Here is a 46,484-nt window from a genome sequence, read left to right as displayed (position 1 = left end):
TTAGTACTCCAGTGAGAGTTCAGGTTGTGAGCTGCGGGGATGCCGTCGCTGGGCGCGGGACGGCCGCCGTGATCATTGTTGTTGTGAGGCAACTGAAGAGCACGACGGCCGCTTTGGCGAGTGTAGACGTGGGCCGCTGGCGGTCTGACCTGGACGCGCTGTGGGCGCGCCTGGCTTCGGCGTTCCGGCGGATCGAGACCAGGCAGAACGCGAAGCGCCTGACGCAGGCGATGATGGCGCATCTGGAACGGCGCAACTGCTGGACCCTGGCCGAGCATGCAGGCGAGGCCGGGCCCTGGCGGTTCCAGCACCTCCTCTCCCGTGCGAGCTGGGACGATGCACAGGTCCGGTCCGAGATCCGCGCCTGGGCGTCCGAGCAGCTGAGCACCGGAGCGGGCCTGCGGGTCCTGGCCGTGGACGAAACCGGCGATGTCAAGAAAGGCGATCGGACGGTTGGGGTGCAGCGGCAGTACTCGGGGACGGCGGGCCGGATCGAGAACTGCCAGTTGGGGGTCTACCTCACCCTGGCGACCGCGGCCGGGCACGCGCCGGTCGATGTCCGCCTCTACCTGCCGAAGTCCTGGACCGACGATCCCGGGCGGTGTGCGGCGGCGGGTGTGCCCGAACAGGTCGGCTTCGCCACCAAGCCCGAACTGGCCGGCGATATGATCGAGGCCGCGCTCGATGCCGGAATCGGCGCCGACTTCGCTGTCGGCGACGAGGCCTACGGCGTCAACCCCGACCTGCGCGCCCGGCTCGAAGCCCGCGGCCTGCCCTATGTCCTGGCCGTCGCCTGCACTACCCCGGTCGCTGTCGAAGCGGGTAAGACCACCGCCGCCGAAGCCATCGAACAGGCAGGAGTCGCCTGGCAGCCCCGATCGGCCGGAGACGGCGCGAAGGGCCTGCGGTGTTATGACTGGGCCTGGATCGATCTCGTACCCGAACGCGGCGGGCACGCGCATCTGCTGGCCCGCCGGAACCGGCGCACCGGCGAACTCGCCTACTACCTGGCCTGGACCCTCACAGCAGTCCCGCTCCAGACACTGGTCACGGTCGCCGGGATGCGCTGGAGGATCGAGGAGACCTTCCAGGGCGCCAAGGAACTCGCCGGACTCGATGAGCACCAAGTCCGGACCTGGACCTCGTGGCACCGGTGGGTCACCCTCGCGATGCTCGCCTACGCCTTCCTCGCCGCGACCCGCGCCCGCGAATCCGACCCGGACGAGTCCGACATGATCCCGTTGACCTGCAACGAAATCCGCCACCTGATAGTCAGTGCAGCCGCGCCCGACCTCAACTGGCAACACCGGCTCCGCTGGTCGACCTGGCGACGCCGCCACCAAGCCACCGCGAAACAGCTCCACTACCAGCGACAACTCACCCTCGCCGCATGAAACCCGAACCTACAACTGGAGTACTAACCGGCCTCCTTGTTCATCCGAAGCCTCGTCACTTATTCGTATCGGCGTTGTGGTATCAACCTGCCATTTCGACTGAGCAGATGCACCTGCAGTGCGAACGACTTCCATGAAGCACAGACTAAATTTGGCTGCGCTAACTGCTCGATTCTTCCGAATCGACCTCGACAACCAATTCTATTAGATCGCCATTAAGCCTGAATCCAGTTGCTGAACCGGGATTTGTTGGAGAATCATAGACAGCCGTAAGGACTTCGACGGCATCCTCAGCGATGTACCCTTGCATTCGCAGTTCATTACTCAACCTTATAATAGGTCGTGTAAAGCCGCGAAGACTTCGATTCGTATCGTACCCAGCCAACTCGTACACCTGCTCTCGGCTGACAAAGCCGTTTCCGAATGCGGCTTCATGAATTGCCCATTCTTGCGGGAAACGGTCTTCGAGCATAAGTCGCTCAAAGAGGATGGCAATCCCTTCCTTGGTCCATCCTCCGGTCTCCGATTCTGTTAGCCTCTTGTCTGCTCGCTCGATATCCTCGACAGATTCATCCCTTACTTGAATGCTCAAGGTCGCCTTCGCATGAATCATCAATCCTTTCGGTTGAAGCATAAACAGGCGAACTCCAGCTTCCTCCTTCATTTCTTCTACCAGGTCCGGATGCGGGCCTCGTGTTTGACCATGTGTTCGCCTCCACCAGTCTTCTTTCACATCTGCAGTCACGATCAGGACATCACGCTTGCTTTGCTGGGCTTCGATTAGAGTTTGAGCCCATAGGAGGTAATCTCCTGCTCCTTGCTCTTCTTTTTTGCTTTGGTCCTTGAATCCCGGAGGCTTCCTCATATCAAAACGCTTCATGGCCTCTGTAATCTTCTCTTGTCGTGTCTTCTCATCGAATGGCGAACCTACACTTCCATCGAGTATTTCACTCAACGCCTGAACGATCGGGTCTTTCCGAGTGTCAAGCATTTCCTCCACGGATTCATCAGGTGCAGACGCACTCACTTCATTAATTATTGGCACGAAGCCGCTATCCAGATCATCTATCAGACGATCCGCATGATCTCGATCTAGGTCCACTCGATTTGTCCAGCGCCTAAAAGCATTCTTGACTTCGTCGATCTTTGATTCAAGTTGCTTCATCGTTTCTACTGATTCTTGTGGATCTTTCAGGACTGATTCACGCGCTCGCCAGAATTCGCGAACAACCTGATGCGGAACCCAGATTCGATCTTTAAGCGCTCGAAGAACTGACAGAAGATCAGCCCTCGTCTCTTCTCGGTAACGGTATAGATGCAATAGCACATTAGTATCGATTACTATAATCCCGTCCTGAAAGATCGCTTGATAGTCACGAGACGAAGGCGTCCGATATGCCTCAAAATCATCAAATATTCCTCGGTTTCTTGACAAAGAATCGGGCGCTGCTTGGAAGTCACCGGAGTTAGGTTTAGATACTGCCATTGTCCTATTATCTCATGACGGATCGACGCACCGTCAAGTATTGGTGCTCGACTTCGTGGGTTAGCCTCGATTCTTCAGCGTCTCTTATGGCTTGAGTGCCGATCTGTCTTGTGCCGGTTTGTCCTCGTCCGTGTGACGAAGTCCCGGACCAGGGTGCGGTCCTGGCTGCCGCCAGCGGGTGTCGCTGCTGGATGCGGCCGCGGTCGCTCCTTCCGGCGGCGGGTAGTCGGCATGGGGGTTCAGGTCAGGTGGCCGGTTCGGGCAGTTCGGTGAGAGCGGCCCAGGCGGCGGCGAAGTGTCTGTTCCAGGGCCGGGTGTCGGCGAGTCTCAGGGTTCGTTTGCGGGCGTGGTGAACCAGTCGGGCGCCGGTGGTGTAGATCTTGGCGCGGATGGTGGCCGCCGGTTCGGCGCCTTCGAGTTCGGACTCGCCGGCGAAGCCCAGCAGGCGACTCCAGGCCTCCACATCGGCGGCGATGTTGGTCGCGGGGATCCAGGCGGTGTTGACCTGCCAGGAGGCCGAGGGGAGGTTGCCCAGCCCGGTGGCCTTGCTGCAGCGCACCCGGTCTTCGACCTCGGCATGGTCACGGCCGACCGCGTCGATCCACTGGAGGGTGTGCGAGCCGCCGATGCCCTTCAGGCGGCTGATGTTGGTCGCCGTGGTGGCGTAGACGTACCCGGTGGACCGTTCGAAGCCGGTCGCGCCCATCGCGATCGCGCACGCCGTATACACCAGCGCTTGGGTCCGGTCGACCCACGACGACACCGACGAAGCGGCCATCCGGACCGCCAAGGCCCTGGCCAGGCCGCACTTGTCAGCGGCCAGCCGTAGCAGGACCACCCCGCTGTTGCCGACCTGGCCCTGCCCCGAGGCCTCCACGTCCAACCGCCGAGACCAACCGCTACGCTGCACCAAGAAGGTGTCCCATGTTCCCGCGACTTGTGTTCTAGACACTCACATCTTCGCAGGTGACGGGGCACCTTTCTTCATGGGAGTCCACCAGAGACGTTGCAGCCCTGAATAACTGAGGTTAGTACTCCAGTTGCAAGTCTGAGGCTTGTACACCTGGGCCTGTTCGAGAAATGAGGGAGCCTTCAGTCAGTCTTGTTGTGCTGCAACGAAACCGACCGCTGGAGGCTCCAAGTGTTAAGGGTACCTGCCCACGCCACGCTCACCGACAACCAGTGGGAGCATGCACAAACGGATCCCGGCACCAGCAGCGACTGGACGGCCGATCACCAGGTCACTGCGAGTGCTGATCGACGCCATCGCCTGGCGGGTCCGGGTCGGCGCGCCCTAGCGGTTCCTCCCCGAGACCGCATTCGGCCCCTGTAGGAGACCGAGACTTCCCGTGACCAAATAACTCGGACAGTCAGACAGTTACAACTCGTATCACGTGATCCAGGTTGGTTATCATTGGGTATGATCGGAACTGCCTCGTCCCCGCCCCGGCCACCCGCAACTCCGAGGCGGGCTCCGATTAGTTATGGCGGGGGCGCGACTCGGCTCCGACAATGGGAATAGTGAGGACACTCCACTTGCACGGCCGGACGCAGGCCTCATCGTGATCGAACCCTTCAGCGCCGCCACCCTCGGCGGTCTCGTCATCGACACCTCCAAGGCCGCGGTCACCAAATGGTTCGGCGCACGCATCGCGATGGGATTCAATCTTGAGCGAAGAATCCTGGGTATACCTCGGAAATCTTAGCTTCCCATCCTGAGTACGCCTGCTCATCGACCCCGTGATAGTTCGCGCATTGCGTCAATGATGAATAGTAAAGCGTCAGAGAAAGGCGGAGAGTCTTCTCGACCTGGGAAGTCTTCAGTCCTAGAACGCCGACGTGGTAAGGATGGCGGTCAGTGCCGGCCACAGCGGTAAACCCTTGTGGGTGAGAGGTGACGGCGAGGAGATTATACAGAGCCTCACCGTCGATCGACAGCTCATTGGCCCTAGCCCAATTCATGAGCGCGTCGGTCCAACTGATGTATGTCTCGCCTGCAACGTTCCATGTTGATGGCTCATTCTCGAAGGTTGCTGGGTCGAAAAGCTCCTTCGCCTCCCGCTTCATCGCCTTAGATTTCTCTTTGTCCTTGGCCTTCTTCTCCCGCGCTACTCCGTCCGATGGCTCAATGAGTCGACTGGGCACAAGGTGGTGGAGACTGACGAGGTCCACGAGATAAGCGCGTGCGCACCTGATCTTGTGGTCGACGGTTGGGTCGAGGATCCAGGCGATGCGTCCGGAGCGCTCGGCGATCGCCCGACTGATGACACACATTGAGTCGAACGAGTGGTAGGGGTCTGCCGTAAGCAGCGCGAGCGATCGACAGAATCCAGCCTGCTCATGGACGAACTTAAGAGCAAGGGCCCTTGGACGCAGGCAGTGCTGCGAGTCCTTCCATTCTCCGGAGGGACCAGCGAGCGTCATCGCCGCATCCATTGCGGCCTGCGAAGGACGATTCTCGTCGATATGTAGGGCACCGCTCTGCTGCAGCGATCGTAGGATCGAAAGGCTTTCGTTGAAAAGCCCCTGTATCTCGAGCATCCGCGCGCGCAGGGCGGACTCAGCGGAGTTCACCATCCATGGATGGTAGCACCATATCGTGATTCGACCTGGTTAGTTCGCCGACGCGGGAGGTACCTGTGCCCCCTCCTCGATCGGCTCCAATCGCCGTTCGCGGCTATCTGCTGCCTGGCCTGTGCGCCGCCGCTGTGTCCTTCGCCGAGATAGGTACAGCTCTACAGCCCGACCGACGTACGGAGAGCGATGTCCCGAGCGCGCGGTCGACATCGACCACATCAGACCTGGTGACGACCACCGGGATGAGAATCTTACAACATTCAGACAGTTACATCTCATATCAGATGATCTGGTCTTGGTTATGACTGGTCATGACCAGAACTCCCCCACCGCTCTGCCTCCCGTGACTCTGGGGTGGTCGCCGAGTCGGTGCTTCGGGGGACGCGCTCGGCTCTGTCGCCGGGTATGGTGGGGACGCTCCACTTGCACGCCGGAGGTCGCCCGCATCGTGATCGAGCCGTTCAGCGCCGCCACCCTTAGCGGACTCGCCTTTGATACCGCCAAGACCGCGATCGGCAAATGGGTCGGCACACGCATCGCAGAGAGCCTGGACACCACGCTACGCAACCGGCAACTCAAGCAAGGCCTGCCTGCGAAGGACCAGCAGACCGAGCTGACCGCCGTGATCCGGGCAGCGGTCGACCTGACCGCCGCCGAACTCTTCCCCGACCAGCAGCGACTGCAACGGCTCTTCTGCAAGGAACTCCTGGCCAACGAGCCGACCAACTGGCCGCTGGTGGGCGGCTCCGACCTGACCGATCTCGTCACCGACGTCCATGCCTGGATCAGCGAGAACGACCCCCATCCGGGCTCACATCAAGATGCCGATGGCCCCGCCGCGCATCAGTACCTGTCGGTGCTGTGCCGCAACATCATCCTCCAGTTCGGGTTCCGAGCCGAGAACAACGGCACGAAGAACACCATCCTCTACCCCAGATGGAACCGCTTCTGGATCACCGAACTGTTCACCAGCATCGAGGCGACTGCAGCGCCACCAGCCGCAGCAACCGAGTTCCGCAACGATTTCAGCGCCCCTATCGGCACCGTGATCCAAACGCAACAAGTCACCCTGGGCTCCCGCCCTGAACCGCCGACGACCTGGCCGCGCCGCATCGGCGCCCTCCCCCCGATAGCCGCCGCGCACCAGGCTCGGCAGGTCGACCTGGAACTGGCCGACGCGCTCACCGAGGACGGCACCGCCGTGGTCTGCCAGATCCTCGCCGGCATGGGCGGTGTCGGCAAGACCCAGATCGCCGCTACGTTTGCTCACCGGCAATGGGGCAAACGCGCAGTCGACCTGCTGGTGTGGATCAACGCCAGTGCACGGGAGTCGATCATCGCCGCTTTCGCACAGGCCAGCAGTGAACTGTGCGGCACCGATGGCGCCGACAGCGATGTAGCTGCGCAGCGCTTCCTGGCTCGGCTCGACGGCGCGGACGCGCCTCGGTGGCTGATCGTCCTCGACGACCTGACCGATCCGGCCGACCTGGGCGGGCTCTGGCCCCCGAACAGCGAGTACGGCCGCACCATCGTGACCACCCGCCGCCGCGACGCCGCCCTCGAGACCCGTGCCCGCAAACGCATCGACGTCGACCTGTTCACCCCGGACCAAGCCCTCACCTACCTCACCGAACGCTTCTGTGGTGACACCAACCGCCTCAACGGCGCCGCTGACCTCGCCCACGACCTGGGTTACCTCCCGCTGGCCCTGGCACAGGCCGCTGTCTACATCCTCGACCAGCCCGGAATGACCTGCGCAACCTACCGCGACCGCCTGACCGACCGGACACTCACCCTCGACCAACTCAGCCCCGACACCCTCCCAGACGAATATCCCCACACCATTTCCGCCGCCCTCCAGATCGCCATCGAACGCGCCGACCGATACGAACCCGTCGGCCTCGCCTCCCGGCTCCTTGCCTTGGCGAGCCTCCTCGACCCCGCCGGCATCCCCGCCGACCTCTTCACCACCATTCAGCACACCGTGCAACCAGACGTGGACCCGATACAGCACCAGAGCGGAGGCTACTCCGGCCCGCCACCACTACCACCGAGAGCAGTCACCGACACCCTCGCCCGCCTCCACCGGCTGAACCTGATCGACCACGACGGCACCACCATCCGCATCCACGCCCTCGTCCAACGCGCGGTCTGCGAAGAGTTCAACTCCGACCACGACAGACCACTGGTCCACGCGATTGCTGATGCCCTCATCTCGATTTGGCCGGATCCTGAGAACGACCCTGCCATCAGTGCAATGCTCCGCTCCAACACCATGCGGCTGCGCCACCTGGCCGATCCAATACTGCTGGACTCCAAAGCTCATGCGGTCGTTTTTCAAGCAGGAATGAGCCTCGGAAGAGCCGGCCAGGTACACCAGGCGGTCCAATACTTCGACCAGCTTCACACCAGTTGCGAGCTCCGACTTGGATCCGAACACCGACACACTCTCACTGCCCAAGCTCAGGCTGCCCGGTGGCACGGCGAGGCTGGCAACGCCGCCGAGGCGCTCGGCGCATTCGAGCGACTGCACCGCAAGCAAGTCCAAGTCCTCGGTCCAGAAGACCTCGAAATCCTCACCACGCGCGCGAATCTTGCTGAATGGACTGGGGCATCAGGTAGACCGATACAGGCCGCTGCCGCCCTCGAGGTTCTCGGCGACGACTCCGCGCGAGTACTCGGACCTGAGCATCCGAATACGCTCCGCACGCGCTGCAACCTCGCTCGTTGGCGAGGGCACGCTGGAGACCCGGCACGAGCGGTCGAGGATCTGGAATTGCTCGTCGAAGACCAACATCGGATCCTCGGTCCTGACCATCCCGATACACTCCGAACTCGCAGCAACCTTGCCTCCTGGCGAGGAGAGACCGGGGATAACGCCGGGGCGGCGACGGCCTTTGAAGATCTGCTGATCGATCGACTCCGGGTCCTTGGGTCCGACCACCCACACACCCTCCGCAGCCGCAGCAACCTAGCACGCTGGCAGGGAGCCGCAGGCAATGCCTCTAGGGCCGTTCAGATGTTTGAGGCGCTACTTGAGGACTGCCGTCATCTCCTCGGATCCGACCACCCCGACACGCTGATGGCTCGAGGCAATCTCGCTCGATGGCGTGCCGAAGCCGGAGACGTCGGAGGAGCTGTCGCAGAATTTGAGGACCTACTGGCTGATCGACTTCGAGTTCTTGGGCCCGACCACCCGCATACTCTGCGCTCACGCGACAACCTTGCACGTTGGCAGGGGCACGCCGGGAATCCGACTCGATCCGCTGCAGGATTCGAAGAACTCCTCGACGACTGCACACGGGTGCTGGGCCCTAACCATCCTGCGACACTCAATGCACGCGCCAACCTCGCTCGATGGCGTGGCGAGGCCGGAGACCCGGCCACGGCTGCCAGCGCATTCGAGGAAGTGCTCGCACTTCACCTAAATGTCCTCGGTCCCGACCATCCTGCAACACTGAGTGCGCTCGGCAACCTTGCTCGATGGCGTGGCGAGGCCGGGGACCTCGTCCGTTCAGTCGCGCTACTGACAAACGTGGTCCAAGAACATCGCAGGGTGCTCGGCCGGTTCCACCCCCAGACACTCGCAGCCAGACGGATGCTCGCAGACTTTCGAGGGCAAACCGGGCACACGGTCGAAGCAACCTCAGAACTCAATAACCTTCTATGCGATTGTCTAGAGCTTCTTGGGCCAGACCATCCCGACACACTTTCGACCCGTGCCAGCCTCGCCCGCTGGCGTGGCGAGGCCGGCGCCCCCCGCGAGGCCGCCGATGCTCTCCAAGCCCTCCTAATCGATCAGCTCCGCATCCTCGGCCCCGGCCACCCCTTCAGTCGCGCTGTCCGAGCGGATCTCGACTTCTGGCGCGGCGTCGCGGACAGTGAAGACGCAATCGATCCATAGCAGGCCCTCACGCTGGGAGCCGGTAGACGGATCGGAGACTGATTTCGAAGCGCTTCGCGAGCTCTCGCTTTGATTCGCCTGCTCATACCGCCGCCAACAGGCGCTCGTAATCCTCTGGATCGAGGCGGTCGCGGATTGCTCGGGGCTTACCGTTGCGGCAGTCGCGTGCGAGTTGGGAGAATTGAGGTACTGGTTCGTGCCAGTCTCGGGCGTCGATCGCCACAACAAGCCGCCGCAGACGTGCCAATGGCCTTTGGAACTGGCGTTATGAGGTGCAATAGGAGACCAAAAGGTCCACGATGGTGTGGTCGCGCCAGTGGCATTTGCATAGAAGGGCCTCTGAGACCAGGCGAACACGGCGAGCATGATGATGTGGCATGGAATAAGCTGATCGCGGCACGGAGTTCGTCTCCGTCTCGACCATAGGTAGCTTCGATCTGGAAGCCGGTCGCAGAGTCGTATTTGGGCAGGTCACGGGCGTGTGGGTCTGTGACAAGGCCCGCCCGCCCTACGTCACAGACCCGTGCGTCACCGGTTTGACGTGCGGGTCTTTCACTTTCTGGGCGTTATGCCCGCTCACCCGGCAGCCCCCGCAGCGTCCGCGACGCCGGATCGTAGGCCGACTCCACCCGGAGCGCCTCGAGTTGAAGCCCGACCGAATATGCGTCTCGAACCCGCCTCAGGACTCCTCCAGCAGGTCCAGGACGTACCACTCGCTGGTGCTCTGCTTGACGCGCCTGGTCAGCATCGTCGTGGGCGTTCTTGAGCTTTCGGTGGGCGACCACGATCGGTTCGTCGGCGACCGGCAGCCAGATCTGCTCTTCCTTGAGGATGGCAGCGAGCCGGCAGTTCGCTCTGTACTTCGGCGAACGTGTCACCGACCAAGCCGAGCAGTAGTAGGATCAGAACCGACCACCTTGACCCACAAAGGTTCTCTCCCGCCCGACTCGCTCAAGTCTGCCCTTCGGTGATGATTGAGGCGTATCGGTACTCCGGTATGGGTACTCGACGAACTCGGAAGTGCAGCACCTTCGAAAGCGGGTATAGCGGTGTTCAACGTGCTCTTGGCGGCCGTCGGTCTGGTGGCGATTGCCGTGGCGGCGCTTTCCGGCCGGCTGCGCAGGCTCCCGTTGTCCGAACCGCTCCTCGGTCTCGTGCTGGGCATCGTGCTCGGCCCTGCGGCCACCGGGCTCATCGCGCTCGAGCCGCTCGCCGGCCATGACTCGGTGCTGCATGAGGGTTCGCGCATACTACTGGGGATCACCGTGATGGCCGTGGCCCTGCGGTACCCGTTCTCAATCGCGCGGTCGAGGCTGCGCCCGGTTCTGTTGCTGCTGGCTGTGGCGATGCCGGCGATGGCACTTATCACTGCGGGACTGTCGGCGGCGATTCTGGGGGTCGGACTCGGTGCTGCTGCCCTCCTGGGCGCCGCGTTGTGTCCCACCGATCCGGTCTTGGCGTCCAACGTGGTGACCGGGGCCGCGGCCGAAGAGGACCTGCCCGCACGTAGTCGGCAACTGCTGTCCCTGGAATCGGGTGCCAACGACGGTCTCGCGTTGCCGCTGGTGCTGGTCGCCATTGCCATCGCCGGTCCACTCTCCGGCGGCAGCGCGGTTGTAGAAGTGCTGTGGCAGGTTTCCGGCGCGATCGCCGTCGGTGCGAGCATGGGTTGGCTCGGCGGTCGCGCGATTCGGGCCGGAGAGGCGCACGGCGCTACCGAATCCGGCCCGATGCTGTTGTTCACCGCCGTTCTCGCCTTGGCGGTGCTCGGGGTGTCCGGACTCCTCCACGTCGATGGCGTACTCGCGGTGTTCGTGAGCGGCTTGGCGTTCGGGGCTGTCACCACCGGCAAGGAACGGCGTGCAGAAGTCTCCATCGACGAAGCGGTCAACCGCTTCCTCGTCCTACCGCTGTTCGCCGTCTTCGGAGCGATGTTGCCCTGGCAGGCGTGGACCGACCTCGGCTGGCGTGTATGGCTGCTGGCTGGGGCCGTGCTGGTGCTACGCCGCTTGCCGGTGCTGCTGCTGCTTCGTCGTCCGTTGTCGTTCGGCTGGGCGGATGCGATCTATCTGGGCTGGTTCGGACCTATCGGTGTGTCGGCGCTGTTCTACCTGATGGTCGAGGCCGAACGGTGGGGATCGGATTCCACGGTGCTTGCCGCAGGCGCACTGGTGGTGGCGGCCAGCACCGTCGTCCACGGGCTCACCGCGGCGCCGGGACGTGTCGCGTACCGGGGAGCCACCACTGGCCGCAGACACGCCGCAGCACAACGCCCTTTATCGGTGCCGGTGAAGCTGTGGCATCCTGGTCGTGATCGATTGGAGCGCAAAGGGTTTGGCATCAGTCGGGTTGAGGGAAGGAGGAAACTCCCGGTAGAACGGCGAATGCCACTTCTGCCTCAACGACCACCAGGAGCCCCGGTTGCGGTTCTGCCCTGCCTTCCTCCCGCCGTCCGGCTCGACCCTCAACCGAGTTGCCCGACTCATCCGCACCCACCGCAAGACCATCGGCTCCCGACGGCGAGCCCTCGACCACGGCACCCAGACCCTGCTCGCCCCCGCCTACCTGCGCAAGGCCGAGGCACTGCGCGACCTCGCGGCCCGCTTCGGCATCTCGGCCGCCACCGCATGGCGGCGCACTCGCGTGACCATCGACCTGTTCGCCGCCCGCGCCCCGGCATCCGCGCCGCCCTGCAGCACACGAAGCGCCCAGATGGGCCTTCGTAATCCTCGACGGCCCCCTGGTCCACATCGACCACAACCGGATCGAGCCGTCCTGGTCCGCAACGACTTCGACCGCCGTGCTCGATAAGCCGGTCTCACCGCCAAACGGTGCGAGTGTGCGTTATCCCGAACCCATGGCGAGCGAGGTTGTCATGGCTGGGCGAGGCATAGGCGGCGGTGACCACAACGAGATCACTCTCCTCGCGCGCGTCGGCCAGGCGCCGGTTGATGAGCGCGGCTTGGCAGCCCCGCCTTCGGAAGTCCGGCAAGGTCGCCGCCCCGGCAAAATAGCTCACACCGCCGTGCGTGAACAGCGCCCCCGCCGCTGCCGGATGGCCGTCGACCAGGGCCACATATCGCCGCAGCCCTGGCGTGGCATGCTCGATCGCGAGCACCTTCCGGAAGGTCACCTCGCTTGCAAGCGCTTCATAGCCGCCGTACAAGACGTCCAAGTACCGTTCATCGCCCAACCCCACCTCCTGGACCACCACCGCTGAGCCGGGGGCTGCTGGAGCAGGCCGCGCATGCAAGGTGACGGTGGGTGCCGCCGGTGCCAGGCCGGCGTCTAGGAGCGCGCGGTGCAACCCGGTCGTGGCATCGCCCGCCCACACCTCAAGGGCCGGTCGCACGTCGGTGTCGGCATAGAACCCGATGACCTCATCGAACATCCGGTGATCCGCCGACCGATACCCGCGCACCTTGTTGTACGGCACGCGCTGCGGAAGCACCGGGAGACGAGTCGCCACCGACGCCCCGAACCGGCGAAACGCCGCGCTCGGATCCACACCGGCAACGGCCGTGAAGTCGAGCTCGGCCTTTCGCGTGATCACCGCCTCGGCCCGCTGGGCCAGGTCGCTCCACATGTGCCCAGTCTCGCCGACAGCCCTTGCCGGGTCGCAACAGGCTCACTGTGCTCGGCGGGTGAGTCGGCTACGAGTCCGTTCACAATTGCGCCGGGGACGGCGCGGCGCGCATTGCTCCGGCTTCTTCTCGCCCACCGTGCCTCTACCGCTCCCGGACGGCGTAGGTCAGGTGCGTCACTCTCGGGGATGGTTCGGCGCCGACCGGCTCCAGTGCCACGCGATCGGCGTCCACGCCCTCGAACAGGCGGACGCCGGTGCCGAACAGCACCGGTGACAGCGCGATCGAGAACTCGTCGATCAGGCCGGCGTTCACATACTGCAGGATCGTCGCGCCGCCGCCGGCGATCCGGACATCGCGGTCCCCGGCGGCCTCCCGGGCCTGGTCGAGCGCGGACTCGATGCCGTCGTTGACGAAGTGGAAGACGGTTCCGCCCGGCCGCTCCCACCGGTCGCGCTGCCCGTGTGTCACGACGAACACCGGCGTGTGGAACGGCGCTTCCTCCGGCCACGCATGCTCGCCGGCGTCGAACATGCGCTTGCCCATCACGCTGGCGCCGGTGCGCTCGAACGTCTCCCGCACGATGTCGTTGTCGCGCCCCTCCTCGCCGCCCTCGCCCAGCTTGAGGTTCTCTCTGAGGAACCGCTGCGGGAAGAGCCACTGCTGCAGCTCCATCCACTGCCGCCCCATCAAGTCCTCGATGGACTCGGGTGCGATGAACCCGTCCAGGGACATCGACACGCTAAAGAACACCTTCCCGGCCATCAGTCCTCCGCTCCCTTCCGAACGATCTCGGTCACGTAGGAGGCCAGGTTGCCCAGGGTCTGCCGGCCGCCCTCGATCGCGTGGTACTTCTCGACCGCCTCGTCGCGCAGTTCCTTGGTGCCGAACACCGTGCGCATCTCGATCCGGGTCGCCGAACCGTCGGGCTCGAACGTCAGGACCGACTCGAAGGCGTTCGGGTCGCCGCGGAACTCACCGTGCAGTAGCGCGATCCGCTCCGGCGGGGCGAGCTCGGTCCAGGTGATCCACTCGTTGTAGTCCGTCCCGTCCGGGCCGTGCATCACGAAGTCCCACTCCCCGCCGACGCGGAACTCGAACGACCGCGTGGTCGTGGTGAACCCCTCCGGCCCCCACCACCGCGACAGGTGCCGCACCTCGGTGAACGCCTCGAACACCAGCTCCCGTGGGGCATCGACGACCCGCGTGATGACGATCTCGCGGTCAGCCGTCGCCGAGGGCCCCGACTCCCCTCGTCCCGTCGCACTCATCGGCTACTCCTCCTGCCTCGCCTGCTTCAAATCCTGCACGTATGCGTCCAGCCGATCGAAACTCTCGTTCCAGAACCGCTCGAACCCGCCGGTCCACTCGTGAACCGCTCGCAGGCCACGCGCGTCGAGACCGTACAGGCGTTGCTTGCCTGCCTTGCGGTCATGCACCAGCCCGACCTCTCGGAGCACCCGCAGGTGTTTGGACGCCCCCGGCTGGGGCAGCCCCAGCTCTCGGGCCAGCTCGACCACCGGCCGCTCACCCGCCCGCAGCAGCACCAGGATCTCCCGACGCCGCGGCTCTGCGATCGCGTTGAAAACGTCCGACGTCGTCGCTGCTCGTGCCATGGCAACTATCATATACCCATATGGGTATGCGTCAAGTCGGGTCTTGTCGGATGACGATCGCGACCCTGCCCCCGACTCGGCTCAGCGTTCACACCGGCAAGATGAGGCCTTCCCCATCCCGCTGGGGTCTCGACGCCTGCTCCGGGGCCGAGGCGACAAGCCGGCAATACGGGTCGGACGAGGAATCCGGGCACGTCGGTCAGGTGACCCGGTACGGGCTGATAGCTGCACCGAACTCGCAACAGTCTCGGTCATAAGCGGCCTCGGTCGGGAATCCGGTTGCGGACTTCGTTGTCACCGTTCAACGCAGTTGAGCGACCAGCCGCAGCAGGAGAGGATACGGAAGCCTGCGGGGGCGCATCTGATTGACGGTCCCGGCTATGTAGAGATCGCGTTCAGGAATGTGGAAAAGCACGCTCCCGAAGGCGCCGGAGTGGCCGATCATCGTCGGGACCGAAGTGAACGGCGACTGCCAACGGGGCAGACGGAACCGCATGATCCCGGTTCCGTATTCGATGGGGTCGAAGCGTGAGAACACCGGGTTCCATCGCGCGGTCATCTCGGCCAGGTACTTCGCGGGGAACAGCTCGCCCCCGATGAAGGCGCGGAGAAACCTCAGCTGGTCGCCCGCTGTCGATACCACCGCGCCGTCCGGAGGGAACGACGCGATCGATTTGGGGATGTGCATCGGCGCACGGCCGTGCCGGATGGTTGCGACCTCGCCGTAGCGATCCAGCGTGTGCGGGGTGAACAGCCAGGTGTCGCGCAAGCCGAATGGTTCGATGATCCGATTGCGGATGGCGTGGTGATAGCTACCGGTGCCGACCACCTCGATGACGCGTCCGAGCAACTGGTAATTGGTGTCGCAGTATTGCGCCTTACCGGGTGTCGAGGGGGCGAACCCGCTCGGCAAGCGCCTCGCCCTTTCAAGGAGGTCATCCAGGGTCCAGGCGTCATCGGCGCGAAGCATGTCATCCAAGAAGGTGGTGCCGTCAGGGTGCTGCTGCTCGAAATAGTCCGGTATCCCGGAGGTCTGCGCCAGCAGTTCGCGCACCGTGATCGCCGTGCCGTGATCGTGGCCGCCGTGGGTGTTCAGCCCCCGCATCGTGTCCTCACCGAGCAGGTCCGCGACGCGTGTGTCGAGTGTCAGAGCCTCCTCGTCGCGAAGCTGCATGATCATCGCGGTTGTGTACAGCTTGGTGATGCTGGCGACGAAGTACGGCCGACCGGTGTCTCCGTAACGCCAGGTGAATCCGGTGGACGGCTGTTCGATGGCGAGACTCATCGCCGACACCGCGGGCTTGGCCGCATATCGGGTTGCGATGCGATCGAGTTTGGCTGAAAGGGACGGGCTCATGGCGTGCTCCGTTCCAGTCCTCGTTCGGTGGCGTCGAGCCACTCGAGCTCGGTCTTGGCGTGAGCGATGCCGTTGGCGAGCGTGGCCAGCCGCAGCACATGCCCGAGATCCGCACCGTTCTCGGGAACGGCGATCGCCTCCAACGCCGCGAGCTGCTCGTTCACTTCCCGCCGGCGGGCGTCCAGGAGTTCCCGTATCGCCTCCACCGGCAACCTGTCCGCGAAGAACAGGCGCGCCAGGAAAGGTTCGCGCGAAGGCGGCGCCTGCAGCGGCGACGCGAGCCACTCGTCCAGCTCGGACAGGCCCCGATCGGTCACGCTATGCAGATGCATGTTGGGGCGCTCGGTTTGCGCCACGGTGCGGCGGGATGCCAGGCCGTCATTCACGAGGCCTGTGAGGGTGCGGTACACCTGCGACTGGTCCGCCGTCCAGAAGTGCCCGACGCTCTCGTCGATGGTCTTCTTCAGGTCGTAGCCGCTCATGGGCTGGATGGACAGGATGCCGAGGATGGCGTGCCTAAGCGACATGAATAGATGCTAGCACACATATATGTAATATCTTATATTGGTTAACTCATGTAGATGCGCCTTGGCACAGCGGGAGCCGGGCACTCGGGCGCGAGGTCGGGTCCTCCGGCTTCAAGTAGGTGGCGGTCGATCCGAGTTCGGGCCGTGCGGCTCAAGGGCGGACTCGGGCGGCGGGACACTCCCTCGATCCCCTCGCCTTGGCCGAGGGCGGCGAGCCGGCTCGTCATCCCCTCGTCCTCGTGCCGCGTGAGGTGGCGGCGGCACATGTACGGCACCGCGACTCCTCTCGGCGTCGAGGCAGCGACACCCGAGTCCGGCATCCGGAAAGGTGCTCGCCCACCAACGGAACAACGAATTGGGTATCCGTATATCCGCAGGTGAGCGAACATCTTTCGCTATGGGAGTCCATAAGGGATGCTTCGGCCCCGAGACGCCGGGCGGTGGTACCCACCGCTCGTCGGGTCGTGACGTCCTGTCACGTCGGGTGGCGATCGCCCGGGTCAGGCCGTGTTCCATCCGTCCGGTCGGCAGGCTCAGCCGCCGGTCGGTGCGGTCGGGATCACCGGCTGGTCGGCGAACAGGTCGAGGTTCATGCCGACGGCGATGAGCAGGCCGATGCCGCCCAGAATGACGCCGCCCAGCGCGAGTGCCTTCACCCAGGGCCGCGTGTCGACTGACAGGCCCCACAGCACCAGCAGCACTCCTCCGCCGAGGAGCATGGCGAGCAGTCCGAATGCACCATTGGTGAACGCGACGGTGCTCCACGGCGCGCCGTAGAAGAGCTCCATCTGGTCTACGTCGGCGCCGCTGCTGGAGTCGATCTGCCCGATGATCTCCCGGCGGGCGTGGAGCTTGTCGGCGATGGACGTGCCGGTGAGGGATACGAGCCCGAGGGCGGCGCTCACGAAGGCGAGGGCGCCGGAGACGAATCCGCCTTCGGCCACGGGGGCGGTCTCAGCCGCATCGTCCTCCTCGGTGGTGTCGAGGTCTTCTTCGTTCTCTTCCGGTGTCTCCTCGGCGTCGGTTTCGGAGTCGGACGTATTGGCTGAATCGTTGGACATGAGTGGGACCCTACAGGCGGTATTCGGGGAAGTTTATGTGGGTCCCGCCTGCTCACAGATGGGTTTTCATTCACAGATATCGATGCACTTGGTAATGGCCGACCGCACCGGAGTAGTTCGCCGACCGCCCGGCCGAATCGGTCCGGATCGAGATCCGGGTTCCAGGCCCGCTGCAGCAGGTAGCCCTGGAGGACGGCGATGAGGACCCCGGCGGCCTGGTCGGCATCGGTGCCGGGGCCGATGTCACCGTGGCGCCGCGCGGTGGCGATCCTGTCCCGCAGCGCGGCTCGGACGCCTTCGAGCGCGGCGCCCATCGATTCGGCGAGCGCCCGGTTGCGCAGCCCTTCGCTCCAGGCCTGGACGGCCAGTCGGGAGCGTTCGTCGATCCGGCCGAGCGCTTCGAAGGCGGAGGGGAGACCGGACATCAGTTCCGCGAGGGGCGCGTCACCGTCGAGCGCTGCGCGAACCACCGACTCGATGTGCCCCATCGCCTCGACCGAGATCGCCTCGATGATCTCGTCTTTGGCGCGGAAGTACCGGTAGACCGCGCCGGGCGACAGGCCCGCCTCGTCGATGATGTCCTGCATCGAGGTGCGGTGGAAGCCGGCGGCGGCGAAGCGGCGGGCGGCGGCGTCGAGGATCTGGTCTCGCCTTGCGGCGAGGTACTCGGCGGAGACTCTTGGCATGGATCCGATCATAAAGCGAATGTTCGCTCTTGACCGGCGCGGGCGGCTGAACTAGCTTTTAAAAAGAACGGTTATTCGTTTTCTATTAGTGAGGTGTGGTCATGACCCATACTGCGGTCCTCATCGTCGGCGCCGGTCCCACCGGGCTCACGCTGGCCTGCGAACTCGCCCGGCGCGGCGTCGACTTCCGCCTGATCGACAAGCACGGCGACGCCCAGAGGCTCACCAAGGCAGCCGCGCTCCACGCCAGAGCCCTCGAACAGTTCCGCGACTTCGGCGCCGCCGACCCGGTCATCGCCGAGGGCCGGCGCGTCGACGTGCTCTGGCTGCGCACCGGCCACCGCGACCGGCTCGGCGTCGACTTCCGCGTCCTGACCGGCGACACCGCCTTTCCGCACATGATCGACCTGCCCCAGTACCGCACCGAACAGATCCTCACCGAGCGGCTCGGCCGACTCGGCGCGGCGCCCGAACGCCGGACCGTCCTCCGGGCGCTTTCGGCGCGTCCGGGCGGCGTCGAGGCCGAGCTGGAGGGGCCCGATGGGGCCGAGACGGTCACCGCCGACTACGTCGTCGGCGCCGACGGCGTCCACTCCACCGTCCGGGACCTGGTCGGGCTCGGGTTCGAGGGGTCGGCCTACGCCGACCCCTGGGTGCTGTGCGACGCCGAGATCGACTGGCCGCTGCCCCGCAACGAGATGACCTTCTCGGCCGACACCGAGGGCATCTACGGGGTGTTCCCGCTTCCGGGGGCGCGCACCTACCGAATCGCCTACACCCAGCGCCGCACCGCGAGCGGCGAGCCGACCGAGCCCAGCCTCGCCGACGCGCAGGAGGCCATGTCCCGCAGCGGCATCGAGGGCACCGTCCGGTCGGCGGGCCAGTTCTCCACGTTCTCCCTGGCCCACAAGCAGGCCCCGCACTACCGGGCCGGACGGGTCTTCCTGGCCGGGGACGCAGGGCACGTCCACACCCCGTTCGGCGGCCAGGGCCTGAACCTGGGCGTCGGCGACGCGGTCAATCTCGGGTGGAAGCTCGCCGAGGTCTGCGCCGGCCGCGCCCCTCTCACGCTGCTGGACACCTACGAGATCGAGCGCCACCGGGTGGCGCGGCAGGTGGTGTCCATGACCCATCTCGGCGCCGAGGCGATGCTCCTGCGGGCCGACCCGCGACGGCACCTGCGCGACGCCGTGTTCGGGACGCTGCGGCGGAGCCGGGCCGCCCGCGCCTTCGCCGCTCGACGGCTGTCGCAGCTGGCCCACAGCTACCGCGGCACCGGCGGAGCCGTGGAGGGGAGCGCGGGCGCGCGCTTGCCCGATCCGGAGCTGTTCGACGGGGTCTCCGGTGAGACCGCCCGCCTGCACGGGCTGGTCTCGGCCGAACGGCACACCCTGGTGCTGACCGGTGAGCGTGCCGGACCGCTGCTGCGCCGGGCCGAGGAGTTGTCGTCCCGGCTGGACCGGGATTGGTCGGCCCCGGTCGACACCCTCGTGCTCACGTCCGACTGGCGCGCCGCGAACGCCGGCGACGACCGGGTCCGGATCGTCCTCGACCGCGAGCACCGGGCGGCGCCGCTCTACCGGGGCGGGGATCGCGCCTATCTGGTCAGGCCCGACCGGCACACCGGATATGAGGGGCCGGCCGACTACGAGCGCATGAAGCCCTACCTGCGTCTGGTAGCCGCCTCCCGAGCGGGGGTGCGGGCATGAGCACCGTGATCCCGATCCGCTTCACCCAGGCGACGCTCTACGCGGTGCACGGGCCGGCCGGGACCGCCCTCGTCGACACCGGTCCGGCCGGAAAGGAGGCCGCGGTCGTGCGCGCGCTGCGCCGCGCGGGCATCGAGGAGGTCTCCCTGATCGCGGTCACGCACTGCCACCCCGACCACATCGGCGGGGCCTCCGCTCTGAGCCGCCTGCTGCGGGCCCCGGTCGCGGTGGGCCGGGCCGAGCGCGACTGGGCGGGCCGCGGAGACAGCCGCTTCTACGAACCGCTGCGTCCCTTCGGTGCACTGCTCGACAGGGCCATGACGCGCGACTACCCGCCCGTGGTCCCCGACCTGCTGCTCGACGACGGCGCCGTCCTCGACGAGTTCGGCATCGGCCTCGACTGCGTCCACGTCCCGGGCCACACGCCGGGGTCGACCGCCTTCGTCCACCGCGAGTCCGGAGCGGCGTTCGTCGGCGACCTCTTGGCCGGAGGCATGCTCGGCGCCCGGCCGAGGCCGCCGTTCCTGGCCCAGGAGCGCGAGCGGATCGCCCCGTCGGTCCGCAAGGTGCTCCAGACCGGGGCGACGCAGTGGTACTTCGGCCACGGCCGGGCCGCCGGTGCCCTGGACGTCCTCCGGGCGTGGGGACCGGTCTGACGAAACCGGGGCTAGGAGGCGGGATCGCCGCACCAGGTCCGCAGCGCCGACTCGATCGCGCTGCGCTCGGGCGGACCGGACCAGGCGGCGTGGCCGTCGGGCCGGACGAGGAGAGCCCGCCCGTCCTCCCCGGGCAGGAAGTCCACGCGGTCGTCCCATCCGGGAACCGCGGCGGCCCCGAGGAGTGCGAACCGGCCTGCCCGCAGGTGCTCGAACAGGCGGGTCCCGTCGTCGAAGCGCCGGTCGGGCACGCGGGTGCCCACGATCCGATCCTCGCCGCGGAGCCGGCCGTAGGCGATGCCGAGTCCGGAGACCTGCATGGTCGCTCTTCTGGTGACGGCGGCCGAGGCCAGGATCATCGGTGCCACGGCGTCGCGCACGGCGACGGCCGTCCGGGAGCGCGCGGTCGCGATGCGGGCCATGCGCCCGCTGGACTTCAGCACCGCCGCCCCGACCGGGTGCCGGTCGGCGTGGTAGTGCTCGAGCACGGCGGGGTCGGCGCCGCGGGCTACCGAGGCGAGCCGCCAGGACAGGTTGGCGGCGTCCTGCAGTCCGGTGTTCATGCCCTGGCCTCCGACGGGCGTGTGGCAGTGGGCGGCGTCCCCGGCGAGCAGGACGCGGCCGACCCGGTATTCGGGGACCTGGCGCTCGTCGGAGTGGAAGCGGGAGATCCAGCGCGGCGCGTGCATTCCGTAGTCGGTGCCGAAGGCCTGCCTTGCGGCGGCGGCGATCTGCTCCAGCCGCAGCGGGGCGTCGTCGGCCGCCTGATCGGCTCGGCTCCAGGCGGTGATCCGCCAGTAGCCGTCGCCGAAGGGGGCGATGAAGGCGAATCCGTGCCGGTTGGTGCGGACGACCGGTTTCGCCGGCGGGTCGGTCAGCTCGACGTCGGCGAGCATGATCCCCTCCATCACCGGGCCGCCCGGGAACGGCAGGCCGACCAGGTCGCGGACGGTGGAGTGGACGCCGTCGCAGCCTGCGACGTAGTCGGCGCGGAGCCGGACGGTCTCGCCTCCGGGACCGGCCGCGGTCAGGTCGACGCCGTCGCCGTCCTGGGCCAGCGCGGTGACCTCGGTGTCGTGGCGGATCGCGACGCCGAGCCGGTGGAGCCGCTCGGTCAGTACCCGCTCGACGTGGGTCTGCGAACAGATCAGGACGTACGGGAAGGCGGTCGGCAGCCGTGACAGGTCGAGTTCGGCGTTGCCGAACGCGGCGACTTTGTCCATTTTGTAGGAGGTGTGGGACAGGAGTTCCCCGGCGAGGCCGCGCATGTCGAACACCTCCATGGTGCGGGCGTGGACCCCGAAGGCCCGCGAGAGGTTCGAGCGGCCCGCCGGGCGCTTGTCGAGGACGGTGACCTCGAGCCCGGCCTCGGCGAGGTCGCCGGCCAGCAGGAGTCCGGTGGGTCCGGCGCCGACGACGATGATGGACGTCATGGTGTTTCCTTCCGATCAGAGCGGGTAGGGGCCGAGGCGGCCCCAGGCGACGAAGGCGGCCGACGTCAGCAGGACGAGGTTGACCGAGATCGTTCGCGGCTCGCCGCGGCGCAGGTGGACGATGGCGGCCCCGGCCATGAGGGCCGCGATACCGGAGGCGGCCCAAGCGGTGAGAGCGGGCACGATGTCGAGCAGGGCCGGCAGCACGAGACCGGCCGCGCCGGCCGCTTCGAGCGCGCCGATGGTCTTGACGGCCGGTCCCGGAAAGTCCTCGACCCAGCCCATGCCTTCGCGTTCGGCGAGTGCGGCCTTGGGGCGGGCGACCTTCATCAGGCCGACGACGGCGAACAGCGCGGCCAGTACGGAGGCCGCGGTCCAGAGGGCGGTGTTCATCGGGATCCTTTCGCCGATGCGGAGAATATAGTTTCCATGGCAACCATTAGAACACAACTTGGTTTCCATGACAACTACCTTGGTAGGATGACGCCCGTGGATCCATCGGAATCTCTCGACGAACGCGAGCGGCGCGCCTGGTCGGCCTTTGTCGCCATGCGGCGCGACCTGGAGGCCGCACTCGCCCGCGGGCTCGCCCGCGACGGACTGTCCGTCAGCGACTTCGAAGTCCTCGCCCGCCTCGACGGGGTACCCGGTCGCGAGATGCGCGCACGCGATCTGGCGGCCGCGATCGGATGGGACAAGGCGCGACTGTCCAAGCATGTCGCCCGCATGGCCGGGCGCGGGCTCGTCGAGCGGCGCGAGGCCGCCGAGGACGGGCGCGGTCAAGTCGTGACGCTCACCACGCATGGGGAGCAGGTCATGGCCACCGCGGCGCCGAACCACGCCGCCGCGGTCCGGCGCCACTTCTTCAGCTTGATCGAACCCGACGAGCTCGACGTCCTCGAACGCGTCATGGAGCGGATCAACGCCCACGCGGCCGAGACTTCCTGATCGGTCGGGTACCCGCCGCGAGGCGGTGGCCGGCTCCGCAGCGTTCGCATTCGGGCACCGGGACCGGAGCCCGCGGCGGGCCTTACCCCAGTAGGCGCACTTCGCGTCCGGACCGGCGGGCGCGCTCGAGCTCATAGCCCCAGATCGTCGACGACCCGGGGGCACTCGATGCCGTTCGCGATTCCGCGGCCGGGACGTCCCGGCCGCGCAGGTCCGGGACAGCCGGCGCGAGGTGCGCCCTGCGGACCCCGCCGGACCGGAATGCGGCCATCGCCGCAGCGTACCGGTCGAGCGGGTAGATGTGGCTGGTGAGCACCTCGGCGCGGACCAGGCCGGATCCGAACAGCTCGGCAGCCCGATCGAAACCGTCCAGAACCCCGATCGAACCGGTGATGGTGATCTCCCGGTCCCGGATCCGATACGGCTCGATCTCGACGCTGACGTCGTGCGCCGAGGATCCGAACTGGAGGAAGGTGCCGCCCCGGCCGACCCGGGCCAATCCGTCGTGGATGGCGGCCGACGCACCGGTGCAGTCGATGACGACGTCCCAGCCTCGCGGTCCGTCCAGATCGGCGGCTCCGGCGGCGGCGACGCACCCGAGCTCGCGGGCGGCCGCCCGGGCTTCGGCGCCGGGATCGACCACCGATACCGAGGCGGCGCCGGCGTGCCCGGCCAACTCGGCCATGAGCAGGCCCGTGGTCCCCGCGCCGTACACGAGGTAGTGGTCTCCCTGGCGGCGCGGCAGCGCCTCGAAGCCGCGGACGGCGAGCGCGAGCGGCTCCACCAGGGCCGCGTCCGCCGGGTCGACCGACTCGGGCAGTACCGCGCAGTTCCGGGCCGGGGCCGTCGCGTACTCGGCCGCGCCGCCGTCGCGGGTGAGGCCCGATACGGTCCGGTGCTCGCACAGATTCCCGCGCCCGCGGCGGCAGTCGTGGCACGAACCGCAGCGGGTGGTGGGGTCGACGGCCACCTGCTCGCCGACGCGCGGGGCGGTGACGTCGGCGCCGACCGCGACGACCTCCCCGGCGAACTCGTGGCCGGGGACGATCGGAGGATCGGAGACCGAGTGGTCGTCCACGAGGAGCAGGTCGGTCCGGCAGATGCCGCATGCGGCGACCGCGACGACCACCTCGTCGCGTGCGGGGGCCGGATCGGGCACCTCGACGACCTCCACTTTGCCCGGAGCGCTGACCAGTGCGGCTTTCATATTTCCTCCAGTCGGAGCGGTCGTGGACGTGCAGTCTCAAGCGCGAATGAGGCGCGCGCCGGTCGCGAGGTACGGCGCCGCCGCCTCGGCGGACAGCCCGGAGTCGGTCACCAGGACCTCGAAATCCTCGACGTTCGCGAAGCGGCAGAACGAATCGACGCCGAACTTGGTGTGGTCGGCGATGAGCACTCGCCGCAGCGAGGCCGCCAGGGCCGCGCTCTTGACGGCGGCCACCGCCGGATCGGGCGTCGTCAGACCGTGCTCGGGTGTAATGCCGTTGGTGCCGAGGAAGCACAGGTCGATCACCATGTCCCCGAGCATCCTGGTGGCCCAGTGGTCGACCGCGCCGAGCGTGCGCCTGCGGATGCGGCCGCCGATCATCAGCAGGTTGACGTTGTCCATCGCCGCGAGGATGCCGCCGGTCTGGAGCGCCGAGGTGACCACGGTCAGCGTGCGGTCGCGCGGGATGGACTCGGCCAGGAGCTGCGCGGTGGCGCCTTCGTCGACGAAGATCGATTCGGCGTCGTCGAGCAGTCCGAGCGCGGCCCCGGCGATGCGGCGGCGCTCGGCGGCCATGGTGCCGGCGCGGGCGGCCAGTTCGCCTTCGAAGCCGAGGCGTTCGACCGGGATCGCGCCGCCGTGCACTCGGCGGAGCAGTCCGTGGGATTCGAGGACCTTGAGGTCGCGCCGGATGGTCTCGGGCGCCACGCCGAGGTCCGTGGAGACGGAGGCGACGTCGAGGCTGCCGCCGTCGCGGGCCCGAGCCACCAGTTGCTGCCGTCTCTCCTCGGGGAACATCGATCCTCCTCGACCATTGACGCCCGGGTGCGACTGTTCACGCCCGTTTCTGTGAATATTGAAGGGCATTCTCGGCCTGGAGGCAAGGGTGGATATCGATTACCGCTACTCAAGTTGCGGAAGTGTTACGAACGGTCATGGTTCGGGCGCCACAGCGGGCCCATACGGGCATAAGCGGGCGTCCGGGGGCGTCGCCTCAAAGGCGGACGGCGTCGATCAAGGGAGCGTGCAGGCCCGGGGCGCAGGCCAGGACGGAGGTCGACCCCGCCCCGAAGGCGCGGCCCCGCCCGTCGGTGACCGCCCCGCCCGCCTCCTGGACGATGACCGCGCCGGCGGCCACGTCCCACAGGTTGATCCGGTCGTGGAACGTCGCGTCCAACCGGCCGGCGGCCACCCAGCACATGTCGAGCGCGGCCGAGCCGATCATCCGGATCCGCTGGACCTGCGGCACCAAGCGCCGCAGAAGCGCGAGGCGCTCGTCGTTGCGCTCGTCCGAGCCGGCCCCGACCGCGAAGTCGCCCAAGGAAACCACCGCGTCCGCCAGCCGGTCCGGGCCGGCCGGGGCGAGCGTCCGGCCGTCGAGGGTCGCGCCGCACCCGGCCGCCGCGCTGAACCACTCACCGCTCTGCGGGGCCGCCACCACCCCGACCACGGGCGTCCCGCCGCGTGTCAAGGCCAGCGAAACCGCGTGGATCGGCGAACCGCGCGCGAAGTTGACCGTGCCGTCGACCGGGTCGAGCACCCATTCGAACGGCGAGCCGGAGTCACCGCTCCGGCCGCGTTCCTCCCCCAGCAGCGGAATCTCCGGGGTCGCCTCCGACAGGAACGCCCGGATGCCGTCCTCGACGGCGAAGTCGACGTCGGTGGCGAAGTCGCGGTCGCCCTTGCCGCTGATCGACCGTTCGCCGCCCGAGGCGGCCTCGATCACCTCGACACCGGCGGCCACGGCCCGTTCGGCCGTGCCCAGGAACCCGAGCAGTTCGCTCATCCCCGCGCCTCGCTCCCCCGCTACTCCGGACGGCCACCATCTTAGGGCCGCCGCCTCATTCAGCCGGGAGCCAAACCCGCATCGCGGCCGGGCCGCGCGTGTCGCGCAGGTGGAACGGGATCAGGGGGATCTCGGCGGCCTCCCGATCCCGCTCGGGGCCCGGCGACGCCCGGTAGGGCCAGGTGTCGGGGCGGCGATGGACATGACCGGCGACGGCGACCGCGCCGTCCCGCTCGGCCGGGGCGCGCCCGGTGTCGACGGAGAGGTCGGCGATGCCGGCGCCACCGGGCAGGTCCACCGATTCGGCGCACATCACCACCGGCCCGCGTTCGACCGCGGCGCAGCCGCGGACGGCGTCGATGCGCGGGTCGGGCCGGCTCCACCTGGGCGCGACCGGCAGATCGAGCCGCACGGTGTCGCCGGCGGCGAAGTCGCGGGTGAGGTCGGCCCGCCCCGGGGCGACCGGGCGGGTCCGGCCGTCCGGGTCGGTCAGCGTCGCGCCCTCGGCCCAGGCCGGGACCCGCAGGCGCAGCGTCCACGGCCCGGCCTCGTTGCGGTCGACGGTGACGGCGACCGCGCCGTCGTCGGGGTACTCGGTCGCGACCGACACCTCGATCGGGCCGCCGGGCAGGCGCGTGGACACGTTCGCGGGCATGTACTGGTGCAGTTGGAGCCCGCCGTCGTCGACGGTCGCCACATAGGCGGCCAGGGAGGCGAACGTCCGGGCCAGGTTGGTCGGGCAGCAGGAGACGTCGAACCACGGGGCGCGGCGGCCGCCGGCGGCGCGGTGCGAGACCTCCCCGGCCACGGGATCGGGGTCGGCGGTGCGCTGGTGGAGCGGATTGGCGTAGAAGAACGCCTCGCCGCCGGGGTCGACCGCTCCGGCCAGGACGTTCCACACCGACCGCTCGATCATGTCCGCATAGGACACGTCACCGGTCGCCAGGAGCAGCCGCCAGGCGGCCATGACCGCGGCAACACTCGCGCAGGACTCGGAGTAGGCCCGGTCCGGCGGCAGCGCGAAGTCCTCGCCGATCGCCTCGTCGGTGTACTGCGACCCCAGCCCGCCGGTGATGTGGGTGCGCCTGGCCAGCGTCCGGTCCCACTGGCGGCGCAGCGCTTCCAGCAGTTCCTCGTCCCCGGTGTCGACGGCGACGTCCACCGCTCCCGAGGCGAGGTAGAACGCCCGCACCGCGTGCCCGCGCAGCACCTCGACCTCGCGGATCGGCACGTCGTCCTGGTAGTAGTGGCGCCCGAAGCCGCCTTCGGCGAGCGTGTGGCGCCCGTGCCGGTCGATGAACAGCTTCGCCTGGTCCAGGTAGCGCCGCTCACCGGTGGCCCGGGCGAATTCGGCCAGCGCGACCTCGATCTCGGCGTGGCCGCAGATCCGCTCGATGCCGCCGGGGCCGAAGGTGTCGCAGACGTGGTCGGCGACCCTGCGGGCGACCCGGACGAAGCCGTCCTCGCCCCGGGTGCGCAGGCGGGCGACGGCGGCCTGGATGAGGTGGCCGAAGCAGTACAGTTCGTGGCCCCATTCGAGGTCGCAGTAGCGGGGCCGCTGGCCGGGGCTGCCGAACATGGTGCTGAGGTACCCGTCGGGCCGCTGGGCGGCGGCGACCCGCTCGGTGAGGCGGGTGAAACGCGCTTCGAGTTCGTCCGAGCCGGTGCGGCCGATCTCCCAGGCCATGGCCTCAGCGAGCTTGTAGATCTCGGAGTCGGAGAACTCGCGGCCGGACCGTTCGAACGGCGCGCCGGCGGCGGCCTTGTCGAAGTTGTCCAGCCAACCCAGTTCCTCCAGCCAGTGCAGGCAGTGCCGGATGGTGGTCTCGGCGTTGACGCGCTGGCGGCGGCCCCAGTAGCCGCCGGTGAGGCGGGTTTCGTCGAGCCCCAGCGGGCGCAGTGCGCCGCGGACCGGCTGTACGGGTGCGGGTTTGTTCATGTTGAGGTGACTCCCGGGCGGAAAAGGTTTTCGGAGCTGGCGCCGCCGAAATGTTATGTTCCGGTCCGCCCGGTGTCAATGCGAGGGCACCGACCGGCTCGGGGACGCCGAAATCCGGTGCGGCGATCGTTCCTGCCCTCGGCTATGGTCGACGCGACGGCGCCGGAAGCGCGCGGGAGCATGGGGACGAGAGGGGGACGCGATGGCCGGACCAGCCGGTTCGCGAGGCGCTCGCGCCGCAACCCTGTCCGATGTGGCCAAGCTGGCGGGCGTATCGGTGGCCACCGCCTCGAAGGCCCTCAACGGCCGCGACCATGTCCACTCCCGGACTCGGGCCCGGGTGCTGGAGGCCGCCGCGCAACTGTCGTTCTCCCCCAATTCGCTGGCCCAGAGCCTGCTGGCCGGCCGCTCCGGCACGGTGGGACTGCTGACTTCGGACCTGGTCGGCCGGTTCAGCCTCCCGATCCTGATGGGCGCCGAGGACGCCTTCGGCGCCGGGCAGGTCTCGGTGTTCCTGTGCGACGCGCGCGGCGACGCCATCCGCGAGCGCCACCACGTCCAGGCGCTCGTCAGCCGCCGGGTCGACGGCCTGATCGTGGTCGGCAGCAGCACCGATCCCCGGCCGGCACTCGCCGACGGGGTCGACGTCCCGGTCGTCTACGCCTACGCGCCGTCCGAGGCCGCCGGGGACCTGTCGATCGTGCCCGACAACATCGGCGCCGGCCGGATGGCGATCGAGCACCTCCTCGCCTGCGGGCGCTCGAGGATCGCCCACATCAGCGGCGACCGCGACTACAGCGCCGCCCGCGACCGCGTCGCCGGCGCGGCCGGCGCCCTCGAGGAGGCCGGTCTCGAGCCGGTCGGCGAGGTCGCCTACGGCACCTGGACGGAGGGCTGGGGGCGCGCCGCCGCGGGCCTCCTGCTCGACCGGAGCCCGGAGGTCGACGCGGTGCTGTGCGGCAGCGACCAGGTGGCGCGCGGCGTGCTCGACACGCTGCGGGATCGCGGCCGGCGGGTGCCCGAGGACGTGGCGGTGATGGGCTTCGACAACTGGGAGGTCGTGGCCACCGGGTCGCGCCCGCAGTTGACCAGCGTGGACATGAACCTGGAGGAGCTCGGCCGCACCGCCGCCCGGGCCCTGTTCGACGCCATCGACGACGAGCCCGCCCGCGGGGTCCGGACCATGGACTGCCGGGTGGTCATCCGCGGTTCCACCGCTCCGCTGTCCTAGTCGGACGCCCGGTGGCAGCCCGGCAGGTGGTCGTCGACCATGCCGACCGCCTGCATCATCGCGTATGCCGTGGTCGGCCCCACGAACCGGAAGCCGCGGCGCTTGAGCGCCTTCGCCAGCGCGGTCGACTCCGGTGTGGTCGCCGGGACCCGGCCCATCGAGGCCGGCCTGGGCCGGTCTGCGGGCGCGAACGACCAGATCAGTTCGGACAGGCCGCCGTCGAGTTCGCGGGCGGCGCGGGCGTTGGCGATGGTGGCGGTGATCTTGGCGCGGTTGCGGATGATCCGCTCGTCGGAGAGCAGGCGCTCGACCTCGCGGTCGCCGAAGGCGGCGACCCGGTCGATCCGGAATCCGTCGAAGGCGGCCCGGAACCCTTCGCGCCGCTTGAGGATCGTCAGCCACGACAGCCCGGACTGGAACGCCTCCAAGCTGATCCGTTCGAACAGCGCGTCGTCGCCGCGCAGGGGCCGTCCCCATTCGTCGTCGTGGTAGGCCCGGTAGATCTCGGGCTCGGCGCCCCAGGGGCATCGCGCCAGCCCGTCGGCGCCCACGATCACGTCTTCTCCCACTCGCTGCTCCTTTCCGAGGCTCCGAGGCTACGGGCCGGTCCCGACGATCCGGCGGCGGCGCAACGGGACGCGGGTCGGAAATTCGCACGTTTGAACGCTCTGACGGTTGCGCCGACCTTCGCCCGACAGTTACGATTCGAACACAGTCGGCGAATCCCACCCGTCGGCGAGCTCTGGCCGAGTTGATCCCCACCGGCAGCTCAACATCGACGAGACCAAAGCGACCCTTTGAGGTGACATATGAATACCCGCACGGCGATTCCGACCCTCTCCGGCTCCCGCCCGGTGGTCGGGCACGCGGTGGAGCTCACCCGCGATCCGCTCGGACTCTTCATGCGCGGCCACGGCGAGCACGGCTCGATGTTCCGCATCCGGCTCCCGCTGAAGGACACCGTGGTCCTGCTCGGCACCGACCACAACAAGCTCGCCTTCGACGAGACCGACCACAAGCTGACCATCCGCACCGCCTACCCGTTCTTCCTGCGGATGTTCAGCCCCGACTTCTACTTCTTCGCCCCCTACGACGACTACAAGCAGCAGCGGGGCGTCGTCCTCCCCCGCTTCCAGGGTCGGCAGCTCGACACCTACGTCGAGGTCATGGAGGCCGAGGCCGAATCGTTCATGGAGCGGCTCGGCGAGGCCGGCGAGATCTCGGTCCCGGACGACTTCGGTCCGCTGATCATGCGGGTTGCCGCCCGGTCCTTCCTCGGGGAGCGGTTCGCCGAGACGACCACCGACTGGTTCGGGGAGTTCCAGCGGTTCTCCGAAGGCGCCGACTTCGTCACCCCGGGGTGGCTGCCGGCCCCGCACCTGCTGCGCAGCCGCGCCGCCGGCAGGCGGATCCGCGAGCGGCTCCAGCGGATCGTCGACCAGCGCCGGGCCCGGCCCGGCGACGGCGAGGACTTCCTGGACCACTTCGTCGAGGCCGAGTACGAGGACGGCACGCCGGTGCCCGACGACATTCTGCTGCACCTGATCATCATGCTGGTGTGGGCAGGCCACGAGACCACCACCGGGCAGATCTCCTGGGGGATGATCGACCTGCTGCGGCACCCCGAGGAGCTGGACCGGGCGCGCGAGGAGATCGCCGGCGCGCCCGAGGCCATGACCGCCAAGGACGTCCGGAGGCTGGAGCATCTGGGCCGGTGCCTGCACGAGTCGGAGCGGCTGCACCCGGTGGCGCCGATGATGGTTCGCAGCACCGTCGAGCCGATGGAGGTCGACGGCCGCGAGATCCCGGCCGGGTCGATGGTGATGCTCTCGCCCGCGGCGACGCACCGGCTCCCCGAGGAGTTCCCCGAGCCGAACGCCTACCGGCCCGACCGCTACGTCGAGGACCCCGGGCAGCTCCGCCGCCTGATCGGGTTCGGCGGCGGACTGCACCGGTGCCTGGGGATGCGGTTCGCCTACCTGGAGATGACCGTGGTGCTGGCCCGGCTGTTCCAGCACTACGACTTCACGCTGCTCGAACCCGATCCCCGGCCGATCCCGGGCCAGGGCGCCAAGTGGCCCGAGTCGACCCGGGTGGCCTACAAGCGGATTTAATCGCTTGCCCCCTCGGCCGGGCACTGCGATCGTGGAGCGGATGCCGCGCCGTCCCCGGACCGGGCGCGGTCATGCAGCCCCGATGCGGTCGTGATCGGAGGCAAGTCCCGGTGACACCACGGAGGCCACGATGACGAACGGCGAATGGGCCGAGCAGCGTGAGACGAACCGCGCGATGTGGGACGAGCGGGTGCCCATCCATGCCGCCAGTGACTTCTACGACCAGGACGCCTTCCGGGCCGGCCGCGACGAGATCCGCGATTTCGAGGCCGCCGAGGTCGGCGACGTGACTGGCAAGCGATTGCTGCACCTACAGTGCCACATGGGGCTGACTGCTGTTGCTGGTTGTGTAGTCATTCATAGCTGAATGTTGTCATGAATTATTGCTGTTGTGAAGCTTTCTGATTGGGCTGCGCGGCAGGGGATCGCGTATCAGACCGCGTGGCGGTGGGCCAAGAGCGGCCGACTGCCGGTGCGGGCCTATCAGGCTCCGTCGGGGACGTGGATCGTGGATGAGCCCGGGACCGCGCCCGGTCGGGCGGTGGCGTACTGCCGGGTCTCCAGTGCCGACCAGAAGGACGACCTTGACCGGCAGGCCGTCCGGGTCGTCGAGGGCGCGAATCGGCGCGGCATCGCGGTCGCCTCCGTGGTCGCCGAGATCGGGTCGGGCATGAACGGGGGCCGCGGGAAGCTCACCCGCCTGCTGTCCGATGCCGAGGCAGCCGTGATCGTGGTCGAGCACCGCGACCGGCTCACCCGGTTCGGGTTCGAGCACCTGGAGGCCGCGCTGTCGGCGCAAGGCCGGTCGGTGGTCGTGCTCAACCAGGCCGAGACCGGAGACGACCTCGTACGCGAGGTGACCGAAGTGCTCACTTCCCTGTACGCGCGCCTATACGGCCGCCGGTCGGCTAAGCGCCGCGCTGAGGCCGCTCTGCGTGCCGCCGAGGCTTCCCATGTCTAAGCCGTTCGAGCCCCGCGAAGGCTGCGTAGTCCAGGCATATCGATTCACGCTTGACCCGAACGCGGGCCAGATCGAATCGCTCGCCTCGCACTGCGGGGCCGCGCGGGAAGCCTACAACTGGGCGGTCGGGTATGTGCTCGCCGCCTGGGACCAGCGGGCGGCCGAGGAGTCGTACGGCATACCCGGGACCGAGCGCACCCCATGGCGGTCCTGGTCCCTCGCCTCGCTGCGCAGGGAATGGAATCGCGTCAAGAAGACCGACCCGCGGTATGCGTGGTGGGCCGAGAATTCGAAAGAGGCGTACAACACCGGTCTGGCCGCCGCACAGGCCGCGTTCGACAACTACACGAAATCGAAGCACGGCAAACGTGCAGGCAAACCGATGGGCGTCCCGCGTTTCAAGTCGAAGCGCCGTGCCCGGCGTTCGTGCCGGTTCACCACCGGCACCATCCGCATCGAGCCCGACCGGCGGCATGTGACGTTGCCGCGCCTGGGTGCCATCCGTACCCATGAGAAGACCGCCAAGCTCCAGCGGCGCCTGGCCAAGGGGACCGCCCGCATCCTGTCGGCCACCGTGTCCCTGCACCGGGGCCGCTGGCAGGTCGCCTTCCAAATCGAAGTCGAACGCGCCCAGACCAGACCCGCCAGGCCCGAGGCCACGATCGGCATCGACCTCGGTGTCAAACACCTGGCCGTCACCGCCGACACCGACGGGGCCGTCGACTACGTCGACAACCCGAGCCACATCGATCAGGCGTTGAAGCAACTCAGGCGCGCCTCGCGGAAGGTCTCTCGCAGGCGCGGTCCCGACCGGCGCACCAGGCAGCAGGCCTCGAGGCGGTGGATGAGGGCCAACGCCGAACGCGACCGCATCCACCACCGAGTCGCGAACCTGCGCGAGAACGCCCTCCACCAGCTCACCACGCGCATCGCCGCCGAGTACGGCACCGTGGTGGTCGAAGACCTCAACGTCGCCGGGATGCTCCGCAATCGCCGTCTCGCCCGGCGGATCGCTGACGCCGGGTTCGGCACCATCCGCCGCCACCTGGCCTACAAGACCGGGTGGAACGCGGGGAACCTGGTCGTGGCCGACCGGTGGTTCCCCTCATCGAAGACCTGCTCGGGATGCGGCGCGGTGAAAGCCAAGCTGCCGCTGCACGTCCGAGTGTTCGAATGCGACACCTGCGGCCTGCTCACCGACCGGGATGCGAACGCTGCACTCAACTTGGCCGCCCTCGCGGCGGCCTGCTCGACTGGTACCGGAGTGGCCGGAGACCAGGCAGCGCAAGCTGCGAAGCCTCGTGGAGCCGATGTAAGACCCGCCCAGCGGGCCACCGGCGTCGAAGCGGGAGACCGTCGTCAAGACACCGGGCAGCAACTCGGTGAACCTGTCACGGACCTTCCGAGCGGAAACGCCCGGAATGCTGATATCCGACTACGGAATTAGCAACGGCAGGACACGCTGTCGTGGGCGCGGCGAGGAGCGGCGAAGGTCATCGGGCTCGACTTCTCCGAGCCCGCCCTCGAGGTCGCGCGCGGCCTGGCCGCCGAGGTCGGCCTCGGGCCCGACCGGGCCGAGTTCGTGTGCTCCGACGTGTACGAGGCGGCCTCGGCCGTCCCCGAGGCGGATTACGACATCGTCTACACCAGTACCGGGGCCCTGGACTGGCTGCCCGACGTCCGCAAGTGGGCCGAGGCGGCCGCTTCGCTTGTGGCTCCGGGCGGGTTCCTCTACCTCGCCGAGTTCCACCCGTTCACCCACGTGCTCGGTGACCACAGCGGCACGGCGATCGAGCACGGCTACTTCCGGCCCGGTCCGGTCGTCGAGGACTTACCAGGCACCTACGCCGACTTCAACGCGCCGACGGTGCACAACCTGAGCTACGAGTGGATGCACACGCTCGGCGACATCGTATCCGCTGTGGCCGCGGCCGGTCTGCGCCTCGAGTTCCTCCACGAGCACGACATGACGCTGTTCCAGCGGGTCTCCGAGCTGAACGAAGGCGCGGACGGCTACTGGCGCATGCCAGAGGGACGGCCTCGCCTGCCGCTGATGTTCTCGCTCAAGGCGAGCCGGAGCCGAGTTCGATCTCGGCCCGGCAAGGCACCCGGGTACGGTCCAGCGACGTGAAAGGCGAGCGGTCGGTTGTTCCGCCGATCCGAGGTTCGCGGTGTGAGCGGGGACAGTGGTCCTGTGCGAGGGCGGCCGTACCATTCGGACATGAGGGTTCGCAGTTCACGAACAATGAACGTGCCGGTCGAAGCACTCTGGGCTTTGCTGTGCGATTCACGGATGACCGTGCCGCATCGCTCGCCGCTGTTCCGGCTCGGCCTGCCCCGGCCGGTGGAGTGTCGGCTGCCCGACGGCGACGGTGGTGTCGGACAACAGCGGGAATGCCGGGCGGAGGGCGGCTCCGTGCTCCAAGAGATCACCGTCTGGGAGCCGCCGGTCCGGCTGGAGTTCCGAATGGTGCGCACGAATCTGGTGCACCGATGGTTCTTCGACACGATCGTCGAGGAGTTCAGGCTGGCACCGGTGGACGCTTCCACCACCCGGGTCACACGGACCACCTTGGGCCGGATCAAGCCGCGGTTCTATCTGATGTGCCCGCTCTTCAAACTCGGCCTGCGCCAAGTCCACCGCTTCGTATACAGGAACTGGGCCTCGGCCTGACGCCACTGGGCCGGGAGCCACGGCGGACCAGGTGAGACGACCGCCCACGCTTCAGACCAACAGGCGGAACGTGCCGTAGGCGACGCTGACGACCACGGCCGCAGCCGAGACGGCCGCGGCGCAGGCCGAGAACAGCCAGTCGGCCGGGCGCATGCGCTGGATCCGGGCGTGGGTCCGCCGGGCACCGGAGTCGAACCCTCGGGCGTCCATGGCCGCCGCCAGCCGGCCGGCGCGGCGCATCGCTCCGACCAGGAGGGTGAACATGGTCGAGGCGAACAGCCGGGCGCGGCGCAGCGGATTGCGCCCGCCCTCCATACCGCGTGCCCGGCGCGCGGTGGTGATCTGCTGCCACTCGGCGCTGAGCAGCGGCAGCAGCCGCATGGCCGCCAGCGAACCGATCGTGAAGCGCGGCGAGGTCCGCAACTGCTGGGTCAGGGCGTCGGCCAGATCGGTCGGGTCGGTGGTGGCGAAACCGAGCACGCCCGCGGTCGCCGCCACGCACACCCGCAACCCCAGCGCCATGCCGTCGACCAGGGCGTCGGCCGTGATCTCCAACGGGCCGAACGACAGCAACTCGGCTCCGGTCTTCTCTGCGGCGAAGACCGTGTTCACCACCGCCACGGTCGCCCCGGCGAACCACAGCCACCTCAGGCGGCGCGTCAACGGCCCCAACCGGACACCGCTGAAGGGCGTCGCGACCGCCAGCGCCGCCAGCAGCAGGAGCGGAGTCAGCCAGTCGGCCGCCAGCAGCGCGGTCGTCGAGACGGCGACGACGGCGAACAGCTTCGCGATCGGGTTGGTCCGGGCGATCGGCGCGTCCCGGTCGCAGACGGGCGCGAAGGTCAGCATCGGCTCGCCTCGCCGTCGACCTCTCCGGCGCTGAGGGCGAGTTCGCGGTCGGCGAGCGCGGCGGCGAAGTCACGGTCGTGGGTGACGGCCATGACCGCGGTGCCGGCGTCGCGGATGGCGGCGGTCAGGTCGACAAGTTCGCTCCAGGTGCGGCGGTCCTGGCCGAAGGTGGGTTCGTCGAGCAGGAGCGCGTCCGGGGCGGCGGCCAGCGCGCTCGCGACAGACAGCCGTCGGGCCTCGCCGCCGGAGAGGGTGTGCGGGTTGGCTTCGGCCAGGTGGCCCAGGCGGAGGCGCTCGAGCAGTTCGGACACGCGGGCGTCGGTGCGGTCGCGGTCCCAGCCGGCGGCGTGGGGTGCGAAGGCGAGTTCGGCGCGGACGGTGGCGGTCACGAATTGGTGTTCGGGGTCTTGGAAGACCGAGCCGACGCGGGTGGCCAGGCGCTGGGCGGGGAGGCGGTGCAGCGGTCGGGCCTCGCCGGGCACGGTGGCGGTGCCCAGGTCGGGTTTGAGCAGGCCGCCGGCGAGGAGGGCGAGGGTGGACTTGCCGGATCCGTTGGGGCCGGTGACGGCGAGCATTTCGCCGGCGCGGGCGGTGAAGTCGATGCCGCGGACGGCGGGCCGGTCGGCGCCCGGGTAGGTCTTGGTGAGCCGGTCGCCTCGCAGACAGGGCCGGCCGGCGCCGTGTCCGGGGCGGGTCGGCAGGGGGATGCCCGGGACCCAAACGCCTTGGTCGGCGAGGGTGGGGCCGTGTGCGGCGAAGACGGTCTCGGGCGGGCCGTCGGCGAGGAGCCCGCCGCCGGGGTCGAGGGCGATGACGCGGTCGATGAGGTCGATGATCTCGCTGATGCGGTGCTCGACGATGACCATGGTCGCGGAGGTGTCGGCCAGTGCGGCTTTGAGGCCGCGGCGGATGGCGTCGGCGCCTTCGGGGTCGATGTTGGAGGTGGGTTCGTCGAGCAGGATCAGGCCGGGGCGGCGGGCGAGGACGCCGGCGAGGGCGAGCCGCTGCTGCTCGCCGCCGGAGAGGGCGTGGGTGGGGTGGTCGAGGGGGTAGGGAAATCCGACGGTTTCGATGGCGTGGCGGACGCGCGGCCAGATCGCCTCGGTGGGGACGGCCTGGTTCTCGAGGCCGAAGGCGACGTCGTCGCCGCTGCGGGCCATGACCAGTTGGGTTTCGGGGTCTTGGAAGAGGATGCCCGCCGCGCCGCGGCGGTCGGCCGCGTCAGTGCCGTCGAGCAGGACTTGGCCGCGCTGGTCGCCGGAGTCGGTGGTCAGCAGTCCCGCGAGCGCGGCGAGCAGGGTCGACTTGCCGGACCCGGAGGGGCCGAGCAGGAGGACCCGCTCGCCCGGTTCGATGCGCAGGTCGACGTCGGAGACGGCCGGGGAGCGGCGCCCGGCGTGGCGCCACGTGAAGCCGCGGAACCGGACCGAGATCACGGCCGCTCAGATCCGGCGGCGGTCGCGGCCGACCGGGAACCGGTCGAGCACTCCGGTGGGGAGCATGGCTTTGACCAGGGCCTTGGAGCCGAGGCCGGCGATGAGGGCGCCGGAGAGCATCGCGATGCCGACGTAGGGGACCTTGAAGGTCCACAGTCCCAGGTCGGGGTACCAGTAGTAGACGTCCCACATGGTGCCGGCGAAGCCGGCCAGGGCGCCGCCGATGACGGCGTTGAGGTGCCCGAAGTGGCGGTAGCGGCCGGCCGCGAACGGCAGCTCGCCGCCCAGGCCCTGCAGGAGCCCCTGGTAGAGGACGGTGATGCCCCACTGGGAGCCGAGGAACAGCGAGATGGAGGCGGCCAGGGCCTCGGTGAAGACGCCCGCGCCGACCTTGCGGACGATGAGCGGGGCGAGGACGGCGGGGATGAGCCAGAGGCCGTAGACGATCGCCGACAGCGGCGGGTAGAAGTTCAGGAGCGGGTCGATGCCCTCCCACACGAAGTTCCAGGCCCAGAAGACCACGCCGAAGGCGACGGCGAGGACGGCGCAGGTGACGATGTCGAGGGTGCGCCAGCGCGAGCCGGCGGCCAGGGCGGTGCTGTCGGTGGCAGGCATGGGCGTTGCCTTTCGGGTTCGCTTGGACACGACGCGACAGCGGTAGGCGACGACTCCCTACGCCGGTGTTAACCGGATCAGGTTCGAGGGTCTGCGGGCGGGCCCGCACTCTCAGCCGATCGGCTCCCCTGTCGTTCTCGACGGTAGCACCGTGCGGCGGCGCGACGGCGTGTCCGAGGCGGACCGGTGGCGAACGACGCCTCCGGGAGGGGCCGATAGGCTGCGCGGATGGCGACTGAGGAGGACTGGGAGCTGGTGCGCCGGTTGGTGGCCGCGCTGCCGGAGGGGACGTGGACCTCGTACGGGGACCTGGCCGAGCTGATCGGCACCGGGCCGCGGCAGGTGGGGGCGTACATGCGGGACGGGGACGTCCCGGGCGCCTACCGGGTGCTGACCGCGCGCGGCACGGTCTCGGAGGGGTTCCGCTGGTCGGACGGCCGCCCCGGCGACGAAGTGCCCGATCTGCTGCGCGAGGACGGCGTGAAGGTCGACGCGCGGGGCGTGGCCGATCGGGATCAGCGGATGTACGTCTACGACCTGCATCTGCTGTCGATGGAGCTCGACGATTGACTAGTGCGCGGCCGTGTCGGGTTCGGTGAGCCGCCAGGATCCGAAGGAGACGGTCAGGCCGGCGCGGGCGGGCGCGCAGCAGAACGGCCCGGCCTTGGCTTCGGCGGCGGGGTCGAGCGGGGCGAGGCGGACCAGCCGCCACGGCTCGTCGTCGGCCTTGGCGCGCACGATCACCGAGTCGGCCACCCGGGAGGCCCGGACGGTGACCTCGCGTCCGGCCCATTCGGGGACCGGAGCGCTCGACCAGTCGGAGTTGCCGTCGGTCACCACCGCGCCGACCTGGAGGACGCCGTCGGCGAATTCGAGTCCGGTCTTGATCCAGTGTTCGTCGCCGACGCTGATGAACAGGCCGGCCTGGTCGAACTGCTCGGAGAAGTCGGCGGTGAGGGCGACCTCGACGGCGTGCTCTCGGTCCCAGTCCTCCAGCAGCGCGTGCTCGCTGCCGTGGACGATGCCGTAGCAGGTGTGCCGCCAGGCGTCGCTTCCTTCGACCGCCGTCACCTCCAGGCGGCCGTCGGCCTCCTTCGCGGCGGCCGGCAGGGTGGTCCAGGTTCCCGATTTCCACGGCACTTCGATACTCACGCCTCAGAAGCCTACTGGTGGTGCGGGTTGTCGCGCCAGGCCTGTAGAAAGGTTGGCATGTCGGGAACCGGGAAGACCATGGAGTCGGCCTCGCGGGACGAGGCCGAGGCGCTGCTGCGGGCGCTGGCCGGGGACGGGGCGCGGCTGCGGGACGATCAGTGGCGGGCGATCGAGGCGCTGTGCGACGGCTCCGGCAGGCGGGTGCTGCTGGTGCAGCGCACCGGCTTCGGCAAGTCGGCGGTGTATTTCGTGGCCACGGCGCTGCTGCGGCGGCGGGGTGCGGCGGGCGGGGCGACGGGTGCGGGCCCCACGGTGATCGTGTCGCCGCTGCTGGCGTTGATGCGCAACCAGATCGAGGCGGCCGAGCGGGCCGGGGTCCGGGCCCGCACGATCAACTCCGCGAACCCGGAGGAATGGGACGAGGTCACCGAGGCGATCGCGGCCGATCGGGTCGACGTGCTGCTGATCAGCCCCGAGCGTCTCAACAGTCCGGCGTTCAGGGACCACTGGCTGCCGAAGCTGGCCGCCGGCTGCGGGATGCTGGTGGTCGACGAGGCGCACTGCATCTCCGACTGGGGGCACGACTTCCGGCCCGACTACCGGCGCATCGCCACCTTCATCGACGCCCTGCCCGGTTCGGTGCCGGTGCTGGCCACGACCGCGACCGCGAACGCGCGGGTGAGCGAGGACGTGGCCGAGCAGTTGGAGCATGCGGGTGCGGAGACGCTGGTGCTGCGGGGCAGTCTGGACCGGGAGTCGCTGCGGCTGTCCGTGGTCGACCTGCCCGACAACGCCCACCGCATGGCCTGGCTCGACCAGCGGCTCGCCGAGCTGCCGGGTTCGGGCATCGTCTACACGCTGACGGTGGCCGCCGCCGAGGAGGTCGCCGAGTACCTGACCGGGCGCGGCTACGCGGTCGCCTCCTACACCGGCCGCACCGACAACGCCGAGCGGCTGGCGCGCGAGGAGGCCCTGCTGGGCAACGAGCTCAAGGCGCTGGTGGCCACCAGCGCGCTCGGCATGGGTTTCGACAAGCCCGATCTGGGTTTCGTGGTGCATCTGGGGGCGCCGTCGTCGCCGGTGGCGTACTACCAGCAGATCGGCCGCGCCGGTCGGGCGCGCGAGCGCGCCGAGGTGATCCTCCTGCCCGGCCGTGAGGACCGCGCCGTCTGGGAGTACTTCGGGTCGCTGTCGTTCCCGGCCGAGGGCGCCGTGCGCCGGACGTTGGAGGTGCTGGCCGAGGCCGGGGGGCCGATGTCGACCGCGGCGCTGGAGACGCGCGTCGACCTGCGGCGCACCCGCCTGGAGATGATGCTGAAGGTTCTCGACGTCGACGGCGCGGTCCGGCGGGTCAAGGGCGGCTGGGAGGCCACCGGCAGGCCGTGGCGCTACGACGCCGACCGGTACGCGAAGGTCGCGGCCACCAGGGAGCACGAGCAGCGGCGGATGCTCGCCTACCAGGCCACCGGGGACTGCCGGCTGGCGTTCCTGCGCACCGAGCTGGACGACCCGGGTTCGGAGCGGTGCGGGCGCTGCGACAACTGTACCGGCGAGCGGGTCGAGTCGGCGCTCGCCGAGGAGGTCGTGGGCGAGGCCGCGGCGGCGCTGTCGCGTCCGGGCGTGGTCTTCGGGGCGAAGCGGATGTGGCCGACCGGCCTGCCGGCGATCGGGATCGACCTGAAGGGCCGGATCCCGGCCGGCGAGGGCGCCGAGGACGGCCGGGCGCTGGCGCGGCTGTCCGACATCGGCTGGGGCGGTCCGCTGCGGCGGCTGCTGGCCGACGGGGCCGACCGGGAGGTCCCCGAGGACGTGTTCGGGGCGGTGGTGCGGGTGCTGGCGGCCTGGGAGTGGTCTGAGCGGCCCTCGGCGGTGGTGTCGATGGGTTCGCTGACGCGGCCGCGGCTGGTGGACGGCCTGGCCGAGCGGCTGGCGGCCCTCGGGCGTATGGACTACCTCGGTGCGCTGGGGCGGCCGCCGGGCGCGGCGCCCGAGCCGCGGCGGGCCAACAGCGCGCAGCGGCTCCGGCAGGTCCTCGAGCGGTTCACCGTGGATTTCGCGGTGCCGGAGGGCAGCGTGCTGCTGGTCGACGACGTGCGCGACAGCGGTTGGTCGCTGACGGCGGCGGCCAGGCGGTTGCGTCTGGCCGGGGCGACGGCCGTCTACCCGATGGTCCTCGCCCTGCAGGGTTGAGCATGGCGGTGCCCGGCGGCCGATCCGGCCGCCGGGCACCCCGGGTGCGGTTCAGAGCCGGTCGGCCAGCGCCGGATAGTAGCCGCCGGAGTGTCCGGCGGCGTTCGGGTGGTAGGACTCGCCGATCGGGAAGGTGAGACCGTTGATCCACTCCGGAGTGTCGCAGACGGCGTGGTCGTCGAACCGGTCGCGGACGTCGACGTAGGTGAAGCCCGCCGAGGCGGCGGCGCTCTCGATCACGCCGGAGAGCAGGTCGGCGCCCTGGTTCATGCGCTCCTGCTCGGCGATGCTGATGAGCCCGAACGCGTCGCAGGTGTCGTGGGCGCCGAACAGGCGCGGGTACCCCAGGACGTACACGTCGGCGCCGGGGGCCCGGGAGTCGATCTCGCCGTAGACGGCGGCGAGCCGTCCGGGCAGCTCTTCGGTGGCTTTGCGCTCGGCCTCCTCGATGTCGCCGGTGCAGTCGTGGGTGGGGGCCATGCAGGAGATGACCGCGTCGACCCAGCCGATGTCGTTGCCGCCGATGGTGACCGACACCAGGTCGGTCCCTTCGTCGAGGCCGTCGAGCTGGTCGGCGAGCAGGTCGTCGGTGGTGGCGCCGGAGCAGGCGGCGAAGTCGAGGTTCAGGCCGTGGTCGGCGGCGATCAGCGACGGGTAGGCCAGGTCCGAGCGCTGGCAGCCGGAGTCGGTATAGGAGCCGGTGCCGGTTCCGGAGGAGTAGGAGTCGCCGAGGGCGGCGTAGTCGACCGGTTCCTGGGCGTGGGCGGCGGTCGCCGGGAGGAGGGACAGGGCCAGCGAGGCGACGGCGATCGCGGCCGTGCGTCGGTTGGTTCGCATGGGCGGCAGCTCCGTTTCAGGTTGTGAACGACGGGCGTGACCATATAGATAACCAGTCGGTAACATTCGCGGAAATGCCGGAACGGTACATGTCGGGAAATTGACCACCAGACTTCGCTCATTCCGCCACACCGGTCGCATCCGGCGCATACGCCCCGGATCGGCGAAGCCGATCCGCCCGTGCCGCCGCTCCCTTAGGCTGGCGGCATGAGCGGATCCCCCGCGCGCCGCCGCGAGACCATGTCGGACCAGGCCCTCATCGAGGGCACCGGCGCCGACTGGAAGACGTGGCTGGCGATCCTCGACGAGCGGGACGCCACCTCGCTGAAGCACGCCGCGATCGCAGGCCTGGTGGCGAAGGAGTACGGCGTCGACGGCTGGTGGGCCCAGTCCATCGCCGTCGGTTACGAGCAGGAGCGAGGCATGCGCGAGCCCGGGCAGCGCTCCGACGGGACCTACGAGGCCTCCGCGTCCAAGACCCTCCCGGTCGACGCCGCTTCCGCCTTCGAGTGGGTCGCCGACCCCGACCGCCGGCGCATCTGGCTCGACGACCTCGAGCTGTCCCAGCGGACCGCGTCGCCGCCGAAGTCGGTCCGCTTCGACTCCTCCGACGGCCGCCGGGCGCAGTTCACCTTCGAGCCCCGGGCCGAGCGCAAGACCGCCGTGGCCGTCCAGGTCGGCAAGCTCGCCTCGGCCGAGGAGGCCGCTAACGTGAAGGCGGCGTGGAAGGCGCGACTGGCTCGGCTGGCGGCGGCGATCCCCCGCTGACCCGGGGCCCCGCCTTGCCGCGCGACCGCGCGATCGCCACCCCGAGCAGGCACAGGACGCCGCCGCCGAGGGTCAGCCACGCGGGCACCTCCGACAGGAACAGCCACGACATGAGCACCACCAGCGCCGGGATGATGTACGTGGTCGCGCCCATCCGGCCGGCGGTGGTGTACTTCAGGGCGTAGCCCCAGCTCAAGAACGCCAGTGCGGTCGGGACCAGGCCGAGGTAGAGCACGTGGAGCGTGGCCGCCGAGGGCGCGGCGTCCAATTGGGAGAACAGCCTCGGCGCGAACGGCAGGAACAAGACCGCCGCTACGGCGTTGCCGAAGGCGGTGAACTGGAGCGAGGTGGCGTGGCGGAGCGTCGGCTTCTGCACCACGACGCTGATCGCGTATGTGACCGCCGAGACCACGCAGAGCAGGACGCCGAAGACGGACCTGCCGGTGTCCTGGGACATCGACAGGCTCACGACCGCGACGCCGGCGAAGGAGACGGCGATGCCGACGAACAGGCGCGGGGCGAAGCCCTCCCGGAGGAGCCAGCCGCCGAGCAGCGCGATCAGGATCGGGCCGATGTTCACCACCAGCGCGGCGGTGCCGGCGTCGACCAGTTGCTCGCCCCAGTTGAGGGCGAACATGTACACGCCGAACCAGAGCACGCCGGCCGTGACGATGCCCGGCCAGGCGCGCCGGCCGGGCAGGCCTTCGCGGCGGACGCCCCAGATCAGCAGCAGTACGACCGCGGCGATGCCCGAGCGGCCGAGGGTGACCGGGCCCGGGTCCACGTGCTGGACGACATAGCGGATCGACACGAACGCTGAGGACCACAGCAGGACCGTGAGGCCGGCCGCCGCAGCCGCCCGGGCGTTGAATGTCTGGCTCATGCGGTGAGAGGGCTTTCTCCAGTTGGGGTGCGGTGCCGGTGCGGCGCCGCCGTAAACCTAGCACCGGGTGCCGACGGGACGGAACCGGAATTCCCTCCCGGGCGTCGTAGGGGTATGACGAGAAGAATGACGCTTTTGCGAATCGCGCCCGCCGCCGCTCTGCTCGCCGCCGCGGCCTGCGGGGCGGGCGAGGACGCCGACGACGACCGCCCGGCCGGCGGCCCCGGCCCGAACGGCTCCGGCGCCACCGTCTACCAGGGCGCGCTGACGGTGATCGAGACCCCCGACCACGGCCCGCAACTGGCCGGGGCCCTCGCCGAGTCCTACCCGCCGCAGGGCGGCGGGCTCGACGTCGAAGGCTGGGACTGGGACGAGGTCGAACACGAGTCGTCCCAGGGCACCAGTTGGGGCGACTACCTCGTGACCGGCACGTTCGACGGCGAGGCGTTCGTGCTGACCGAAGACCCGGTCCACGCCGACGAGGTCGACATGGCCGACTACCCGCACCTGCAGTACACCGAACCGGACATCGACCCTCCGGCCGAGGAGCTGGGCGCCGAGGAACTGGACGGGGTCTACGGGGACCTCTCCGAACGGTTCCCGGCGCTGGTCCTGGGCGGCTGGGTCGACCAGGACCAGCCGGTGGCGGTGGTCGAGGTGGTGCTGGTTACCCCCGAGTTGGCCGAGCACGTGCAGCGGTCCTACCCCGAAGGCGCGGTCGTGCTGGTGCCGATGCTCGAACCGGTATCCGAGTAGCCGGGGACGGGGCTCCCTTGGGTCCGGCCGGTGGACCGCGCTCGCCGATTGTGCGAGAATGACGCGATCCACCTCGGACCCAAGGAGCAGACCCTCGTGCGCCGCAAGTCAGCCACCACCACCGTCCTCAATGCGCTGCTCAAGCCGGCATCGGCGGGCCGGCGGCACCCCGATCGGGCCTTCGACGGGATCGTAGAACGGGCCGAGCGGCGCACCGGCGGCGACGCCGCCGCCGTCCCCGAGTTCGTCGAGGACTTCAGGTTCCTGGTCCGCAGCTTCGTCGACGGCACGGGCCTGAGCCCGATGGGCTGGCAGAGCGTGGTGTCCGACATCGGCAGCCGCCTGGAGAACCGGCTGCGCGTCCACCGGCTCATCGCCGAGCATCCCGAGATCGCCGACGAGCCGATCGAGCGGCCGGTCTTCATCGTGGGGCTGCCCCGCACCGCCACCACGTTGGCCCACAACATCATCGCCCAGTCCGACGGGCACCGCGGACCGAAGCTCTGGGAATGGTTCTTCACCGACATCGATCGCGGCGAGGACGTGGAGCGGGGCCACATCAAGGACACCCGGCGCATGGTCGGCACCTTCATGCGGCTGGCACCGGCGTTCAAGGTCATCCACCCCCTCGACGCCGAGAAGCCCGACGAGTGCAACTACCTGCTGCCGCACGGCAGTACCCATCTGGCCCGGGTGCTCATGCCCGAGTACTTCGAGTGGACGAAGGAACGCGACTGGCTGCCCGACTACGAGTACCTCAGGCAGGCGCTCCAGGTGCTCCAGTACGGGCGCGAACGCAAGCGGTGGATCCTGAAGTCCCCGCTTCATCTCGAGCACCTCCCGGAGCTGCTGAAGGTGTTCCCCGGGGCGACGATCGTGTGGACCCACCGGGACCCGGTCACCGTGCTCGGGTCGCTGTGCTCGATGGTCGAGACCACGCAGTTGCTCCACGTGCGCAAGCCGGACCTGCACGGCATCGGCCGGATGTGGCTGGACATCCAGTCGGCGGCGATCGAGCGGGCCCGGGCCGCGCGCGTGGCCGGCCCGCGCGAGGCGTTCGTGGACGTGCCCTACACGTGGCTGGCGGCCGAGCCGCACGAGAAGGTGCCGAAGCTCTACGAGATGCTGGGCGCGCGGTGGACCGACAAGGACGCCGGGAACCTCGACAACGTCCTGGCTCGCCCCGGCATCGGCCGGCAGCACGAGTACGAGCTGGCCCGCTACGGCCTGACGCCCACCGACGTCGAAGAGGCCTTCGGCGACTACGCCGGCATGGTCCAGGCGATGCGGTTCAACTAGCCGGGGACCGTTCGGCGGTGGCGCGGCTGAGTCGTGGCCTATCGTCAGGGCATGTCGCAGAGCACTACTCGCCTTGGGGCACGGCAGATCGACCTGGCCGATTGGCGGTGGGTACTGGGGGCGCTACGCGCCCGGTTCGATACCGGTTCGTTCGCGGCCGGTGCCGAGTTCGTCGCGGCGGCCGGGCGGATCTGCGATGCGGCCGGCCCGCACCCCGAGGTCGACCTACGTGCACGGCACATCCGGCTCGCGCTGCGCAGTGACGACCTCGGAGGGGTCACCGAACGGGAGGTCCGGCTCGCCGAGCGGCTCAGTGCTCTCGCCTCCGAACAGGGACTGGACCCGCGCCCGGACCGGTTGCAGGAGCTGGAACTCGCCCTGGACACGCCCGCGTCGGAAGCCGTACGGCCGTTCTGGGCGGCCGTCCTCGGCGGTGGCGAGGCAGGCGGCGAGATCCTCGACCCGGCCGGACGGCTCCCGCCGTTGTGGTTCCAGGCGACCGACTCGACCGCGCCCGATCGGCAGCGGTTCCACCTCGACGTCACGGTCCCGCCGGAGGTCGCCGACCGGCGGATCGCGGCGGCGGTCGCCGCGGGCGGACGCGTGGTGGACGAAAGCCGGGCCCCCGCCTTCGTCGTGGTGGCCGACCCCGACGGCAACAAGGCCTGCATCTGCACCGAGCTAGGGCGCGAGTGAACCGTTCAGATTCTGTGTTGTTTTGTGACAGAACCTGATCCTAATAGGATTGACCAGCCGCGGTGGCTGGTCTTCCCGCAGCGGTACCACTGCCAGCGGGGCTGGTCTTGTGTGGTTTCTGTCGGGCGTTGGTGACGTGGCCCGGCGACTCCA

General features: G+C 68.8%; 40 protein-coding genes, 4 pseudogenes and 1 riboswitch. Of the genes and pseudogenes, 20 read left to right on the top strand and 24 right to left on the bottom strand.

From position 1 onward, the window contains the following. The first annotated feature begins 128 nt into the window (after positions 1-128). On the top strand, positions 129-1,394 hold the full coding sequence (locus CUT39_RS16475; RefSeq protein ID WP_456298044.1) for an IS701 family transposase: 1,266 nt from the start codon (positions 129-131) through the stop codon (positions 1,392-1,394). Positions 1,395-1,554: 160 nt separating this feature from the next. On the opposite strand, the gene CUT39_RS20490 is transcribed toward CUT39_RS16475, so the two are convergent. The 3 genes from CUT39_RS20490 to CUT39_RS20485 form a co-directional block, all read right to left on the bottom strand. Continuing rightward, the gene (locus CUT39_RS20490; RefSeq protein WP_157930757.1) at positions 1,555-2,880 is read right to left on the bottom strand and encodes a PIN domain-containing protein; all 1,326 of its coding nucleotides are present in this window, start codon (positions 2,878-2,880) and stop codon (positions 1,555-1,557) included. Positions 2,881-3,124: 244 nt separating this feature from the next. Next, entirely contained in the window at positions 3,125-3,790 is a 666-nt protein-coding gene (locus tag CUT39_RS16465) for a transposase (protein ID WP_157930756.1), read from the bottom strand. A gap of 752 nt (positions 3,791-4,542) precedes the next feature. Further along, a complete protein-coding gene (locus CUT39_RS20485; protein WP_157930755.1) occupies positions 4,543-5,457 on the bottom strand; it encodes a hypothetical protein in 915 nt (304 codons plus the stop codon). Between the two features lie 448 nt (positions 5,458-5,905). Here CUT39_RS20485 and fxsT point away from each other — a divergent pair, with 448 nt between their 5' ends. From fxsT to CUT39_RS21880, 3 genes and pseudogenes are all read left to right on the top strand, one after another. Continuing rightward, positions 5,906-9,361: an FxSxx-COOH system tetratricopeptide repeat protein gene (gene fxsT, locus CUT39_RS16460; RefSeq protein WP_198587211.1), complete on the top strand. Its 3,456-nt coding sequence runs from the start codon at positions 5,906-5,908 to the stop codon at positions 9,359-9,361. Positions 9,362-10,410: 1,049 nt separating this feature from the next. Then, a pseudogene (locus CUT39_RS16455) lies at positions 10,411-11,604 on the top strand (cation:proton antiporter domain-containing protein); the annotation flags it as partial. A gap of 178 nt (positions 11,605-11,782) precedes the next feature. Next, a complete protein-coding gene (locus tag CUT39_RS21880) occupies positions 11,783-12,172 on the top strand; it encodes a transposase family protein (protein WP_100448555.1) in 390 nt (129 codons plus the stop codon). Between the two features lie 7 nt (positions 12,173-12,179). Here the strand turns inward: CUT39_RS21880 and CUT39_RS16445 are convergent, their stop codons facing one another. The 8 genes and pseudogenes from CUT39_RS16445 to CUT39_RS21875 all read right to left on the bottom strand — a co-directional run. Further along, the gene (locus CUT39_RS16445; protein WP_100448541.1) at positions 12,180-12,947 is read right to left on the bottom strand and encodes a GNAT family N-acetyltransferase; all 768 of its coding nucleotides are present in this window, start codon (positions 12,945-12,947) and stop codon (positions 12,180-12,182) included. 142 nt (positions 12,948-13,089) lie between these two features. After that, complete coding sequence (locus tag CUT39_RS16440) at positions 13,090-13,710, bottom strand: dihydrofolate reductase family protein (protein ID WP_100448539.1); 621 nt, start codon at positions 13,708-13,710, stop codon at positions 13,090-13,092. After that, positions 13,710-14,216 carry an SRPBCC family protein gene (locus tag CUT39_RS16435; protein ID WP_100448537.1) on the bottom strand — a complete coding sequence of 169 codons (507 nt, stop codon included), beginning with the start codon at positions 14,214-14,216 and terminating at the stop codon, positions 13,710-13,712. The genes CUT39_RS16440 and CUT39_RS16435 overlap by 1 nt, the downstream gene beginning before the upstream one ends. A 3-nt stretch (positions 14,217-14,219) precedes the next feature. Beyond that, positions 14,220-14,561: an ArsR/SmtB family transcription factor gene (locus CUT39_RS16430; RefSeq protein WP_100448535.1), complete on the bottom strand. Its 342-nt coding sequence runs from the start codon at positions 14,559-14,561 to the stop codon at positions 14,220-14,222. A gap of 301 nt (positions 14,562-14,862) precedes the next feature. Then, positions 14,863-15,918, bottom strand: coding sequence for a serine hydrolase domain-containing protein (locus CUT39_RS16425; RefSeq protein WP_100448533.1), 1,056 nt, complete (start codon positions 15,916-15,918; stop codon positions 14,863-14,865). Next, positions 15,915-16,445 (bottom strand): PadR family transcriptional regulator, encoded by a 531-nt coding sequence (locus CUT39_RS16420; RefSeq protein ID WP_100448531.1) that lies wholly within the window; start codon positions 16,443-16,445, stop codon positions 15,915-15,917. The genes CUT39_RS16425 and CUT39_RS16420 overlap by 4 nt, the downstream gene beginning before the upstream one ends. Before the next feature lie 533 nt (positions 16,446-16,978). Then, the gene (locus CUT39_RS16410) at positions 16,979-17,506 is read right to left on the bottom strand and encodes a hypothetical protein (RefSeq protein ID WP_100448527.1); all 528 of its coding nucleotides are present in this window, start codon (positions 17,504-17,506) and stop codon (positions 16,979-16,981) included. A 173-nt stretch (positions 17,507-17,679) separates the two neighbouring features. Further along, a pseudogene (locus CUT39_RS21875) lies at positions 17,680-18,093 on the bottom strand (TetR/AcrR family transcriptional regulator); the annotation flags it as partial. 200 nt (positions 18,094-18,293) lie between these two features. Between CUT39_RS21875 and CUT39_RS16400 the strand changes: the two are divergent. Next, positions 18,294-19,901: an FAD-dependent monooxygenase gene (locus CUT39_RS16400; protein WP_100448525.1), complete on the top strand. Its 1,608-nt coding sequence runs from the start codon at positions 18,294-18,296 to the stop codon at positions 19,899-19,901. Further along, positions 19,898-20,557, top strand: a complete 660-nt coding sequence (locus CUT39_RS16395; RefSeq protein ID WP_100448523.1) for an MBL fold metallo-hydrolase — start codon at positions 19,898-19,900, stop codon at positions 20,555-20,557. The genes CUT39_RS16400 and CUT39_RS16395 overlap by 4 nt, the downstream gene beginning before the upstream one ends. Before the next feature lie 11 nt (positions 20,558-20,568). Here the strand turns inward: CUT39_RS16395 and CUT39_RS16390 are convergent, their stop codons facing one another. Both CUT39_RS16390 and CUT39_RS16385 read right to left on the bottom strand, forming a co-directional pair. Then, complete coding sequence (locus CUT39_RS16390) at positions 20,569-21,990, bottom strand: FAD-dependent monooxygenase (protein ID WP_100448521.1); 1,422 nt, start codon at positions 21,988-21,990, stop codon at positions 20,569-20,571. A gap of 15 nt (positions 21,991-22,005) precedes the next feature. Beyond that, positions 22,006-22,383 (bottom strand): DoxX family protein, encoded by a 378-nt coding sequence (locus tag CUT39_RS16385; RefSeq protein ID WP_100448519.1) that lies wholly within the window; start codon positions 22,381-22,383, stop codon positions 22,006-22,008. Positions 22,384-22,479: 96 nt separating this feature from the next. Between CUT39_RS16385 and CUT39_RS16380 the strand changes: the two genes are divergently transcribed. Beyond that, positions 22,480-22,938, top strand: a complete 459-nt coding sequence (locus CUT39_RS16380) for a MarR family winged helix-turn-helix transcriptional regulator (RefSeq protein ID WP_198587204.1) — start codon at positions 22,480-22,482, stop codon at positions 22,936-22,938. Positions 22,939-23,020: 82 nt separating this feature from the next. On the opposite strand, the gene CUT39_RS16375 is transcribed toward CUT39_RS16380, so the two are convergent. From CUT39_RS16375 to CUT39_RS16360, 4 genes are all read right to left on the bottom strand, one after another. Continuing rightward, the gene (locus CUT39_RS16375) at positions 23,021-24,145 is read right to left on the bottom strand and encodes an alcohol dehydrogenase catalytic domain-containing protein (protein ID WP_100448515.1); all 1,125 of its coding nucleotides are present in this window, start codon (positions 24,143-24,145) and stop codon (positions 23,021-23,023) included. Between the two features lie 36 nt (positions 24,146-24,181). Next, positions 24,182-24,943: a DeoR/GlpR family DNA-binding transcription regulator gene (locus tag CUT39_RS16370; RefSeq protein WP_100448513.1), complete on the bottom strand. Its 762-nt coding sequence runs from the start codon at positions 24,941-24,943 to the stop codon at positions 24,182-24,184. 196 nt (positions 24,944-25,139) lie between these two features. Further along, complete coding sequence (locus tag CUT39_RS16365) at positions 25,140-25,931, bottom strand: inositol monophosphatase family protein (RefSeq protein WP_100448511.1); 792 nt, start codon at positions 25,929-25,931, stop codon at positions 25,140-25,142. 55 nt (positions 25,932-25,986) lie between these two features. Next, positions 25,987-27,870 carry a glycoside hydrolase family 127 protein gene (locus CUT39_RS16360; RefSeq protein WP_100448509.1) on the bottom strand — a complete coding sequence of 628 codons (1,884 nt, stop codon included), beginning with the start codon at positions 27,868-27,870 and terminating at the stop codon, positions 25,987-25,989. A 202-nt stretch (positions 27,871-28,072) separates the two neighbouring features. Here CUT39_RS16360 and CUT39_RS16355 point away from each other — a divergent pair, with 202 nt between their 5' ends. Beyond that, entirely contained in the window at positions 28,073-29,101 is a 1,029-nt protein-coding gene (locus tag CUT39_RS16355) for a LacI family DNA-binding transcriptional regulator (protein WP_100448507.1), read from the top strand. Here the strand turns inward: CUT39_RS16355 and CUT39_RS16350 are convergent. Further along, entirely contained in the window at positions 29,098-29,670 is a 573-nt protein-coding gene (locus CUT39_RS16350) for a DNA-3-methyladenine glycosylase I (RefSeq protein WP_269799172.1), read from the bottom strand. The two genes, CUT39_RS16355 and CUT39_RS16350, sit on opposite strands and share 4 nt — an antisense overlap. 240 nt (positions 29,671-29,910) lie before the next feature. On the opposite strand from CUT39_RS16350, the gene CUT39_RS16345 reads away from it, so the two are divergent. The 6 genes and pseudogenes from CUT39_RS16345 to CUT39_RS16320 all read left to right on the top strand — a co-directional run bounded on the left by CUT39_RS16345 (position 29,911) and on the right by CUT39_RS16320 (position 34,850). Beyond that, positions 29,911-31,215, top strand: a complete 1,305-nt coding sequence (locus CUT39_RS16345) for a cytochrome P450 (protein WP_100448505.1) — start codon at positions 29,911-29,913, stop codon at positions 31,213-31,215. Positions 31,216-31,345: 130 nt separating this feature from the next. Beyond that, positions 31,346-31,558 (top strand): annotated as a pseudogene (locus tag CUT39_RS16340) (SAM-dependent methyltransferase); the annotation flags it as partial. Positions 31,559-31,606: 48 nt separating this feature from the next. Beyond that, the gene (locus tag CUT39_RS16335) at positions 31,607-32,176 is read left to right on the top strand and encodes an IS607 family transposase (protein ID WP_100448503.1); all 570 of its coding nucleotides are present in this window, start codon (positions 31,607-31,609) and stop codon (positions 32,174-32,176) included. Beyond that, positions 32,169-33,623: an IS607 family element RNA-guided endonuclease TnpB gene (gene tnpB, locus CUT39_RS16330; RefSeq protein WP_100448501.1), complete on the top strand. Its 1,455-nt coding sequence runs from the start codon at positions 32,169-32,171 to the stop codon at positions 33,621-33,623. Before CUT39_RS16335 ends, tnpB begins: the two co-directional genes overlap by 8 nt. A 9-nt stretch (positions 33,624-33,632) precedes the next feature. Continuing rightward, positions 33,633-34,307 (top strand): annotated as a pseudogene (locus tag CUT39_RS16325) (class I SAM-dependent methyltransferase); the annotation flags it as partial. 90 nt (positions 34,308-34,397) lie between these two features. Further along, positions 34,398-34,850 (top strand): SRPBCC family protein, encoded by a 453-nt coding sequence (locus CUT39_RS16320; protein WP_100448497.1) that lies wholly within the window; start codon positions 34,398-34,400, stop codon positions 34,848-34,850. A gap of 51 nt (positions 34,851-34,901) precedes the next feature. Here the strand turns inward: CUT39_RS16320 and CUT39_RS16315 are convergent, their stop codons facing one another. From CUT39_RS16315 to CUT39_RS16305, 3 genes are read right to left on the bottom strand one after another with little or no spacing between them, the layout of a single operon-like run. Further along, positions 34,902-35,699 carry an energy-coupling factor transporter transmembrane component T family protein gene (locus CUT39_RS16315; protein ID WP_100448495.1) on the bottom strand — a complete coding sequence of 266 codons (798 nt, stop codon included), beginning with the start codon at positions 35,697-35,699 and terminating at the stop codon, positions 34,902-34,904. Further along, positions 35,693-37,135, bottom strand: coding sequence for an ABC transporter ATP-binding protein (locus CUT39_RS16310; RefSeq protein WP_100448493.1), 1,443 nt, complete (start codon positions 37,133-37,135; stop codon positions 35,693-35,695). Before CUT39_RS16310 ends, CUT39_RS16315 begins: the two co-directional genes overlap by 7 nt. A gap of 6 nt (positions 37,136-37,141) precedes the next feature. Next, positions 37,142-37,750 carry an ECF transporter S component gene (locus CUT39_RS16305; protein WP_100448491.1) on the bottom strand — a complete coding sequence of 203 codons (609 nt, stop codon included), beginning with the start codon at positions 37,748-37,750 and terminating at the stop codon, positions 37,142-37,144. A gap of 37 nt (positions 37,751-37,787) precedes the next feature. Beyond that, positions 37,788-37,890, bottom strand: a riboswitch (TPP riboswitch). Positions 37,891-37,978: 88 nt separating this feature from the next. Here CUT39_RS16305 and CUT39_RS16300 point away from each other — a divergent pair. Further along, a complete protein-coding gene (locus CUT39_RS16300; protein ID WP_100448489.1) occupies positions 37,979-38,320 on the top strand; it encodes an MGMT family protein in 342 nt (113 codons plus the stop codon). Here CUT39_RS16300 and CUT39_RS16295 read toward each other — a convergent pair whose 3' ends face one another. After that, the gene (locus tag CUT39_RS16295) at positions 38,321-38,902 is read right to left on the bottom strand and encodes a DUF1349 domain-containing protein (RefSeq protein WP_100448487.1); all 582 of its coding nucleotides are present in this window, start codon (positions 38,900-38,902) and stop codon (positions 38,321-38,323) included. Positions 38,903-38,959: 57 nt separating this feature from the next. On the opposite strand from CUT39_RS16295, the gene CUT39_RS16290 reads away from it, so the two are divergent. Further along, complete coding sequence (locus CUT39_RS16290) at positions 38,960-41,092, top strand: RecQ family ATP-dependent DNA helicase (protein ID WP_232805793.1); 2,133 nt, start codon at positions 38,960-38,962, stop codon at positions 41,090-41,092. Positions 41,093-41,143: 51 nt separating this feature from the next. Here CUT39_RS16290 and CUT39_RS16285 read toward each other — a convergent pair whose 3' ends face one another. Then, positions 41,144-41,929 (bottom strand): SGNH/GDSL hydrolase family protein, encoded by a 786-nt coding sequence (locus CUT39_RS16285; protein ID WP_100448485.1) that lies wholly within the window; start codon positions 41,927-41,929, stop codon positions 41,144-41,146. A 207-nt stretch (positions 41,930-42,136) separates the two neighbouring features. Here CUT39_RS16285 and CUT39_RS16280 point away from each other — a divergent pair, with 207 nt between their 5' ends. Next, a complete protein-coding gene (locus tag CUT39_RS16280) occupies positions 42,137-42,697 on the top strand; it encodes a hypothetical protein (protein WP_100448483.1) in 561 nt (186 codons plus the stop codon). Here the strand turns inward: CUT39_RS16280 and CUT39_RS16275 are convergent. Next, complete coding sequence (locus tag CUT39_RS16275; RefSeq protein ID WP_100448481.1) at positions 42,636-43,580, bottom strand: DMT family transporter; 945 nt, start codon at positions 43,578-43,580, stop codon at positions 42,636-42,638. The two genes, CUT39_RS16280 and CUT39_RS16275, sit on opposite strands and share 62 nt — an antisense overlap. Before the next feature lie 126 nt (positions 43,581-43,706). Here CUT39_RS16275 and CUT39_RS16270 point away from each other — a divergent pair, with 126 nt between their 5' ends. The 3 genes from CUT39_RS16270 (at position 43,707) to CUT39_RS16260 (ending at position 46,331) form a co-directional block, all read left to right on the top strand. Further along, a complete protein-coding gene (locus tag CUT39_RS16270) occupies positions 43,707-44,336 on the top strand; it encodes a hypothetical protein (protein WP_157930753.1) in 630 nt (209 codons plus the stop codon). A 96-nt stretch (positions 44,337-44,432) separates the two neighbouring features. Next, complete coding sequence (locus tag CUT39_RS16265; RefSeq protein WP_100448549.1) at positions 44,433-45,635, top strand: sulfotransferase family protein; 1,203 nt, start codon at positions 44,433-44,435, stop codon at positions 45,633-45,635. Between the two features lie 51 nt (positions 45,636-45,686). After that, the gene (locus CUT39_RS16260) at positions 45,687-46,331 is read left to right on the top strand and encodes a VOC family protein (protein WP_100448477.1); all 645 of its coding nucleotides are present in this window, start codon (positions 45,687-45,689) and stop codon (positions 46,329-46,331) included. Positions 46,332-46,484 lie beyond the last annotated feature (153 nt).

Source organism: Glycomyces xiaoerkulensis (assembly GCF_002798405.1).
GTDB classification, from domain to species: domain Bacteria; phylum Actinomycetota; class Actinomycetes; order Mycobacteriales; family Micromonosporaceae; genus Glycomyces; species Glycomyces xiaoerkulensis.
Note: the sequence above shows the minus strand (reverse complement) of the source record. Positions and strands in the feature narration are given on the sequence as shown.

Excerpts from the sequence above, each read along its gene's own strand:
- CUT39_RS20490 (WP_157930757.1), bottom strand. The coding sequence starts at position 2,880 with ATGGCAGTATCTAAACCTAACTCCGGTGACTTCCAAGCAGCGCCCGAT.
- CUT39_RS20485 (WP_157930755.1), bottom strand. The coding sequence starts at position 5,457 with ATGGTGAACTCCGCTGAGTCCGCCCTGCGCGCGCGGATGCTCGAGATA.
- CUT39_RS16445 (WP_100448541.1), bottom strand. The coding sequence starts at position 12,947 with ATGTGGAGCGACCTGGCCCAGCGGGCCGAGGCGGTGATCACGCGAAAG.
- CUT39_RS16440 (WP_100448539.1), bottom strand. The coding sequence starts at position 13,710 with ATGGCCGGGAAGGTGTTCTTTAGCGTGTCGATGTCCCTGGACGGGTTC.
- CUT39_RS16435 (WP_100448537.1), bottom strand. The coding sequence starts at position 14,216 with ATGAGTGCGACGGGACGAGGGGAGTCGGGGCCCTCGGCGACGGCTGAC.
- CUT39_RS16430 (WP_100448535.1), bottom strand. The coding sequence starts at position 14,561 with ATGGCACGAGCAGCGACGACGTCGGACGTTTTCAACGCGATCGCAGAG.
- CUT39_RS16425 (WP_100448533.1), bottom strand. The coding sequence starts at position 15,918 with ATGAGCCCGTCCCTTTCAGCCAAACTCGATCGCATCGCAACCCGATAT.
- CUT39_RS16420 (WP_100448531.1), bottom strand. The coding sequence starts at position 16,445 with ATGTCGCTTAGGCACGCCATCCTCGGCATCCTGTCCATCCAGCCCATG.
- CUT39_RS16410 (WP_100448527.1), bottom strand. The coding sequence starts at position 17,506 with ATGTCCAACGATTCAGCCAATACGTCCGACTCCGAAACCGACGCCGAG.
- CUT39_RS16400 (WP_100448525.1), top strand. The coding sequence starts at position 18,294 with ATGACCCATACTGCGGTCCTCATCGTCGGCGCCGGTCCCACCGGGCTC.
- CUT39_RS16395 (WP_100448523.1), top strand. The coding sequence starts at position 19,898 with ATGAGCACCGTGATCCCGATCCGCTTCACCCAGGCGACGCTCTACGCG.
- CUT39_RS16390 (WP_100448521.1), bottom strand. The coding sequence starts at position 21,990 with ATGACGTCCATCATCGTCGTCGGCGCCGGACCCACCGGACTCCTGCTG.
- CUT39_RS16385 (WP_100448519.1), bottom strand. The coding sequence starts at position 22,383 with ATGAACACCGCCCTCTGGACCGCGGCCTCCGTACTGGCCGCGCTGTTC.
- CUT39_RS16375 (WP_100448515.1), bottom strand. The coding sequence starts at position 24,145 with ATGAAAGCCGCACTGGTCAGCGCTCCGGGCAAAGTGGAGGTCGTCGAG.
- CUT39_RS16370 (WP_100448513.1), bottom strand. The coding sequence starts at position 24,943 with ATGTTCCCCGAGGAGAGACGGCAGCAACTGGTGGCTCGGGCCCGCGAC.
- CUT39_RS16365 (WP_100448511.1), bottom strand. The coding sequence starts at position 25,931 with ATGAGCGAACTGCTCGGGTTCCTGGGCACGGCCGAACGGGCCGTGGCC.
- CUT39_RS16360 (WP_100448509.1), bottom strand. The coding sequence starts at position 27,870 with ATGAACAAACCCGCACCCGTACAGCCGGTCCGCGGCGCACTGCGCCCG.
- CUT39_RS16355 (WP_100448507.1), top strand. The coding sequence starts at position 28,073 with ATGGCCGGACCAGCCGGTTCGCGAGGCGCTCGCGCCGCAACCCTGTCC.
- CUT39_RS16345 (WP_100448505.1), top strand. The coding sequence starts at position 29,911 with ATGAATACCCGCACGGCGATTCCGACCCTCTCCGGCTCCCGCCCGGTG.
- tnpB (WP_100448501.1), top strand. The coding sequence starts at position 32,169 with ATGTCTAAGCCGTTCGAGCCCCGCGAAGGCTGCGTAGTCCAGGCATAT.
- CUT39_RS16320 (WP_100448497.1), top strand. The coding sequence starts at position 34,398 with ATGAGGGTTCGCAGTTCACGAACAATGAACGTGCCGGTCGAAGCACTC.
- CUT39_RS16315 (WP_100448495.1), bottom strand. The coding sequence starts at position 35,699 with ATGCTGACCTTCGCGCCCGTCTGCGACCGGGACGCGCCGATCGCCCGG.
- CUT39_RS16305 (WP_100448491.1), bottom strand. The coding sequence starts at position 37,750 with ATGCCTGCCACCGACAGCACCGCCCTGGCCGCCGGCTCGCGCTGGCGC.
- CUT39_RS16300 (WP_100448489.1), top strand. The coding sequence starts at position 37,979 with ATGGCGACTGAGGAGGACTGGGAGCTGGTGCGCCGGTTGGTGGCCGCG.
- CUT39_RS16290 (WP_232805793.1), top strand. The coding sequence starts at position 38,960 with ATGTCGGGAACCGGGAAGACCATGGAGTCGGCCTCGCGGGACGAGGCC.
- CUT39_RS16285 (WP_100448485.1), bottom strand. The coding sequence starts at position 41,929 with ATGCGAACCAACCGACGCACGGCCGCGATCGCCGTCGCCTCGCTGGCC.
- CUT39_RS16280 (WP_100448483.1), top strand. The coding sequence starts at position 42,137 with ATGAGCGGATCCCCCGCGCGCCGCCGCGAGACCATGTCGGACCAGGCC.
- CUT39_RS16275 (WP_100448481.1), bottom strand. The coding sequence starts at position 43,580 with ATGAGCCAGACATTCAACGCCCGGGCGGCTGCGGCGGCCGGCCTCACG.
- CUT39_RS16270 (WP_157930753.1), top strand. The coding sequence starts at position 43,707 with ATGACGCTTTTGCGAATCGCGCCCGCCGCCGCTCTGCTCGCCGCCGCG.
- CUT39_RS16260 (WP_100448477.1), top strand. The coding sequence starts at position 45,687 with ATGTCGCAGAGCACTACTCGCCTTGGGGCACGGCAGATCGACCTGGCC.